The sequence below is a fragment of the Arthrobacter sp. 2RAF22 genome (assembly GCF_052115325.1).
In the GTDB taxonomy this organism is placed as follows: domain Bacteria; phylum Actinomycetota; class Actinomycetes; order Actinomycetales; family Micrococcaceae; genus Arthrobacter.
Genome location: NZ_JBFRGL010000001.1, coordinates 229,874 through 287,544 on the forward strand (window position 1 = coordinate 229,874; position 57,671 = coordinate 287,544).

Annotated in this window: 47 protein-coding genes (2 of these 47 running past the window's edge); 20 read left to right on the forward strand and 27 right to left on the reverse strand. The window is 63.1% G+C overall.

The genetic code is table 11. From position 1 onward, the window contains the following. From AB4068_RS01015 to AB4068_RS01035, 5 genes are all read left to right on the forward strand, one after another. Positions 1-82, forward strand: the end of a protein-coding gene (locus tag AB4068_RS01015) for a DUF2304 domain-containing protein (RefSeq protein WP_059387560.1). The gene continues 302 nt to the left of window position 1, outside the view; the window shows 82 of its 384 coding nt (coding positions 303-384); its start codon lies beyond the left edge, outside the window; the stop codon is at positions 80-82. 8 nt (positions 83-90) lie between these two features. Beyond that, positions 91-978, forward strand: coding sequence for a glycosyltransferase (locus tag AB4068_RS01020; RefSeq protein WP_059387559.1), 888 nt, complete (start codon positions 91-93; stop codon positions 976-978). A 10-nt stretch (positions 979-988) separates the two neighbouring features. Continuing rightward, the gene (locus tag AB4068_RS01025) at positions 989-1,903 is read left to right on the forward strand and encodes a glycosyltransferase (RefSeq protein WP_306961026.1); all 915 of its coding nucleotides are present in this window, start codon (positions 989-991) and stop codon (positions 1,901-1,903) included. A 71-nt stretch (positions 1,904-1,974) separates the two neighbouring features. Next, a complete protein-coding gene (gene rfbA, locus AB4068_RS01030) occupies positions 1,975-2,838 on the forward strand; it encodes a glucose-1-phosphate thymidylyltransferase RfbA (protein ID WP_059387568.1) in 864 nt (287 codons plus the stop codon). Positions 2,839-2,847: 9 nt separating this feature from the next. Further along, positions 2,848-4,803: a DUF6541 family protein gene (locus tag AB4068_RS01035; protein WP_441432479.1), complete on the forward strand. Its 1,956-nt coding sequence runs from the start codon at positions 2,848-2,850 to the stop codon at positions 4,801-4,803. A gap of 108 nt (positions 4,804-4,911) precedes the next feature. On the opposite strand, the gene AB4068_RS01040 is transcribed toward AB4068_RS01035, so the two are convergent. Genes AB4068_RS01040 through glf form a run of 4 tightly spaced genes read right to left on the reverse strand, consistent with a single transcriptional unit; the run spans position 4,912 to position 9,711 of the window. Continuing rightward, positions 4,912-5,673 (reverse strand): ABC transporter ATP-binding protein, encoded by a 762-nt coding sequence (locus AB4068_RS01040; protein WP_059387557.1) that lies wholly within the window; start codon positions 5,671-5,673, stop codon positions 4,912-4,914. Between the two features lies 1 nt (position 5,674). Beyond that, complete coding sequence (locus tag AB4068_RS01045) at positions 5,675-6,544, reverse strand: ABC transporter permease (protein ID WP_059387556.1); 870 nt, start codon at positions 6,542-6,544, stop codon at positions 5,675-5,677. Then, positions 6,545-8,509 (reverse strand): glycosyltransferase, encoded by a 1,965-nt coding sequence (locus tag AB4068_RS01050; RefSeq protein ID WP_059387567.1) that lies wholly within the window; start codon positions 8,507-8,509, stop codon positions 6,545-6,547. It abuts the gene before it with no gap. A 14-nt stretch (positions 8,510-8,523) separates the two neighbouring features. Further along, on the reverse strand, positions 8,524-9,711 hold the full coding sequence (gene glf / locus AB4068_RS01055) for a UDP-galactopyranose mutase (protein WP_059387555.1): 1,188 nt from the start codon (positions 9,709-9,711) through the stop codon (positions 8,524-8,526). A 212-nt stretch (positions 9,712-9,923) separates the two neighbouring features. On the opposite strand from glf, the gene AB4068_RS01060 reads away from it, so the two are divergent. After that, a complete protein-coding gene (locus tag AB4068_RS01060) occupies positions 9,924-14,042 on the forward strand; it encodes an FtsK/SpoIIIE domain-containing protein (RefSeq protein WP_441432480.1) in 4,119 nt (1,372 codons plus the stop codon). A 24-nt stretch (positions 14,043-14,066) separates the two neighbouring features. Here the strand turns inward: AB4068_RS01060 and AB4068_RS01065 are convergent, their stop codons facing one another. Next, positions 14,067-14,474, reverse strand: coding sequence for a hypothetical protein (locus tag AB4068_RS01065; RefSeq protein WP_253257159.1), 408 nt, complete (start codon positions 14,472-14,474; stop codon positions 14,067-14,069). 318 nt (positions 14,475-14,792) lie between these two features. Here AB4068_RS01065 and AB4068_RS01070 point away from each other — a divergent pair, with 318 nt between their 5' ends. Then, a complete protein-coding gene (locus AB4068_RS01070; RefSeq protein ID WP_003804966.1) occupies positions 14,793-15,041 on the forward strand; it encodes a WhiB family transcriptional regulator in 249 nt (82 codons plus the stop codon). A gap of 130 nt (positions 15,042-15,171) precedes the next feature. On the opposite strand, the gene AB4068_RS01075 is transcribed toward AB4068_RS01070, so the two are convergent. The 4 genes from AB4068_RS01075 to AB4068_RS01090 are packed head-to-tail and all read right to left on the reverse strand — an operon-like array spanning position 15,172 to position 23,537. After that, the gene (locus AB4068_RS01075; protein WP_236811889.1) at positions 15,172-16,641 is read right to left on the reverse strand and encodes a sensor histidine kinase; all 1,470 of its coding nucleotides are present in this window, start codon (positions 16,639-16,641) and stop codon (positions 15,172-15,174) included. A gap of 30 nt (positions 16,642-16,671) precedes the next feature. Further along, on the reverse strand, positions 16,672-21,525 hold the full coding sequence (locus AB4068_RS01080; protein WP_441432481.1) for an NAD-glutamate dehydrogenase: 4,854 nt from the start codon (positions 21,523-21,525) through the stop codon (positions 16,672-16,674). A 57-nt stretch (positions 21,526-21,582) separates the two neighbouring features. Next, positions 21,583-22,896 carry an AAA family ATPase gene (locus AB4068_RS01085; protein WP_441432482.1) on the reverse strand — a complete coding sequence of 438 codons (1,314 nt, stop codon included), beginning with the start codon at positions 22,894-22,896 and terminating at the stop codon, positions 21,583-21,585. Next, positions 22,893-23,537: an SAF domain-containing protein gene (locus AB4068_RS01090; RefSeq protein ID WP_441432483.1), complete on the reverse strand. Its 645-nt coding sequence runs from the start codon at positions 23,535-23,537 to the stop codon at positions 22,893-22,895. The genes AB4068_RS01085 and AB4068_RS01090 overlap by 4 nt, the downstream gene beginning before the upstream one ends. Positions 23,538-23,689: 152 nt before the next feature. On the opposite strand from AB4068_RS01090, the gene AB4068_RS01095 reads away from it, so the two are divergent. Beyond that, on the forward strand, positions 23,690-23,905 hold the full coding sequence (locus AB4068_RS01095; RefSeq protein WP_059387549.1) for a helix-turn-helix domain-containing protein: 216 nt from the start codon (positions 23,690-23,692) through the stop codon (positions 23,903-23,905). A gap of 46 nt (positions 23,906-23,951) precedes the next feature. On the opposite strand, the gene AB4068_RS01100 is transcribed toward AB4068_RS01095, so the two are convergent. Continuing rightward, entirely contained in the window at positions 23,952-24,524 is a 573-nt protein-coding gene (locus AB4068_RS01100) for a hypothetical protein (protein WP_059387548.1), read from the reverse strand. Positions 24,525-24,678: 154 nt separating this feature from the next. Between AB4068_RS01100 and AB4068_RS01105 the strand changes: the two genes are divergently transcribed. Together AB4068_RS01105 and AB4068_RS01110 are read left to right on the forward strand one after the other, a co-directional pair. Further along, a complete protein-coding gene (locus tag AB4068_RS01105; protein WP_441432484.1) occupies positions 24,679-25,467 on the forward strand; it encodes a LysM peptidoglycan-binding domain-containing protein in 789 nt (262 codons plus the stop codon). 46 nt (positions 25,468-25,513) lie between these two features. After that, positions 25,514-26,029 carry an Rv3235 family protein gene (locus tag AB4068_RS01110; RefSeq protein WP_307053561.1) on the forward strand — a complete coding sequence of 172 codons (516 nt, stop codon included), beginning with the start codon at positions 25,514-25,516 and terminating at the stop codon, positions 26,027-26,029. Positions 26,030-26,170: 141 nt separating this feature from the next. Here the strand turns inward: AB4068_RS01110 and secA are convergent, their stop codons facing one another. From secA to mtrA, 7 genes are all read right to left on the reverse strand, one after another. Beyond that, entirely contained in the window at positions 26,171-28,915 is a 2,745-nt protein-coding gene (gene secA, locus AB4068_RS01115; protein ID WP_441432485.1) for a preprotein translocase subunit SecA, read from the reverse strand. Between the two features lie 134 nt (positions 28,916-29,049). After that, the gene (locus AB4068_RS01120; RefSeq protein ID WP_306961046.1) at positions 29,050-30,291 is read right to left on the reverse strand and encodes a winged helix-turn-helix domain-containing protein; all 1,242 of its coding nucleotides are present in this window, start codon (positions 30,289-30,291) and stop codon (positions 29,050-29,052) included. Positions 30,292-30,323: 32 nt separating this feature from the next. Beyond that, the gene (hpf, locus tag AB4068_RS01125) at positions 30,324-31,049 is read right to left on the reverse strand and encodes a ribosome hibernation-promoting factor, HPF/YfiA family (protein ID WP_234748144.1); all 726 of its coding nucleotides are present in this window, start codon (positions 31,047-31,049) and stop codon (positions 30,324-30,326) included. 158 nt (positions 31,050-31,207) lie between these two features. Beyond that, the gene (locus AB4068_RS01130; protein WP_306961049.1) at positions 31,208-32,086 is read right to left on the reverse strand and encodes a ComF family protein; all 879 of its coding nucleotides are present in this window, start codon (positions 32,084-32,086) and stop codon (positions 31,208-31,210) included. Positions 32,087-32,229: 143 nt separating this feature from the next. Next, a complete protein-coding gene (locus AB4068_RS01135; RefSeq protein ID WP_370872694.1) occupies positions 32,230-33,966 on the reverse strand; it encodes an LpqB family beta-propeller domain-containing protein in 1,737 nt (578 codons plus the stop codon). Continuing rightward, entirely contained in the window at positions 33,963-35,975 is a 2,013-nt protein-coding gene (gene mtrB, locus AB4068_RS01140; RefSeq protein ID WP_441432486.1) for an MtrAB system histidine kinase MtrB, read from the reverse strand. The genes AB4068_RS01135 and mtrB overlap by 4 nt, the downstream gene beginning before the upstream one ends. Continuing rightward, positions 35,947-36,621, reverse strand: a complete 675-nt coding sequence (gene mtrA / locus AB4068_RS01145; RefSeq protein ID WP_059387541.1) for an MtrAB system response regulator MtrA — start codon at positions 36,619-36,621, stop codon at positions 35,947-35,949. The genes mtrB and mtrA overlap by 29 nt, the downstream gene beginning before the upstream one ends. Before the next feature lie 176 nt (positions 36,622-36,797). Here mtrA and AB4068_RS01150 point away from each other — a divergent pair, with 176 nt between their 5' ends. The 6 genes from AB4068_RS01150 to AB4068_RS01175 are packed head-to-tail and all read left to right on the forward strand — an operon-like array spanning position 36,798 to position 43,088. Further along, the gene (locus AB4068_RS01150) at positions 36,798-38,063 is read left to right on the forward strand and encodes a hypothetical protein (RefSeq protein WP_441432487.1); all 1,266 of its coding nucleotides are present in this window, start codon (positions 36,798-36,800) and stop codon (positions 38,061-38,063) included. Further along, positions 38,060-38,746: a DUF4129 domain-containing protein gene (locus tag AB4068_RS01155; RefSeq protein ID WP_441432488.1), complete on the forward strand. Its 687-nt coding sequence runs from the start codon at positions 38,060-38,062 to the stop codon at positions 38,744-38,746. The genes AB4068_RS01150 and AB4068_RS01155 overlap by 4 nt, the downstream gene beginning before the upstream one ends. Positions 38,747-38,805: 59 nt before the next feature. Beyond that, positions 38,806-39,912: a DUF4350 domain-containing protein gene (locus AB4068_RS01160; RefSeq protein ID WP_084784321.1), complete on the forward strand. Its 1,107-nt coding sequence runs from the start codon at positions 38,806-38,808 to the stop codon at positions 39,910-39,912. An 11-nt stretch (positions 39,913-39,923) separates the two neighbouring features. After that, on the forward strand, positions 39,924-40,967 hold the full coding sequence (locus AB4068_RS01165; protein ID WP_059387538.1) for an AAA family ATPase: 1,044 nt from the start codon (positions 39,924-39,926) through the stop codon (positions 40,965-40,967). Between the two features lie 40 nt (positions 40,968-41,007). After that, complete coding sequence (locus AB4068_RS01170) at positions 41,008-42,300, forward strand: DUF58 domain-containing protein (protein ID WP_441432489.1); 1,293 nt, start codon at positions 41,008-41,010, stop codon at positions 42,298-42,300. A 53-nt stretch (positions 42,301-42,353) separates the two neighbouring features. Next, complete coding sequence (locus AB4068_RS01175) at positions 42,354-43,088, forward strand: DUF4166 domain-containing protein (protein WP_441432490.1); 735 nt, start codon at positions 42,354-42,356, stop codon at positions 43,086-43,088. Between the two features lie 18 nt (positions 43,089-43,106). Here AB4068_RS01175 and AB4068_RS01180 read toward each other — a convergent pair whose 3' ends face one another. Both AB4068_RS01180 and AB4068_RS01185 read right to left on the reverse strand, forming a co-directional pair. Beyond that, positions 43,107-44,162, reverse strand: coding sequence for a hypothetical protein (locus tag AB4068_RS01180; RefSeq protein WP_284991549.1), 1,056 nt, complete (start codon positions 44,160-44,162; stop codon positions 43,107-43,109). A 4-nt stretch (positions 44,163-44,166) separates the two neighbouring features. After that, the gene (locus AB4068_RS01185; protein ID WP_059387536.1) at positions 44,167-44,553 is read right to left on the reverse strand and encodes a chorismate mutase; all 387 of its coding nucleotides are present in this window, start codon (positions 44,551-44,553) and stop codon (positions 44,167-44,169) included. Positions 44,554-44,631: 78 nt separating this feature from the next. On the opposite strand from AB4068_RS01185, the gene AB4068_RS01190 reads away from it, so the two are divergent. Continuing rightward, positions 44,632-45,291: an NADPH-dependent F420 reductase gene (locus AB4068_RS01190; RefSeq protein ID WP_332601934.1), complete on the forward strand. Its 660-nt coding sequence runs from the start codon at positions 44,632-44,634 to the stop codon at positions 45,289-45,291. Positions 45,292-45,371: 80 nt separating this feature from the next. Here the strand turns inward: AB4068_RS01190 and AB4068_RS01195 are convergent, their stop codons facing one another. From AB4068_RS01195 to mnmA, 5 genes are all read right to left on the reverse strand, one after another. Beyond that, complete coding sequence (locus AB4068_RS01195) at positions 45,372-47,081, reverse strand: ABC transporter ATP-binding protein (RefSeq protein WP_332601935.1); 1,710 nt, start codon at positions 47,079-47,081, stop codon at positions 45,372-45,374. After that, entirely contained in the window at positions 47,078-48,112 is a 1,035-nt protein-coding gene (locus tag AB4068_RS01200) for an ABC transporter permease (protein ID WP_059387533.1), read from the reverse strand. The genes AB4068_RS01195 and AB4068_RS01200 overlap by 4 nt, the downstream gene beginning before the upstream one ends. Position 48,113: 1 nt before the next feature. Then, positions 48,114-49,202: an ABC transporter permease gene (locus AB4068_RS01205; protein WP_306961067.1), complete on the reverse strand. Its 1,089-nt coding sequence runs from the start codon at positions 49,200-49,202 to the stop codon at positions 48,114-48,116. A 115-nt stretch (positions 49,203-49,317) separates the two neighbouring features. Next, positions 49,318-50,946, reverse strand: coding sequence for an ABC transporter substrate-binding protein (locus AB4068_RS01210; RefSeq protein ID WP_059387532.1), 1,629 nt, complete (start codon positions 50,944-50,946; stop codon positions 49,318-49,320). Between the two features lie 261 nt (positions 50,947-51,207). Continuing rightward, positions 51,208-52,329, reverse strand: coding sequence for a tRNA 2-thiouridine(34) synthase MnmA (gene mnmA / locus AB4068_RS01215; protein ID WP_370872699.1), 1,122 nt, complete (start codon positions 52,327-52,329; stop codon positions 51,208-51,210). A 238-nt stretch (positions 52,330-52,567) separates the two neighbouring features. Between mnmA and AB4068_RS01220 the strand changes: the two genes are divergently transcribed. Next, the gene (locus AB4068_RS01220; protein ID WP_441432491.1) at positions 52,568-53,806 is read left to right on the forward strand and encodes an NAD(P)/FAD-dependent oxidoreductase; all 1,239 of its coding nucleotides are present in this window, start codon (positions 52,568-52,570) and stop codon (positions 53,804-53,806) included. Here the strand turns inward: AB4068_RS01220 and AB4068_RS01225 are convergent. Then, complete coding sequence (locus AB4068_RS01225) at positions 53,785-55,050, reverse strand: cysteine desulfurase family protein (protein ID WP_441432492.1); 1,266 nt, start codon at positions 55,048-55,050, stop codon at positions 53,785-53,787. The two genes, AB4068_RS01220 and AB4068_RS01225, sit on opposite strands and share 22 nt — an antisense overlap. Before the next feature lie 95 nt (positions 55,051-55,145). After that, complete coding sequence (locus AB4068_RS01230) at positions 55,146-55,811, reverse strand: helix-turn-helix transcriptional regulator (RefSeq protein ID WP_332601939.1); 666 nt, start codon at positions 55,809-55,811, stop codon at positions 55,146-55,148. Between the two features lie 90 nt (positions 55,812-55,901). Between AB4068_RS01230 and AB4068_RS01235 the strand changes: the two genes are divergently transcribed. Beyond that, on the forward strand, positions 55,902-56,333 hold the full coding sequence (locus AB4068_RS01235) for a hypothetical protein (protein WP_059387530.1): 432 nt from the start codon (positions 55,902-55,904) through the stop codon (positions 56,331-56,333). On the opposite strand, the gene AB4068_RS01240 is transcribed toward AB4068_RS01235, so the two are convergent. Next, a complete protein-coding gene (locus tag AB4068_RS01240; protein WP_306961077.1) occupies positions 56,330-57,208 on the reverse strand; it encodes a diacylglycerol/lipid kinase family protein in 879 nt (292 codons plus the stop codon). The two genes, AB4068_RS01235 and AB4068_RS01240, sit on opposite strands and share 4 nt — an antisense overlap. 234 nt (positions 57,209-57,442) lie before the next feature. Between AB4068_RS01240 and AB4068_RS01245 the strand changes: the two genes are divergently transcribed. Further along, positions 57,443-57,671, forward strand: partial view of a J domain-containing protein gene (locus tag AB4068_RS01245; RefSeq protein WP_441432493.1) — the start only. It continues 725 nt past the right edge of the window; the window shows 229 of its 954 coding nt (coding positions 1-229); its start codon is at positions 57,443-57,445; its stop codon lies off the right edge, out of view.

Genomic DNA, 57,671 nt, shown 5'->3' on the forward strand with positions numbered 1-57,671 from the left:
GATCATGCGCACCCTCCTTGAGCGCCTCCAGGCCGCCGAGACCCAGGAGGACGACACCTCCGCTCCTTCCGGACCAAAGTAAGGAACCGAATGGCCCTTGATATCTTCATCCCCTACTGGGGGGATCCTGACTACATGCGGCAGGCAGTCGACAGCGTACTGGCACAGAATTCGGACGATTGGCTCCTGACCGTTGTGGACGACGCCTATCCGGGCGATGAGGTCCGCCGATACTTGGAAGAAATCAACGATCCACGCATCACCTATGTCCGCAAGGAAACCAACGAAGGAATTACGGCAAACTTCCGCACGTGTGTCTCCCGGGCAACGCAGGACACGCTTGTGGTCATGGGTTGCGACGACATCCTGCTCCCTAACTTCGTTGATGTCGCACTTCGCGCCCACCGGGATTTCCCGGAAGCCTGGATCATCCAGCCAGGCGTGGAAGTGATCAACGAGGCCGGGGAGAACGCCCGGCCGATTGCCGATCTTGTGAAGCAGCACCTCGTCAAGCCACACGGGTCCCGGCCCAGGGTGGTCAGCGGCGAGAAACTGGCAGTCAGCCTTCTCCATGGTGACTGGCTCTACTGGCCCTCCCTGATTTTCCGCCGGGACAAAATCGGGAACTTCGATTTCAGGGATGGTCTCCACGTCATCCAGGACCTTGGCTTGATCATCGACATGGTCTTGGCTGGAGCTGAGTTACTCATCGAGCCGGAGGTATGTTTCGCATACCGCAGGCACACCGCCAGCGCTTCCTCAAGCAAATTGCTGGACGGCTCCCGTTTTGCCGGCGAACGCGGCTACTTCGAACTTGCTGCAGAGCTCTGCAGGAAGAAGGGGTGGAGAAAGGCATCACGGGCGGCTGCATTGCGCCTGACGTCCCGGGCCCATGCTTTCTTGCTCCTGCCCAATGCCGCCTTGCACGGCAGCCCCGCGGCTGTCGGGTCCCTCCTGAGGCATACCCTTGGAAACTAGGAAGTTCGACTTGCCACCCGAAATTGATCCGTCGAAGCGGCTAAACAACGTAGCCGCGGTGGTCACCGCCTATCGTCCGACGTCGCACCTGGTCCGTAACGTCTCGTCCTTGCTGGGCCAACTCACCACCGTTGTAGTAGTCGACGACGGCGGCGGGCCCGGTTTTGATCGGATCTTCGAGGACGCGGCGGACGCCGGCGCTATGGTGCTGCGGCTCGAAGAAAACTCCGGAATCGCATCCGCGTTGAACGCGGGGATCGACTTGGCGCGCAAAGCGCCGATCGACTACATCATCACCGTCGACCAGGATTCGCTCCTGACCGCCGAATATGTCCACCGGCTAGTGGAGGCCGCCCAGTCGGCCGAGGCCGCAGGCATAACCCCGGGCCTTGTTTCCCCGGCCCGCATCCATGGCAATCCCGTGAAGAAAGCCGGTTCGAAATCCGGGATCCAGCTGGGACGGGAACCGATTCAATCCGGACTGCTGATTCCGGTTTCCACCCTGGACGCTATCGGTAACTTCTGGGATGGCCTTTTCATCGACCTCGTGGACACGGAATACTACTTCCGCGCCCTCGATGCCGGGCTTCCGACTGTACTTGCGGACGCAGAATTCGACCATTCGCTAGGAACCTTGGTAGATGCGAATATTCTGGGCAGGGACATCAAACTTCAAGATCGTCCGTTGAAAGTCCGCATTGCTGCTTCCTGGCGTTATTACTACATCTTCCGAAACAGGATTCTGGTTGGCCGGCGATACGTTAAGGCACATCCAGGATGGGTTGCCTCTGGCTTGTTTCTCGACATGAGGCACCTCGTTTTCGTGTCAGTGTTGGCACCCGGCCGCGCTGCCCGGCTCCAGTCAGCATTGAGGGGAACCATCGACGGCCTCCGCGGCCGGAGCGGAAGAGCGCACCTCGGCTAGGAGTTGAGTCGGCGGCCATTGGCCAGTCGCTGGTTTTGCCGCGGACTCGAAGGTAAGGGATGATGGGGACCATGCGTGGAATCATTCTTGCCGGTGGCACCGGCTCTCGTCTCCATCCGATTACTCACGGCATCAGCAAGCAGCTGGTCCCGGTTTACGACAAGCCGATGATCTACTACCCCCTCTCCACGCTCATTCTGGCGGGCATTCGAGACATTCTCGTCATCACCACTCCCCACGACGCAGAGCAGTTTCAACGGCTCCTTGGCGACGGTTCCCAATTCGGCGTGAACATTTCCTACGTCCAGCAGCCGTCGCCCGACGGTCTCGCCCAAGCATTTATCCTGGGTGAGGAACATATCGGAAATGAAACCGTTGCCCTCGTCCTGGGAGACAATATCTTCTACGGACAGGGCATGGGAACGCAGCTTCGGAAGCATGCGAACATCGACGGCGGTGCGGTCTTTGGTTATTGGGTGAAGGATCCCAAGGCCTACGGCGTGGTCGAATTCAATGAAGATGGCAAAGCCATTTCCTTGGAGGAAAAGCCGGAACACCCCAAATCGCACTACGCCGTTCCGGGCCTGTATTTCTATGACAACGATGTTGTGGAGATCGCCAAGAACCTCAAGCCTTCACCCCGTGGCGAGCTCGAAATCACGGACATCAACAGGACATATCTTCAGAACGAAAAGCTTCATGTCGAGATCCTTCCGCGGGGCACGGCCTGGCTCGACACCGGTACCTTCAACGACCTCAACGACGCGTCGAATTTCATTCGCACGGTAGAGAACCGCCAAGGCCTCAAGATCGGAGCTCCCGAGGAAATCGCCTGGCGCCAGGGTTTTCTTTCCGACGACGAGTTGCGGGCACGTGCCGAGCCGTTGGTCAAGAGCGGTTACGGAGCGTACCTCCACGGCCTGCTGGAAGACTAGTCCCCGCCCGTGTGGTGGTCTGTCCTTCCGCAGTTAGTCGGTGCTGCCTTATTGCTGGTTGCTCCCGGACTGCTTGTGGCACTCGGATTGCGCTATCGAGGATTTGATGCGCTAGGGCTGTCCCCTGCCCTCTCGGTAGGCGTGATTGTCCTGGCTTCGACGCTGAGCCCCTTTTTGCATGTCCGGTTCACCGTGCTTCCGGTCGCTATCGTGGCGGTCGCGCTCGGCGTCATCGCGTGGTTCGTTTCCCGGTTCCGTCCTCGCGCCGGGGAAATGCCGAGGCCGGGGCTTTGGCGGCGGTCAGCACCATTTGTGGCCTGTGCGCTCGCACTCGCGGTGGTCGGCGCCAGGGTTATGCAGGCTATCGGCGGCCCCGAGCATTTTTCGCAGACCTACGATGCGGTGTTTCACCTCAACTCCGTCAAGTACGCCCTTGATACCGGGAATGCCTCGTCCCTGACGATAGGCGACATGACCGGCGGTGGTTTCTATCCCGCAGGCTGGAACGCGGTGGCGACCTTGGTCGCCTCGACCTTCGCGCTGGACGTTCCGGTCGCCGTGAACCTCACGAGCATAGTCCTCGCGGCAGTGTTTTGGCCTCTAGGCTGCGTCTTGGCGGCCAGGTGGACCATCGGCCGTTCCTCCGCGGTTGCACTGGCGGCCGGCATAGCGTCCGCCTCGCTTGGCGCATTCCCGCTCCTGATGATGGACTTCGGTGTCCTGTACCCCAATCTGCTGTCGATCAGCATCCTGCCGGGTTCCATAGCCCTGGCTGCGGCAATTTCCAGGGTTTCCCCGGCCTGGGTGCCCCGGGACCTGTCGGCGGTCCTCGCGCTCTTGTTGAGCCTTGCGGGGCTCCTTGTGGCGCATCCGACCACCTTCATGGCCTGGCTCACATGGACGGCCCCGATGGTCGGTGTCCTTGCGTGGAAGGCCTTCAAGCTCCGGAGACGGGGTTTGCTGCGTCTTGGGAGGGCCAGGTTCATGGTCCCCTTGATCGGCTATTGCGTTGTATTCCTCATCCTCTGGATCGTCCTCAGGCCACCGTCGGACGCTTCATTCTGGGGCCCGTACCATACGGTCCCGCAAGCTCTCGGCGAAGCCATTGTTTTCTCTCCGTTGGATTTGCCTGCCGCCTGGCTGGTGGCACCGGTGGCGCTCCTGGGCCTTTGGGCGGCGCTGGGGCGGATTCGGTACAAATGGCTCGCAGGAGTTTTCCTGATTTTCACGGTGCTGTTTGTGGTTGTGTCCGGCTTCCCCATTTCCAGGGTCCGTAGTATTTTGACGGGCGTCTGGTACAACGACAGCTACCGTATTGCAGCACTGTTGCCCCTTGTCGCTGTCTTGCTTGCTGCCGTGGGCGTCGAGTGGATCTGCCACAACCCATACCTTTCGCAACTGTTCAAGCGGGTTTTCCGTCGAAGCGGCCCAGGGATCCGCCGGTCCGGTCTCCGGAATGCACTTCAATACGCCTTGGCTGCCGTTCTCGTCGCCGTTGCCGTCGTCGTCGGACAAGTGGGCGGAGTGAACAAGGAAGTGGAGCAAGCGGCGTCAAAGTACGCCTTGTCGGCGGACTCCCCTTTGGTTTCGAGCGACGAGCTGGCAATCTTCCAAAGACTGCACAATGACGTCCCGCAAGACGCGATCTTGATCGGGAATCCCTACACCGGAGCGGCTCTTTCGTATGCCCTCGGTGATCGCAAGTCTGCTCAGCTCCATATCCTTAGCTATGTTTCGCCTGATCTCCAAGAGATCTACGACCACTTGGATGCAGTCTCAAAGGACCCCGCGGTGTGCAGGGCTGTTCGGAGCGAGCATTCCTATTACGTCCTTGACTTCGGATTGCTGGAAGTCCATGGAGGCAACCACACTCCGGCTGGTTTGGCCCGCTTGGACCAAAACCCCGGAGTTCAGCTCGTAGACAGCCAGGGAAATGCGAAGCTCTACAAGATAACCGCCTGCTGAGCCAGCTGAGAAGGCGCACTGTCCAGTTGGTGTCCTCAGGTGTCGGAAGCGGTATCCAGGCCGGCCTTGGCGGGTTGGCCGGCCCTTCGCTAGTCCCGCGCCCCTGGGCTAGTCCGCCGAGCGGCGCCGGAGTTCCCGGACGACGTCATGCACTTCGCCGTCCATGATGATCTCGCCGTGCTCCAGGAGCACACCACGCTTGCACACCGAGGCGACCAGATCCAAGTCGTGGCTCACTACGAACAGCGTCTTGCCGGCCGCTGCCAATTCGTTGATCTTGGTGATGCATTTGCGTTGGAACGGTTCGTCGCCCACGGCAAGGATCTCGTCGATGAGGAAGACCTCCGGGTCCGTGTGAACCGCGATCGAGAAAGCCAACTTCAGGTACATGCCCGATGAATAGAACTTGACCTCGGTGTCGATGAACTCTCCGATTTCGGAGAACTCCACAATCGAGTCGAACATTTCATCGATCTGGTTTTGGCTCATCCCAAGGATGGCCCCGTTGAGGTACACGTTGTCGCGCCCGCTGAGGTCGTGGTGGAAACCGGCTCCGACTTCGATCAGTCCAGCGACTCTTCCCCTTGTATGCACGGTACCCTCGTCCGGCTGGAGCACGCCCGAAATGAGCTTCAAGAGAGTTGACTTGCCTGAGCCATTAAGCCCGAGCAACGCCACGGTTTCGCCTTGTTCGACATCCAGCGAAACGTCCTTCAGCGCATCGAACTTCTTCGAAAGGTCCCCTTTACGCCCCGTCAGCAACCAGACAATTGCTTCTTTCATGCTGCGGGTGTGCCGGAGCACGAACTTCTTCCGCAAATTCCGGCAGGTGATCGCCACCCTGTCGGAAACTTCCGCGGGTACAGTCATTTCAGAGCTCCTGGGCAAAGTGGACAGACAACTTCATGAAGACGAGCTGGCCGATCACGAGGACGAGTGCAGCGACGCCAAAGGCAGAGGGGAACCAGACGGTGAGCAGGTCCGGCGGCATGGAAATCGACCCGGATTGCGCAGCGCTCAGCGTCGGGGACCAAAATGCCCAGTGGAAGATTTCGACGGCGACTGTGACCGGATTCAGCTGGTACAAAAAGAACCAGGGACCCATGACGCGCTGCACCATCGGCCACACGTAAAGGACCGGTGAGGCCCACGTGACGATCATGAGGATCATATCCACGATGTTCTCGGAGTCGCGGAAGTAGACGTTGGCGGCACCGAAAAGGAGGCCAAGGCCGGTGGAAAGAATCGCTGTCAGCACAAACGCCCCGACGACTGCCAGCAATTGCCAGACCGAGGGACTCCAACCGGTCAAGAGGCAGGCTCCGAGCAAGACCACTACCTGGGGAAGCAAATGGGCTGCGGAAACCCACACGGTCGAGACGGGGAACAGCTCCCGGGGCAGGTAGATCTTACGGATAAGGTCTCGGTTGTCCACAATCGAACGGGTCGCGTTGCCCAGCGACTCCGTGAAGAAATTGACCAGCACAATTCCTGCAAACAGATAGATCGCGTAGTTGGGGGTTCCGCGCTGCATGTCGAGGAAGACGCCGAGAGCGACGAAGTAGATCAAGAACTGCATCAGCGGCTTCACGTAGGACCACAGGAGTCCCAAGACGGAGCCGCGATAGCGGATCTTGATCTCCTTGCGCACCAGTAATTGCAGCAGGAACTTGTGTTTGTAGACGTCGACGATGCCGCGGCCGCGGCCCGGTTGGACCAAGTCGGTCACGGGCTGTGCCATCTAGTGGCCTTCCTCGTCGGCCAAGCCAAACGTCTTCTTCCAAGCTTCCATGGAGGTGATCTCCGGCAGGGCCTTGCGGTACTGCTCCGAGAGCTCCTCCCACTGGCGGTAGAGATTGGCGTGGAGCTTTCCTGCTTCCGCCAGCATGGACTTGAGCTTGTCAGGATCGCGTTTGTACCAGGAAGCCGCGGTGCCATCGGCGTTCGAAACCACAACGCTGTCATAGTGCGCCAAGCGGAACCATCTGTTGTCCCGGTGTGCCAGGAAGCCCTGCGGCCGCTCTGCCGATTCCGCGGCCGGCTTCTTCACCAACTGGCGCGCAACCGTGGTGACACCCCATTTAACGAGGTCCTTCTTGTTGGGAAGTCCAATGGGATTGAGACCGGAGGGACCGCGGCCCAATGCCGGGGCTGGAAAATCATCGACGTTCTCGCGCATCTCCGCGTCGGGATAGTCGGACTTCAACGCATTGATCTCGCCGAGCTTCGTGGCGAGATTGCCGTGCAGATGCGCGGGCCCGAGGAAGAGATCCTTGAGGGCATCGAGGCGTGAATGTTCGGTGAAGTACTGCATCGAAACCAAGTGCTTCACATCGGCTTGGAACGACTCCCGGATAACGCGGCCACCCTTCTTATAGGGGCTGTAGATGAGCGTGGTGATCAGGCGGTTCCGGCCATGGAAATAGGCTTGCCATCCGACCAGGTCGTCCTTGTCGATCCAGGAGACATGCCAGACGGCCGCGCCGGGCAAGGAAACCGTGGCAAAACCGGCTTCACGGGCGCGAAGTCCGTATTCGGCGTCGTCCCACTTGATAAAGACGGGAAGCGACAGCCCGATCTCGCGGATGATTTCCGTCGGGATCATGCACAGCCACCAGCCGTTGTAGTCGACGTCGACGCGCCGGTGCAGCCACGGCGTCTGCCGAAGGTTCGCAACGCTGAAGTCGTGCCTCATCTCCATGTCCGCATGGGGCATGGCCGGCACGAATCGATAGGGGTCCACCACTTCACCAAAGGTGTGGAGAACGCTGCGGCTGTAGAGGTCGAACATGTGACCGCCGACGATAGTCGGCTTCCGGCAATGGTCCGAGAACGTCAGCAGGCGCGCGATACTCTCCGGTTCGATCACGACGTCGTCGTCCAACAGGAGCGCGTAGTCGCTGCCGTTCTCCACGGCCTCGTACATGCCGCGGGAGAAGCCACCCGAGCCGCCGAGATTGGCTTGGTTGATGATCCGCAGCTTGTCACCGAGGGCGGACTTCACTTCGGCAAAGCCTGGCTGCTCGGCAACCTTTTGGGTTCCTTGGTCCACGATGAGGATTTCCTGGACGTGTTCCAGCACCTCGGGATGCTCCGAGAGGATCCTGGCGTTGTTCAGGCAGAAGTCCGGCTTGTTCATGGTGGTGATCTCGAGGGTCACCTTGCCGGGGTTGCCCTCGCGCTCCGCGCCTTGCCATTCCGCTGAATCGAGCGTCAGTTCCTCACGGCTGGAGGCCAGATCGAACCAGTACCACCCGCCGTCGCCGAAGGGCTTGAGGGAGAGTTCGAATTCGGTGACAGCGGCGCCCTCGACCCTCGCACCATCAACACGCTGGAGAGTGCCCCGCGCGTTCGACTTGTAGACCGTGACTGTACCGTGGCCCGTTGTACGGACAACAAGGCGGACCATTTGAAGGTCCGTCCAGCGGCGCCAGTAGCTCGCGGGAAACGCGTTGAAGTACGTTCCGAAGGAAAGCTGCTCTCCCGCGCGGAGCCTTACGGAACTCCTGGAGAGGACGTCTTCAAAATGGACCTCTTCGCCGCCCGAACTGACGAAGTGAAGTTTCTCCTCGGTCGACTTGGGGTTCCTGGCGAATTCGTCGTTCTCGCGGAGGCGGATACCGTTCGCTGGTCCGGCGTCGACGTACAACGCTGTGGTGTCCAGCTGGTCATCAGCGGGCAGGATAACCCGCTGCAATACTTGCATCTTGATTTCGCTGCTCACGCGTCTACTCCTCCACTTTCAATTGCCGCGCCGCTTTCGAAGTGCGGACGAATCCTGTTTTCAAACATCGACAGCGCCGAACCGATGGCCATGTGCATATCGAGGTACTTGTAGGTGCCAAGACGCCCGCCGAAGAGTACATTCTCTTCCGCCGCCGCCAAATCCCGGTACTTGAGCAGCTTCTCCCTGTCGAGTGCCGTGTTGACCGGGTAGTACGGTTCGTCGCCCTTTTCCGCGAATCGAGAGAACTCACGCATGATCACGGTCTTCTCCGTCTGGTATTCGCGCTCGGGGTGGAAATGCCGCGGCTCGATGATCCTGGTGAACGGGACGTCGTCGTCGTTGTAGTTCACAACGGAGGTCCCCTGGAAGTCGCCCATGTCCAGGACTTCCTCTTCGAAATCGATGGTGCGCCAGGACAGGTCTCCGGCGACGAAGTCGAAGTAGCGGTCCACCGGGCCCGTGTAGACGACGGGAATCTTGCCGACAACCTTGTCCTTCGAATACTCATGGGAGTTGTCGAAGAAGTCCGTGTTCAGCCGCACTTCGATGTTCGGATGCTCGGCCATCTTCTCGACCCACGCGGTGTATCCGTTGGTCGGAAGGCCCTCGTACTTGTCGTTGAAGTAGCGGTTGTCGTAGTTATAGCGGACGGGAAGCCGGGAAATGATCCCTGCCGGCAGGTCCTTGGGGTCCGTCTGCCACTGCTTGCCGGTGTAGTGCTTGATGAAGGCCTCGTAGAGTGGACGGCCGATCAGCTGGATGCCCTTGTCGTTGAGGTTCTGCGGATCGGTTCCCGCAAGTTCGCCAGCCTGCTCCTGAATGAGTGCCCGCGCCTCGCCGGGCTTCAGGTTGGCCCTGAAGAACTGGTTGATCGTTGCCAGGTTGATGGGCAGGGAGTAGACCTCGCCCTTGTGGACGCCGTACACCTTGTGCACGTAATTGGTGAAGGTAGTGAACCGGTTGACGTATTCCCAAACCCGTTCATTCGAGGTGTGGAACAGATGCGCACCATACCGGTGCACCTCGATGCCCGTTTGCTCTTCCATTTCGCTGTATGCGTTGCCTCCGACGTGGTGCCGGCGGTCGATGACAACAACCTTCAAGCCCAGCTCGGTGGCTGCCTGTTCTGCGATTGTCAGGCCAAAAAAGCCCGACCCGACAATGACGAGGTCAGCGGTCACAAAATCTCCTGGTTCGAATATGGGCAGCCCAATGGTGTGCATTGGCTGCAGGTCAAGCCTACCCGAGATGGCGCGCCCGGTTTTCGAGCCGGCCCCTCCCCGGGCGAACGAGTGCCACGTTTTCCACATAGGCCAACTGCCCAAGAACACCCGGTGCTCAGCACAAATATCGTGGGAGAACAGCAGACGCGCGAACCGAAGGAGCGGACACAATGACATTCCATTGCACCCTTGTCCGGGCCCCGGGGGCGTTACGGCAAAGTGAGCCCATCGAACTGACCATGGCCGCGGGAAACGGCACACCCGGCGCCGTCGTCGAGGCCGCAGTCGCGGCTGAGTTCGGAACCGGAAAACTCGCGGTCGATGGACTGCCCCTCGGCGGCCTCACCGTTGGTTCGGCGCCGCTCATCTCGGGAGCTGTGTTGGTGGACGGGGCCGGTCAGGAGGCGCGGGACACCCGTGACGGCAATCGGAGTCCGGCAGCGTTGTCCTTGCTGGTGCATGCCGGACCAGCCGCGGGCCTGGTCATACCGTTGGAACGGGGCACTTACACGATTGGCCGGAGCAACGCTGATATCTGCCTCCCGGATCCCGATGTTTCCCGGGTTCACGCCGTCCTCACGATCTCCGAAACAGCCGTCACCATAAGCGACACGGGGAGCGCGAACGGAACAGTGGTGGATGGACGCAAAGTCCGCTCCGCCCACCTCTCAACCGCTTCCAGGATTCGATGTGGTGGCTCGGTCATGTCAATAGTCTTCGGCGACGATGAGCATGGAGCGGAGTCGCTGGGGACCGCAGGCCTGGGCGTCGCCGAGCCGATCCTGGTTCCCCGGCGCCATGATGCCGGCAACCGAACGCAACTTCTCCTCACGGCCGGGCTCCCCGTCCTGCTGGGAGTCGGAATGGCACTTGCCACCGGCATGTGGATGTTCCTCGGATTCACCGCAATTTCGGCCATCGCGATTCTTGTCCCGGCAATTTCGGGAAAACGCGAGCGCCGCCTTCTGGCTGCCGCGATCGCGGCGGCCGTCGAACAGGATCGGGCCAGACGACGGCGGTGTTCACCATCCGCCGCTGAGCTCGCCTTTGCCGTCAGCTCAGCAGCCTGCCTCCCCACGGAACACGGACGAAGGCAGTTGACACCGCCAAGAACCAGCACAACGCAAGGAACCGGCACGGTTAAGGGAGCCCGTACGAAGCAAGCCTCGGGCGCAACGCAAGGAACGGCGGGCTGCCGCGATGTCTGGCTCCGGCTCGGCACCAGTCCGCAGAATGCCCGCGTTGCGCTCGATCCCGCGGACCCGGGCTTTCAGCCACCGCATTTAGGCCCGGTTCCGGTAGTTCTGGATCCCTCCCTGCAAACCGTTTCCCTCTCGGGACCCGAAGCCAAGGTGCAAGGAATGTTCAGATTCCTACTCATGCAACTGGCCGCCTTTCCGGGCGCAAGCAACGTCCCCGTCCTCATACACGGAGCGATGACCCACTTGCCGTCAAGTGCCCGGTTCCTCCCCCGCGTCACCTTGACCACGGACTCCTCTTCAGCCGCAACTGTTCTTTCCGCGCCCACGGACAGACCGGGAGCACTGTTTCTGGTGGGGCCGGAACGTGATCCCACCATCGGCGCACTCCGGGCGGCGGCGATCGAGTCCGGATGGAGAGTCTTCCAACGTTCCGCAGGCGGGGACGAAAGCAGTTGCGCGGTCGAACTGTGGAGCAATGGCGCAATCCTCCGCTCGTGTCTATCGGAAACGGAATTTGACCCTGACCTTGTACCGCACCTTGTCTTCGACCGCTACTGTCGGTCATTGGCGAGATTGCCCGGCTCGGCGGCAGAAGGGGCGCCGCTTGTCCCCTCTTGTTGCCAACTTGCCGAATTGCTTCCGCCAGAGCCTTCAAGCATCGCGGACCGCTGGAGCACTTCTTCAGTACGCGGAGGGCTGTCTGCGGTCATCGGGCAAGGAACCGACGGACCCCGGTCGTTGGACCTGGTTTCAGACGGCCCGCATCTCCTCGTTGCTGGAACTACGGGATCGGGAAAGTCAGAGCTTCTGCGCACGATAGTGTCCGCAATCTCGCTGACCCACAGCCCGGACAGGGTCAACTTCCTGTTTGTTGATTTCAAAGGAGGTTCGGGCCTCGGGCCGTTGCTCGACCTTCCGCAATGCGTCGGAATGCTGACGGACCTCAGCGAACACGAGCTCGAACGTACCCTCTCCTCCCTCCGGGCCGAGGTTCGGATGCGGGAAGCGACCCTTTCGAAGGCCGGGGTCCCTGATTTGCCTGCATATTGGGCCAAAGCCGGCGGAACCGGGGGCGGGGGCGAGTCGGGACGAAGGAGCCGGTTTCCAATACTGCCCCGTCTTGTACTTGTAATCGACGAATTCAGGATGCTCATTGAAGACGCCCCCGATGCCTTGGCCGAATTGATGCGGATCGCCACGGTAGGACGGTCTCTGGGCATTCACTTGATCATGGCTACACAACGTCCACAGGGTGCCCTGAGTGCGGACATCCGGGCCAACGTGACTACCAGCATTGCCCTTCGCGTCCAATCAGAAATGGAATCCCGGGACATCATCAACTCACCGGCGGCGGCATCGATTCCGGTGTCTCGACCTGGCCGGGCATATATGGTTCGCGGAGGGGAGGATGCCGAGCCCTTTCAGTCGGCAACTCTTGCGGGCAGCGAAAAGGCCCCGGCGCTCACAAAGGCCGTTGCATTGCCGACAACGGGGTCGCTCCGCTTCGGCGGTTGGTCTGAAACAGCCGACGCAGCGATTCAGGGGGCGATCGCGACGCCAGCAGAAGCCGCCCGTTCCATTATTAAGGCGATCAACCAGGTTTGGGACGTCCGCGGGCGTTCAGCACCCCGGAGACCCGTTGCACATCCGCTTCCAGAATCCGTTCCCTTTCACGAATCCCCCGGCATAGCGGCAATCACGGGAAAGCGCGCGGCAAGCGGATCGCCGGCAGGGCCGACAGCCTACCTTGGCTTGGCAGACTTGCCGGCGCAACAACGAGTTGCCGGCTTGTACTGGACTCCGCTCGTCCACGGGAATCTTGGACTCGTTGGTCCTCCTGGGAGTGGAGTCGACGATACCTGTAAGGCGGCAGCGGCGCAGCTTGTTGGAAGTGCCGAGGAACTCCATCTCTATATCCTCGACGGCGACGGTTCGTACACCGACGTGGCAGCCCAGGGACGAGTGGCGGCCGTCGTCTCCTCCACCGACAGCAGGAGGGGAGTCCGCATCCTGGAGAGGCTCGCGGCTGAGATGTCGTCGCGGCAATCCCCGGGAACCGCCGGGCAGGTCCCGCTTCTGCTGGTTATCTCGAACTGGGGTTCGTGGGTCTCCGAGTTGCGCGCCGGAGCGCTGGCCTGGGCAGAAGACGTTGTTCATGCGATCGTCCGCGATGGACCAAAGGCAGGAGTGGCTGTTCTTGTCACCGGCGATCGCGAACTGACAGCGTCACGCATGTTCGCGTCAATCCCCAACCGCGCCTTCTTTCCCACCGGGACAACGGAAGAAGGGCGCTTGGCGTGGCCGCGTTTCGTGGCTATGAAGCCTCTGACAGGCCGGGCGGTCGTGAGTGGCAACCTGCTTGACGTCGACACGGCAGTCGCGCAGCTCGTGGCGCCCCCTCCAGGCGTGGCCTGGCCATACGGCGTGCCCCCGGAGCCCGCACGGCGCCCATTCCGGGTGGATCCCCTGCCGCAGTTCATCCGGGCTTCGGATCTCGCTGCCCTTAGCCGAACCGAAACCGCTGCCCTTTCCCGCGCTCGCGCGCAGGGGTCGGTACTCCTCGGGGTTGGAGGGGACGAACACGAACCTGCTTGGATCACACTGCCGCGCCCAGGCATCCTCCTCGCCCTTGGCACTCCCGGTTCCGGCAAGTCCTCGTTGCTCACCGCGTTGGCCATGCTCAATCCAGGCCATCATTGGTGGGCGCCACCCGAAGGGACCGATCCTGATGCCTGTTGGGCTGCATTCCACCGGGATGCGCGCCGCAGGCTCGTGGGAGCAGAAGTCATCCCCCTCGTGGACGACGTCGATCGCCTCAGCAGCGAAACCGCCGTCCTCCTGGCTGAACTTCCCGGCATGGGCTTCTCAGTCGTGGCGACTGCGGGAAGCCCAGCCCTCATGCAACGGACGCCGCTTGCTTCCCTGGCCGGAAACCACGGAACCGGACTTCTCCTTGGCAATGCGCCGCCTGCCGCTGCGGATTTCTTCGGCGTGCGCATCGCCGCCGAACAAGCGCCGCCACCGGGTCGTGCTGTCCTCATTGAGAATGGACGAACACGCTCCCTCCAGATCGCCGCTCCGGGTTAGGAAGCCGTACCAAAGCGAAAACAGCTAGAGGGCGGCGCGGGATCCGCCCGCCCGGGAAGCAAAGGCAACCACCCGCTTGTCGAACAAAAAGACGATCGCGGCCAAAGCCGGCACCACCATGGCCAGGCCGGCGAGAACCAGGCCTCCGGTCATGGTGGGAAACCCGATGGTCAGGGCGAACAGCTGGGCAACCAACGCCGGTGCCCGGGTCCAACGGTAGCCACGGAACAGGAAGTGTCCCACGGCAAACAACAATGCAGAAAAGGCCAGCAGAAGGCCCAAAGTAAATACGGCTCCCCAGAATGAGGCCACCGGAGCCCCTGTCACGAGCTCGTATATATACAGCGCCCCGGCGATCAATAGTGCGAGGGCTTCCAGCACAACCACAATCGAAATAACAACGATTCCTGCAGGACGCGGTCCTCCGCCGATTGCCCGGCCTAAGTTATCGCGGCTGGTCCCCTGGCCGTCGTCGCCGGGCGCTGCTGGGTGATGGTGGGGGTTCAGAGGGGGTCTTGACACACTGGCACACTACCGGACATAGTCGAATACCTGTGAGTAGGCCGGTATCCAATGTGATGCATCGCTCACGGTTTCAAACGCTTGAACCCCTTGTTTACATGGCGTTAACATGACACGCTTGACTCAGACGACCAAGGGGGCCCAATGGGTCCCCTTTCCTATGAAGCCTCTCGTGAATATTTTCACAAAAGGCTTAACTAGTACTCACGAATGGAGTGACTGATCAGCATGGATTGGCGTAACCGCGCAGCCTGCCTTGACAAGGACCCGGAGCTTTTCTTCCCCGTAGGCAACACCGGCCCTGCGCTTCTCCAGATCGAGGAAGCGAAGAGTGTCTGCCGCCGCTGTCCCGTCGTGGACACATGCCTTCAGTGGGCCCTTGAGTCGGGTCAGGACGCTGGCGTCTGGGGCGGAATGAGCGAGGACGAGCGACGTGCACTCAAGCGCCGCGCCGCCCGCGCCCGCCGCGCTTCCTAAGCGACTCGGCCCGCAAAACACAACGCCTGAGGCAAAGAGAACACACGAAGATGGCCCGGACTGATAAGTCCGGGCCATCTTCGCATTTCTGACCGCGGTCAGAGACAGAGCGCGTCGCCAGCGGACGGCGTCAGCTCCGGACGAGGTTCAGGACGATCTCGACGGCGGTGCCGCCGCCGTCGCGCGGCCGCCACTGGATGCTGCCACCCAATTCGCTCGTGACGAGCGTCCGCACAATCTGAAGGCCTAGACCTTCCGTGTATGACCCCTCGGGCAGCCCGACGCCATCATCGGCGATCGTCACCGTGAGGAGTTCATCGCCGCGCTCCCCCGTGGACCGATCGGCCATGAGCCAAACCGTTCCGGCCCGTCCTTCAAGGCCGTGCTCCACCGCATTCGTCACGAGCTCATTGATGACAAGAGCAAGGGGCGTGGCAAAGTCGCTCGGCAACTCGCCGAACAGGCCCGCGCGCTCGGTCCGGACGTGCTGCGAAGGGGACGCTACTTCTGCGGAGAGCCGGAACTGGCGTCCAATGAGTTCATCGAAATCAACGCTCTGCGTGAGGCCTTGCGAAAGTGTCTCGTGAACCAAGGCAATCGTCGCCACTCGCCGCATTGCCTGCTCCAGGCCTTGCTTCGCCTCATCGCTGACCATCCGTCGCGACTGCATGCGCAGCAAAGCCGCCACCGTCTGCAGGTTGTTTTTGACGCGGTGGTGGATTTCACGAATTGTCGCGTCCTTGGTCACCAGCTCGAGCTCACGGCGTCGCAGTTCGGACACGTCGCGGCACAGCACCAAGGCTCCGAAGCGATGCTTCTCGTCACGCAACGGAATCGCGCGCAACGACAAGCTGACACCGCGGGACTCGATCTCGCTCCTCCAGGGCATCCGACCCGTGACGACCAGCGGCAATGTCTCGTCCACCATCCGCCGGTCCTTGAGGAGTCCTGCGGTTACTTCCGCAAGGGACCGTCCTTCCAAGGTTTCCACCTCGCCGAGGCGACGGAAGGCGGAGACACCGTTTGGACTCGCATACTGGACGATCCCGTCGGCGTCGAGCCTTATCAGGCCGTCACCCACGCGGGGAGCGCCACGGCGGGAACCCGTCGGTGAAGCGAAATCCGGCCAGAGTCCCAGCGTTCCCATCCGGAGCAGATCGTAGGCGCATTGCCGATAGGTGAGCTCCAGGCGGGAAGGCATCCGCGAACTGGAAAGGTCCATATGCGACGTGACGACGGCAAGGGTCCGTCCGTTCCTGACCATGGGAACCGCCTCGACGCGCAGGGCCATCTCGCTGCTCCAGCTCGTTTCGCTGGAGCGTTCGATGGAACGGCTGGACCACGCTTTGTCGACTATCGGTCGCAGATCCGAGCGGATGCCTTCCCCGACGAAGTCCGCATGAAACACCGTGTGGCTCGTCGACGGCCTCACGTGAGCAAGCGCGATGTAACCGAATTCAGGATGCGGAAACCATAGGGCCAAGTCCGCGAACGCCAGGTCGGCGACCATCTGCCAGTCGCCGACCAGGAGGTGCAGCCATTCGGCATCTCCAGGCCCGAAATCAGCGTGCTCCCTGATGGGGTCTGTAAAGATTGCCACTGCACCTCCATATAACGCCCGGGCTTGTCCCTAGCGTCGAACGATTGACCTCAAGAGCCTCAATGCTACCGACAGAGAAGCCATGTCGTCGGCCTCCAGCGCGTTGACCTCGTCGAACATGCTCTTCGCGCGGCCCAATTGCTCGGCATTGATGCCTTCCCAGGCCCGCAAACGGGCCTCGGCGTCGAGGTCGGCGTCGGTCGATTCGAGCACCGATGTCGTCATGTCCGCTACGGTCGAGTAGAGGTCGTCGCGCAGGGCTGCACGGGCAAGAGCCTGCCAGCGGTCATCGCGCGGGAGCGCGGTAATTCGCTCCAGCAATGAATCGACGTGGAAGCGGTCGAATACCGTGTAGTAGAGGTGGCTGACCTCTTCCACACGGGCGTCGCGGCTGTGCGTGATCTTGGCGATGTCCAGGAGCACGAAGCTCTCGAACAGCTCGGCCCAGCGATGGGCGAGCGTGTCGGGAAGTCCCCACGAGCGCGCCTTTTCGAGCCAGCCGGTAACGCGCTCTTTGTCGCTGCCGCGCAAGTAGTCGAGCACCCGGGCCCGCATCGGATCCATCATCGGCTTGAATTCCGCGACGATCTCCGAGATCGGCTTCGAGGCGTTGCCCTGGCTCAGCAACCAGCGAACGGCACGGTCCAGAAGCCTCCGGATGTCGAGGTGGACGGTGCTCCAGTGTTCCGTGGGGAACGAGGCAGGCAGGGCATTGAGCTCCCGCACCATCGACTCGAGTTCGTAGATCTCACGGAGGGCTACGAACGCCTTGGCGACGGCGACCTCGGTAGCCGAGGTCTCCTCCATGGTGCGGAAGGCGAAGGTGATCCCGCCCAGGTTGATCATATCGTTGGCCACCACGGTGGCGATGATTTCGCGGCGCAAGGGATGGGTGTCCAGTTCCGCGTCGAACCGCTCTCGGAGCTGCTTCGGGAAGTAGGAGCGGATCGTCTTACGGAACCAGGGGTCATCCGCCAGATCACTGTCCCGCAATGCCGAGCCCAATTCGATCTTGGCGTAGGCGGCGAGCACGGACAGTTCCGGGGACGTCAGGCCCTGGCCCTGTTCCAACCGTTCGCGAAGCGTCTCGGTGGTCGGCAGCGCTTCGAGGTCCCGTTTGAGGTCGGCGGACTTCTCGAGCCAGTCCATCAGGCGCTCGTAGCTCGGGCTCCATTCGGCGACGCGAGTGCGGTCGTTGAGCAAGAGGATGTTCTGATCGATATTGTCTTCGAGCACAAGGCGCCCGACCTCGTCGGTCATGTCGGCGAGGAACGAAGTGCGCTCGGAAGCATCCAGTTTTCCTGCGGCAACCATCCGGTCGACGAAGATCTTGATGTTGACTTCATGGTCGGAGCAATCGACGCCGGCAGAGTTGTCGATTGCGTCGGTGTTGAGGATGACACCCTGCAGAGCGGCCTCGATACGTCCGCGCTGCGTCATTCCGAGGTTGCCGCCTTCGCCCACGACCTTGACGCGGAGTTCGCGCCCATTCACGCGGATGACGTCGTTTGCCTTGTCTCCCACCTCGGCGTGGGACTCGGTGCTGGCCTTGATGTACGTTCCGATCCCGCCGTTGTAGAGGAGATCGGCCGGAGCGAGGAGGATTGCACGCAGAAGTTCAGGCGGACTCAGCTGAACCGTTCCGTCCGGCAGGCCAAGGGCACGGCGGACTTCCGGCGAGATCGGGATGACCTTGGCCTGGCGGGGGTAGACCCCGCCGCCTGCGCTGATGAGCGAGCGGTCGTAGTCGTCCCAGGAGGAGCGGGGAAGCTCGAAGAGACGCTGCCGCTCGCCGAAGGACGAAGCCGCATCCGGCGTCGGGTCCAGGAAGATGTGGCGGTGGTCGAAGGCGGCCAGCAGGCGGATGTGCTTGGAAAGCAGCATTCCGTTGCCGAACACGTCGCCGGACATGTCGCCGACGCCAACCACGGTGAATTCCTCGCTCTGGGTGTCAAGGTCCAGCTCGCTGAAGTGGCGCTTGACCGACTCCCATGCGCCGCGGGCCGTAATAGCCATGGCCTTGTGGTCGTACCCCACGGAACCACCGGAAGCGAATGCGTCCCCCAGCCAGAATCCATACTCGGCGGCCAGGCCGTTCGCGGTGTCCGAGAAGGTAGCGGTGCCCTTGTCAGCTGCCACCACCAGGTACGAATCGTCGTCATCCTGACGGACAACGTCCGACGGCGGCACAATCTTCTCGCCGTCGGCTGTGGTCACGAGGTTGTCGGTGAGGTCGAGCAGGCCGCGGATGAAGGTCTTGTAGCTTTCGATGCCCTCGGCCATCCATGCGGCACGGTCAAGTGCCGGATCCGGAAGTTGCTTCGCGAAGAATCCGCCCTTGGCACCGGTCGGCACAATCACGGCGTTCTTGACGGTCTGTGCCTTGACCAGCCCGAGGATCTCGGTCCGGAAGTCTTCACGGCGGTCCGACCACCGCAAACCGCCACGGGCCACCTTGCCGAAGCGCAAGTGCACGCCTTCAACGCGAGGCGAGTACACCCAGATCTCGTACTTTGGCCGCGGGAACGGCAGTCCGTCGATCGTGGTCGGATCCAGCTTGAAGCTGACGTACGACTTGCCTTGGAAGTAGTTCGTGCGCAGCGTCGACTCGATGAGGTTGACGAAAGTCCGCAGGACCCTGTCGGCGTCGAGCGTTGCCACCTGGTCAATTGCTTCGGCCAGTGCGGCGCGGGCGCCCTCCTGGCGGGCCGGACGCGCGGCGTCAGGCGACGACGGATCGAAGCGCGCCCCAAAGAGGTCAATAAGGCCGCGGGCAACCTCCGGGTTGGCGAGGAGGGTATCCGCTATGAACTCGAAGGAGTTGGTGTTCCCCATCTGGCGCATGTACTTCGCATAGGCGCGGAGCATGACAACCTGCCGCCAGTGGATACCTTCCCGGAGGACGAGCCGGTCGAAACTGTCGGACTCCACCGCACCGGTCACGGCGGCGCTGAAGGAGTCCGCCAAGAGCTGGCCGGTGGCCACGGGATCGACACCGGCGGGGTACTTCAGGCCAAGGTCGTAGAGGAAGAAGTCCCGGTGGTCGGCAGTCTCAATCTCGAAAGGCCGCTCATCGAGAACCTCAAGGCCAAGATTGTGGAAGTAGGGCAGGATCTGGCTCAGGCTCTTCGGTTCCAAAAGGTAGAGCTTGACGCGGGCATCCTCTTCGAGCAGTTCACCAGCGCCGTTGGGCAGGTAGACATGCACGCCGGGGACCGCCTGGACAGCGACGGCGTCGCGGTCGGTTGTGGCGGCATACTTCTCGAAACGCTCAATGTCCTTGAGGGCGTCTTCGACTTCGTAGTCGACCCGGTAGCCGGCGGGGAACGCATCTGCCCACAGGGCGGACAACCGCTCGGCATCCAAACCGCTGGTGTTCTCGCGGAGCACCTCCGCAATTCCTTCGGCCCAGGACCGCGAAGCCCGGACAAGCCGCTTTTCGAGTTCACCGGCGTCGACGTCGCGAAGCTCAGCCTCCCGCGGGAGCCGGATACGGAAGAACACCCTTGAGAGTGCGGACTCCGTGATCCGGGCCTCGTAGTCGATGCTCTCGGCTTCGAAAGTCTCGCGGAGTTCCTGTTCAATTCGCTGCCGGACGTTGGTGGTGTAGCGGTCACGGGGCAGGTAGACCAATGCCGACATGAATCGCCCATAGATGTCCGGGCGCAGGAAGAGCTTCGTACGACGCCGCTCCTGCAGACGCTGGATGCCCAAAGCCGTTGCTGCCAGGTCCTCGGTCTCTATCTGGAAGAGTTCGTCACGGGGGTAGGTCTCGAGGATACCGACAAGGTCTTTGCCAGAGTGTGAGTCCTGGGGGAAACCGGCCGAGCGAAGCACGGCGTCGACCTTTTCCCGAACGATCGGGATGTTCCTTACGGAACCGGTGTACGCGCTCGTTGCGAAGAGGCCGATGAAGCGGCGCTCACCGTTGACGTTGCCGGCAACATCGAAGCTTTTGACACCGATGTAGTCCAGGTACGCAGGGCGGTGAACGGTGGACCGCGAGTTGGCTTTGGTGATGACCAAGGCACGCTTCTCGCGCGCCTTCCGGCGTCCGGCATCGGTGAGGTGCTGGATTTGGTGCGGGTGGTCACCCGCCCTCAAGAGTCCCAAACCGCTTGCTTCACGCAACTCGAGTACGTCTTCACCGTTCTCGGTGATGAGGTCGTATTCCCGGTAACCAAGGAACGTGAAGTTGCCGTTGTCCAACCAACGCAGCAGGTCCTGCGCTTGCCTGAGTTCCGCGATGTCTTCCGGGTGGGCCACTTTGTCCAGGGACGATGCCAGCTCGAGCGCCTTCGTGCGCATTTTGGGCCAGTCCTCGACGGCGGCCCGGACGTCGTTCAGGACGCGGTGGATTCCGTCCACGAGTTCCTTCTGGAAGTCGTCGGCCACCCTGTCAACCTCGACGGCGATCCACGACTCCATGTGGGAGACATTGTCACCTTGGGCGATCAGATGGGCGATGTTCGGCATCGCCGCGGTGTCACCGCTCGAGATGCCGATGTTCGACGGCACCCGGGCAATGTCCGACAGGTCGCCGGTGAGGTGGTCACGCGAAACCACGAAGAGCGGGTGCATGACGAGCCGGATAGCGCAGTTCTGGCGAACGAGTTCGGCGTTCACCGAGTCCACGAGGAACGGCATGTCATCCGTGACGATGTACAGAATGCTGCGGTCACCCTCATTGGCGATCCTGACGTTGGCAGTGCCCGGCTTGCGGCTCTGCCCCGCTTCCCGGTGTGCCGCCGCCCTAGAGGTCAACTGCTCGGCAGCGTACCCGCGCGCGTCCTCCTCTGCGAGATGCTCGTAGTAGTCCCCGAAGAATCCCTCCCGGACTACTGCAGGTTTAGAACGATCCTCCACGCTGGATCCTGACGACATCGACAAACGCCTCCATCACATCTCAATTGCTGCGTCCTTGCAGCCCACATGGCGAGCCTAACGCTTTAGACGACGCCTTGCTCTGGAATAAATGACAGAGGATTTGCGATTTTGCTGGACAGGTGCACATACCATATTTGCGATGGCGAGCCGCAATGGAGATTCGGGCGCAGCCTCGAAGAGGACAGAGCCGGACAACAGGGCCACGTCGCAGGCTTCAGGATCGGATGGCAGGAACGCTTCGATGCCTTGATTGGGTCCGTACCGCTCCCATGCTTCACGGAGTTCACGTTCGGGTGAGCGGCCAGCGGATGCGGCCCGGACCTTGTTCAAAACCACTCGGGGAGCCGCGTGCGGGACAGCCTGTTCGAGCTCCGCGAGGCCACGCACGAGTCGCGGAACGCCAACGGCATCGGCCGCGCCGACGGCGTAAACGGTGTCCGCCAGTTCGATACTGCGGAGGGTCGCGGCATTGCGTCGAGGGGCCATGGTGTCGAAGCTGAGTTCTTCGTCCGCTTCAAGGCAGAAACCTGCGTCGACTACGACGACGTCCGCGATCTCCTTGGAGAGCTCAAGCACCGAAGAGAGCGCGGCGGCCCGGAGCTCCGTCCACCGGTCCGCGCGCGTAATGCCGGTAAGAACCCGGAAGCTGGTGGTTTTGGCGAAGACCGGCGCGGCGATCCGCTTGAGCGATTCGGTATCCAGCAATCCTTGGTCCGCCAGTCGACAAGACTGCGCCAGTCCGGCGGATTCGTCCAGCAAGCCCAGCGAAGCCGCGACGCTGGCCCCGTAGCTGTCTGCATCGAGGAGGATCACTGACTTGCCTTCCGCCGCCAACTCTGCAGCAATGTTGACCGCCACAAGAGTCCTGCCAGGCGCCCCGGTAGGCCCCCAGACCGCGATGATCCGGCCGGCCCCGGCCGGCACGTGTTCCGGTTCTTCCGGCGCATCGGTGGGACGGAGTTCTGCCGCAGTATCCGCAAACCCGGAATCCCGAGGCTCCGCGCGTCGTCTTCCTTGTCCGGGCAACTGGCCTACGGCATCGGAGATCCTCGACGCCAGCGTTGCCGAATCGACATCGAGCGACGCCGTCACGACGCCGATGCTGCGCAGGCGGCTCTCCTCTCCCGGATCGTCGCTCAGGGCGACGATGGAGACTCCGACAGCCGCCAGCCGGTCGACCAGCGACGCCGTCAATTCCCCAGCGCCTTCGGCGATGACTGCGGCGCGGGCGAGACCGCTTTGGCATGCGGCCAGGAGTTCGGCGAGTTCACCACACCGACGCACCACCGTCACCGGCCCGTGGAGCCGTTCGAGTCCGCCGACCAAATCTTCCCGGGATTGCCCGACTGTGACAACCGGGATACTCACTTGCCGGCACCGCCCGGATTCCACACCACGGCAATCTTCGCTTTGTTTGCCTGCGCACCAAGAAGGTTCGGCATCTGCTCATCGGTCACCAGGACCAGAACCACCTTCTCCTTGGACGCTCCAAGGGTGGAGGCACCCTCCGTGACCTGGGCGATCTCCGCCCCGGGCAACAGCAACTGCGGCGTGCCGAAACCGTTGCGCACATCGGGGTGGGCCACCCAGACGTCGACGCGGGATCCTGCCACAGCCTGGGAAGGCAGCGATTCCTGGATCGCGATCGCCACCGGCTTGCGGTCCAAGGAGTCGGCGGCGCCCAGGCTTTCCTGCGGGACGAGTTGGTTCTTGGCAATTCGCTGGATGGCAACTCTTCCCTCCGGCAGACCGCCAGCCAGAGTGACATAGCTGGACTCAACGTCGTCGAGCCGGACCTTGACAACCGCAAGATCGTCCTTGCTGACTTTCTGGCCCACGGCAATCGACTGGCGCGCCGCATAGACCTGAATGGTGCGGTCCGCGGTTCCAACGAGGGCGATGACGCCGGCCAGCGATGCCAAGACCAGGAGAATCCCCACCAAAAGCCGCGGATCCCTCCATGACGGTTTCCTGAGCCGCGCTGCAGCGGCCGCGGTAGTTACACCCATCCTGCTCCCCCGTTTGTCTTGTTAGTCGGCGTCGACCTTCAGTGGCCTTTATTCTGACCGCATCTGGGTCCCTTCCGAAAGCCACATGCCTCAAATTACGTCAACCTGTGGATAACCGCGGCAAGTGGATCGAACAGTGGCAAAATGGATGCATGCCCCGATTCCTCACCCTCGCTGATGTCGCCGAACAGCTTCAGATCAACTCGCCGCAGGCATACGCTCTGGTGCGAAGCGGTGAGCTCAAGGCCATCCAAGTGGGCGGCAGGGGCCAGTGGCGCGTCGAAGAAAAGATGCTGGAGCAGTACATCGAGGAACGCTACGCCGAGGCCAGCAGGATCATCCAAGAAGCCAAATCCAAGTCGTCCTGATCTCCGTCCAGCGCCCCAGGACAACGACGGCGGGGAGCCGGCCGGGCTAGAAGTCCTGGCCCCGCAATGAACGCAGCGCGGCAAGTGACTGGAACGGAATTGTTGCCACAGATACGACGTTCCCGGACCGGCGGACCTCGCCCGGCAACATAACCGCGAGATCAAAGTGGTCCTTGCCCACGCGATCAATGACGCCCCGCATCGTCCGCTCCTCCTGCGCCAACTCAAGCAGATGAACCGCCAGTTCCGCCCTGTCACGGGCCAGCATTCGCAGTGCGCTGGCCAGGCCAAGCCGCTGTGATGCCTTCGATTGGCCAGCCCGGACCTGCCGACCCAGGCCCTGATACGCCAAAGCCGCCGCGACGGGCACCAACCACTGGTGGCGACCTTCGTCCAAAACCACCGATTCGCTCCCGACATGACTAAGCGTCCCTGACACCTGCGTTCCGGATCGGAGCTTCACATCAATCTTCCGGCCGATCGCGCCACGCAGCCTGTCGGAGACGTCGATTCCGGCGATCTCCACACGTGCCCGCTCTGATATTTCCGATTCAAGTCCCAGCAATCGCTCAGAGGCCAACTGTGCCTCCATGTCTTCAAACAGAGCATCCCAACGCATTGCGTCAGCGTAAGCGGGCATCCCTCGACGGTCAATCTGTCTTCATCGACAAGCTAGTCCTAGACAAATGCCACTCGTTGTGACCAAAATAATTCAAACATCATTAAATAGCATCAAATCGCACATACTTGCATCAACTGGGTAAGGGGAACCCATGGAACAGACGAACAGGCCCGTTCGGAACGATGTTGCAATGGCGGTGACCATCCTGGTGCTCGCCCTTTTGCTCGCTGTCACTGGACTGATCTTGGTTGACCGATGGAACTCCGCGGCAGGACGACTCCAGACACCCATGTTCGAAGACCTCCTGGGATTTGTCGCAACTGCCTCCGGTCTGGGGATCGGTGCCTGGTGGATCGCCACGTTCATCCTGGCAATGGCCGCCGCGCTCCTCCAGCAAATGGGAAAGAACCGCTGCTCGAGCGCCACTGCCAAACTCAGCCCTGCGTTCATGCGCAGACTGGCCGTTGCAATTCTGGGCCTGAATCTCGCGGGAATCCCCGTGGCGAATGCGGCACCGGCACAGTTTGAACCAGCGTGGAGCCCAGCAAACGGCTCAAACTCGTCGAGCGGCATCTCTGCCCAATGGAAACCCTCCCCTAGTCCTTCTCCCCATCGCCCGGCCATTCCCTCGTTTGAGTCCGGCTCGTTGGAGATCAACCCGCATTGGCAACCCCGCGCACCTGCCACTGCGCCCGGGCTCCTGGGTAACGGGCCGCAGCGTGGCGCCGAACAGCCTGCTTCGCCAAATCAAGGCGAAGTGGTGGTGAAACAGGGCGATTCACTGTGGTCGATTGCCGCCCGGCAGCTGGGCCCCATGGCCAGCGACGTCGACATTGCCCACCACTGGCCGAGGTGGTACTCCACCAACCGGCATGTCATTGGAGACGACCCTGGGCTCCTCCTACCGGGTCAGGTCCTCCAACCACCGCCGAACCAGTGACCCAGCCCAACCACCACCAACCAGCGATCCGTAACCGAGGAAGTCCATGAGCGCATCACCAGCCGTCCGCAGCGTGCCGAATGAAGTCCTTCAGGCGGCTTCGCCACCCATTGCCTCCCGTTCGATCATGGCTTCCCCTCGTGCGAAAGCCCGAACGGACGGGCCGTCGGGCGGGGGGCCATCTCCTGCCCGCAAAGCGGCCCAGATCCGCAGTCTCGACGGCGAAATCCGCGCACTGGCCCGCAGCATCGCCCAAGCCGCGCTCGAGGTCCTTGCAGGCACCCGGCCGGCGCAACAGCTCTCACGGACCCTGGATCCCGGATGCCTCAGCGCCCTTCAACACCGTGCCGCATTGACGCGAGCCCATGCTGCCAACGCCCCGGGTGGGCAGTCGCGCCTTCACCGAAGTCCAATGGTCCGTTCCGTGCGTGTCTGCGCGGTGAACGACGGAGTGTACGAGGCCAGCTTGGTTGTCTCGGAAGAACTCCGCTCCCGCGCCGTAGCCATGAGGCTTGAAGGGATCAACGGCGCATGGCGGGTTACCGCCCTCGAAATCGGCTGACGGCCCGGTTCAAAGCACGCGAAAACGGAGAGGGACCAGAACGCGCGTTCTGGTCCCTCTCCGTTTTCGCTGCAGGCATCGGCTTATTGGAAACGTCCGGAGGCTGCGGGCGTCAGCTACATGCGTCAGGCAGTCGCAGTGTCAGCGGCGCTTCTTCCTGTTGGATCCGCGTTGCTTGTCATCAGCGGCAGCCTTGGCGGGGTTGCCTGAGCGGCCCGAGGCCCTCCCCTCGACGCGGGTCTGGCTCGCGCCGTCTTCACCAGGCGCCGTGTACTGCAGCTGAACAGGCTTTTCCGGGGCTTCGAGGCCGGCCGCGCGGATCTGCGGATCGTGATGTTCCACGTGACCGCCTTCAGGGCTGCCATCCACTACCACCACGTCTTCGGCGGGCGTTACTTCCACTTCCAGGTTGTAGAGGAAGCCCACGCTCTCTTCGCGGATGGCTTCCATCATGCTCTGGAACATCGTGAATCCTTCACGCTGGTACTCGACCAGGGGATCCCTTTGGGCCATCGCGCGCAGGCCAATGCCTTCTTTGAGGTAGTCCATCTCATAGAGGTGTTCCTGCCACTTGCGGCCAAGGACCGAGAGGACAACCCTGCGCTCAAGCTCGCGCATGTTCTCGGCGCCAATGGCTTCTTCCCGCTCCTTGTAAACGAGCTGGGCGTCCGAAAGGATCTCGTTTTTAAGGAATTCAACGGACACCCGCGCCTTCCCGCCGGCTTCGTCGATGACGTCCTGGGCCGTAACAGTTACCGGGTACAGGGTCTTGAGGTTGGTCCACAGCTGGTGGAAGTCCCAGTCATCGCCGGTTCCCTCTGCCGTCGCGGCATCGATCAAGGCATTGATGGTGTCTTCCAGGAAGAACTGGACCTTTTCGTGCAGGTCGTCGCCTTCAAGGATCCTCCGGCGGTCGCCATAGATGGCTTCACGCTGGCGGTTCAGGACGTCGTCGTACTTGAGGACGTTCTTGCGCTGCTCGGCGTTCCGCCCTTCAACCTGGCCCTGGGCCGAAGCGATCGCGCGGGACACGAGCTTGGATTCGAGTGCAACATCGTCCGGTACCGAGCTGTTCATGAGGCGCTCGGCAGCGCCGGAGTTGAAGAGCCTCATGAGGTCATCGGTCAGCGAGAGGTAGAAGCGGGACTCCCCCGGGTCGCCCTGGCGGCCCGAGCGGCCACGCAGCTGGTTGTCGATTCGACGGGATTCGTGGCGTTCCGTGCCCAGCACATACAACCCGCCAAGTTCAAGCACTTCCTCATGCTCGTCCTTGACTGCCTGCTTGGCCGCTTCGAGCGCTTCGGGCCATGCGGCCTCGTACTCCTCGGAGTTTTCCTCAGGGTCCAGGCCCCGCTTTGCCAGTTCGGCGATGGCCGTGAACTCGGCGTTTCCGCCCAGCATGATGTCAGTACCGCGGCCAGCCATGTTGGTGGCGACCGTGACGGCGCCCTTGCGTCCCGCTTGCGCGACAATCGCGGCCTCGCGTGCGTGGTTCTTTGCGTTCAGGACCTCGTGCCGGATGCCCTCTTTGGCCAGCAGCTTGGCAAGGTATTCGCTCTTCTCAACGCTGGTAGTGCCGACGAGCACGGGTTGGCCCTTCTCGTGCCGTTCCGCGATGTCCTTCACGACGGCTTCGAACTTCACGATTTCGTTCTTGTACACGAGGTCCGACTGGTCGATGCGCTGCATGTCCCGGTTGGTGGGAATGGGTACCACGCCAAGCTTGTAGGTGCTCATGAACTCGGCGGCTTCGGTTTCAGCCGTGCCGGTCATGCCCGAGAGCTTGGAGTACATGCGGAAGTAGTTCTGCAAGGTCACAGTGGCGAGAGTCTGGTTCTCAGCCTTGATCTCGACGTTTTCCTTGGCCTCGATCGCCTGGTGCATGCCTTCGTTGTAACGCCGTCCGGCGAGGATACGGCCGGTGTGTTCGTCAACAATGAGGACTTCGCCGTCGAGGATGACGTAGTCCTTGTCCCGCTTAAAGAGCTCTTTGGCTTTGATGGCGTTGTTCAGGAAGCCGATAAGCGGGGTGTTGGCGGATTCGTACAGGTTCTGGATGCCGAGGTAGTCTTCGACCTTCTCGATGCCGGCTTCGAGAACACCGACCGTCCGCTTCTTTTCGTCGACCTCGTAGTCGACTTCAGCCTGGAGGCGCTGCACGACCTTGGCGAATTCGCTGTACCAGCGGTTGGTGTCACCCTGGGCAGGACCGGAAATAATGAGCGGAGTACGGGCTTCGTCGATGAGGATGGAGTCCACTTCGTCGACAATCGCGTAGTTGTGGCCGCGCTGCACAAGCTCGGATTTGTCCCACGCCATGTTGTCGCGCAAGTAGTCGAAGCCGAATTCGTTGTTGGTGCCGTAGGTGATGTCTGCCGCGTACATCTGACGGCGCACTTCGGGATCCTGGTTCGACAGGATGCAACCGCTGCTGAGGCCAAGGAAGCGATAGACACGGCCCATGAGTTCGGACTGGTATTCGGCGAGGTAGTCGTTGACTGTAACGACGTGCACGCCCTTGCCTGTCAGGGCATTGAGGAAGGCCGGAGCGGTGGCCACAAGGGTCTTTCCTTCACCGGTCTTCATTTCGGCGATATTGCCCAGGTGGAGGGCGGCCCCACCCATGAGCTGGACATCGAAGTGGCGCATCCCCAAGGTGCGGGAGGAAGCTTCACGCACCGCTGCGAAAGCCTCCGGCAAGAGATCGTCCAGCTTCTCGCCGTCCTCGTGGCGGGCGCGCAGCCTGTCCGTCTCCTCGCGCAATTCGGCATCGGAGAAGGTCTTGAAGGAGTCTTCGAGGGCGTTGATGGAATCGGCGTAGGTCCGCAGTTGCCTCAGGGTTTTTTTGTCACCCGTGCGGAGAAGTTTTTCGATAAGTGATGCCACGTAAAGTTGCTCCCAGTCTCAAGCTGCCGAATTCTGGCGGTTTCAGTCTACGGGAGAGACCAACGCCACGCGGCCCCGTTTCCCTGAGAGCGGAGCGCAAGGCGCCCGCAGGCCACCGCCGGAGACCCATGACCTCAGCCGCGGGCCACTGCCGAGGCAAGCGGCGACGAGAGATCGCCCATCGGTGACACGACGACGTCGTCGAGCCCCAACCACTGCGCCATAAGCCGCAGCTCGGCGGCAAGCTCGACGGCGGTGTCCGCCGGAGCGTCCGGCTCGCCGTGGGCGGCACGCACCAGAAGCTGCTTGGCTGCGCGGTCGGCCTTGAGGTCTACGCGCGCGACCACTGCGTCCCGAAGGAGGAAGGGCAGCACGTAATACCCGAACTTGCGTTTCTCCGCAGGCGTGTAGATCTCGATCCGGTAATGGAAGCCGAACAACTCCTCGAGCCTTCTACGCTCAAAGACCAGTGAATCAAACGGGCTGAGCAAGGCACGGCCCGTGGCGGCCCTGGGAAGACGGGCCTCCGCGTGCCGGTACAAGGCCCGGTCCCAACCACGCACCGTGACGGGCTCCAGGCGGCCGGCGGCAACGAGCCTGTCGATCGATGCTGCAGCTGCCTTCACCGGAGTCCGGAAGTAATCGGCGAAGCAGCGGATTGATCCGATTCCATGGGCCTGGGCTGCCGCGTCGATCAGTCGGTCCATTGCCGCCGTCGACAGCTCGGAGCCGCCGTCCGGGAGGGCTCCTGCTCGGGGGATGACCGCAGGCAATCCCGGTGGCAGGACCCGCGATGTCAGCGTGTACCGGCGTTCGAACTGCTCCGTCCTCGACGCGGCCGTCACGAGCCCCTCTTCAAACAAGTGCTCCAAAACCCTCTTGACCAGGTTCCAGTTCCACCCCCAGTTATCGTGCTGCCGGTCTTCCTGGTGCCCTAGGTGGGCCGTCAATTGTGCGGCAGTCATGGGGCGCCCGGTCGCGAGCGTATCGAGGATCCGGTTGGCCATGTCCTCCCGGAGTCCATGTTCCAAGTGGGCTGCGCCCACCCATGCGCGGTTTTGCCAGAGCAGCAGATCCTGGAAGTGTTCCGGGCGGATGAAGCTCGCCTCGTGCGCCCAGTATTCCATCATGCGCCGCGGACTTCGCCCGGCCATCGCATGAAGGATGCTCCGGTCGTAGTTGCCAAGCCTTGAGAAGAAAGGAAGGTAGTGGCTGCGCGAGAGGACATTGACGGAGTCGATCTGCACCACGTGGAGGCGGGCAAAGGTGCGGCCCACCGCCCGCGAAGTCACGGGGCCGGTGGGCCGTTCCTTGTCCAGTCCTTGGGCTGCCAATGCAATCCGCCGTGCCTGCAACAGGCTCAGCGAAGCGGCCATGCCAGTCCTTTCATGGGAATTACGAATGCAAGCTAGGCTGTGGCGGCTTGGTCATTCGAACGGTAAGCGTGGATCTTTTCCTCCACGGGTTCGTCTCCTGGTTCGCATGTGGAGTCCAGAGTGATTACTCCATATGTCCAGCCACGGCGGCGGTAGACGACCGACGGCGTGTTGGTTTCCTTGTCCACGAACAGGTAGAAATTGTGGCCCACCAATTCCATGTTGTCCACCGCGTCATCAAGGGTGAGCGAAGCGGCGGGGAAAACCTTGCGACGAATCAGGACCGGGGAATCACCGGCCGGAATGTCGTTGTCGACGTCGTAGGGCGAGGTCTCCACCGGTGGCGTCGTTGGCTCCTGGTGGTTGCTTGCCTCTACGTAAATGGGTTCGCTCGCGCTGGCCGGCTCGAGCGTCGCAGTAGCCTCACGAACGGCTTTGGGGGTGTGGCGGCCGTGGTGGACCTTCTTGCGGTCCTTGGCCCTGCGGAGCCTCTCCAGCAGCTTGCTATAGGCGAGATCAAAGGCGGCAAACTTGTCAGCGGCGCTCGCTTCGGCCCGGATCACAGGGCCCCGGCCCAGAACTGTCACTTCGACCGTGAGCTGGCCCGGTGTCTGGCGCGGGTTGGTTTCCTTTGAGACCTTCGCGTCGACCCTCTGGACCTTGTCCCCAAGCGATTCAATCTTTGATATCTTCTCGCCGGCATACTCGCGGAAGCGATCCGAAACGGTCAGATTACGGCCGCTGATCATGAACTCCATGGTGCCCTCCAAACAACTCAGGTGACACGATAAGGGCGCTTCTAGGGGCTGATCTGACGGACAGTCGAGCCCCTTTCCGAGCCGCTATCGACAGGTACATCTGTTCTTGGTACCCATAACCGACGTTAGTTCATCGCCACTGGTAATTCATCCTTTCGTCACTTATTTTTTGTTTGAGTCGGCGCGGGCTGGGTGTCCAGCCCGTCCGCAGGTTGGTCGCTGCCGGCCGGCGGCCGGGTGGCGGCAAGGACCACCGCTCCACACACCACGCCTCCCGCCGACGACACGGCCCGGGCGGCTTCGGCGAGGGTCGCACCCGTAGTGAGGACGTCGTCGACGATGACGCATGCCCTGCCCTCCAATGACCTTTTGCGGGACAGGCGAACGGTCATGGAACCACGGACACGGCGCGCACGCTCTCCGCGGCCCAAGCCCTTTTGCCCGCTTCCCGGTCCGGGCGCCTTCTTCAAGGCATCCGTCATGTGCAGACCCGGCAAAGCGCCACGTTGTCCCAAGCGGCCAAGCAAGAGATGGACCGGACTGAATCCGCGGCGCCGGAAAGCCGCGTTACTGCTGGGAACAGGTATAAGGCAGACGCCTGCCGCGTCTCCAACGGCAGACCGGATGGCCTTGCCCAGTGCAGGCGCGAGCACGGAGGCGAGCCGTCCCTGGCCCAGATGCTTGAAAGAAAGCAGGGCTTGGGCCAGTTCGTCCCGGTAGTGTCCGCCCGCGACGACGGGCAGGATCACGGCCCCTTCCGCCGTGAGCAAAGCCGGTGCCTGTCCTTCGGCGCGAAACGGACGGGCGCATAGCAGCCGCAGGCGCCGTGCACAGGTGCCGCAGAGGGCCGAATCTTCGAAACCGCAGCACACACATTCGACAGGGGCCAGAACAGCCAGCAGCTCGACGAAGGCCTCACCGACGCCCTGCGCGAGCCTCGCCAATCGTGCAGGATGGACTCCCCGATGGCGTGCGTCGTCACTCGGGACCACAGTGCGGTCAGGGTCACGCACCCGGCAACGGCCCACAGTACCCATGCCCCAAGCATCCGGCTCCTCGACGGCTGACAACACTCCCCAACCGCGCTATGTGGAGAACAAGTGGCGACGTTGTCGGAACGTGGGCCCACGCCGCCCGGGTTCCCTGGCCGAGCGAAGCGAGGTTAGGGAGGCGGCGGGGACTAGCCCGGGAAGGAGGGGTCTACCGGACCCTTGAGTTGCAATTCCCACCCATTGCCGACCCGTTGGAAGACGCCTGCGCCCGACTGTCCAAAAATCTGCTCGGGTCCGTTGCCCGCGCTGATAGTCGTCAGGTTCGGCCATGCCGGCAACAACTGCGGCTGGCTCGATGTCAAGGACAACAGCTCGGGAACCACGTTCTCCGTTGACGAAGCTTTCATCACCGCGACCGTCGTGGAATTGACCCAGACCCCTTGATCAACAGGGGCGGAAGAGAACAAGGTTATGGGTGCAGTCAGGTCTTTGGGGGTGCCGTCAGGATTGCGGACAATTCCGGTCACCTGCACCGATGATTTCCCGTTCATCTCGGAGATCACCAGTGCGCGCGTCCCTTCGCGGGATATCCGGAAGTCCCTCACGACGCGCCCTGCCAACCAGGCCGGCGCCATCGTCACCGTGGGGACGGGCTGTCCAAGAGGAACGTTGGACGGTTTGAACGCCACCACCTCGGTGGCCCCGTTGGCTCCTGGACCTGCCGTCCAGACCCAGTCCTGCGGGCTGAAGGACGGATGGCTCAGGGTTGTCCTGGTTGTCAGTTGACGGGCGGGTAGGCCGGGAATCATCGAATACAGGCTGGTTCCGGCACTGTTGAGGAAGGCCACGGCCTGGGACGTCGGGGACTCGGCGGGAGCGCTAGGGTTCAGTCCGGCCACCGGCTGCATGTCCGGGAGGGCCGAGACCCTGTTGTTCTCGTAGCGGACGAGTTCGTTGTTACTGACGGCGATTTGGCGCGCGGGAGCATTCTTCTCAAGCACGGGCGGCAGGACCGAGCCGTTGTCCTCCACGCGGACCAGATCCTGGTCGGCACGCAACTGAACATTGACCACGTCCGGCTGGCTACGGAAAGTCAGGGTCAGCTGGTTTTGCATCCGCTGCCGGTCCTCGGCAGACGCATCCACGAGTTCCTTGGCGGAAAGGTCCACTTGGGCGGCTCCCGACACCACCGGGACCGACTCCCTGGCCAGCTTCATGCCGGAGGGAAAGGCACTGACAACCGCACCCTGGAGGTAGGGCGCAGGACCGTCGAGCAAGGCGCTGGTCATTGCCTTGACGGTGTTCTTCTTGATGAACCACCGGACGTCCGGAACCGCATAGGTGAAGGTCGGGTCGTAGAAATAGATGGGCTGGGCCGCGTAGATGACTTTGAACGTCTCTTCGGGTATCGCGGTGCCGTCGGGGACCGCCGAGATCCGCCATTCGCCGTCGACCTGTTCCAGGGTCACCGGAATTGTCTCGGTGGTTCCTTCGGGGAACTGCGTCGCAACGCCGTCGGCGTCGACCGCGTAGGCGAGGTCCAGCTGGTACTTGAATTCGTTTTCCACACCGGTCTTGACGACGGTCGCCTTCCGGAAAACGAGCGTGCGCTTGTCGGACTTCCAGCTGACGGACAGCGCCTGCGTGAGGTACTGCCTGGCCACGGCGTAGTCGCCTTCGTAACCGCTGCCTGCACCATAGAAGTCTTCGATGATGGACTCCGGAGTGGCACCGGGGTGGGGCGGCGGCGGGAAGAAAACAGGAGCGTTCGGGTTGCCCGCGCTTTCGTCCTTGCTCTTTCCCACCGGACCAGACCGTGGGATCTGGGCGCAGGAACTAAGGACCACCATGAGGACAGCAAGAACGGCGATCACGGCCCTTAACACGTACGGGCGTCGGGAGAGGTACGGGCGTCGGGAACTCAAGGTGCCGTTCCCCCTTCGGCTTGGTCGTCGTCGTCGTGTCCTGCCGGAGGCAGTACGGCGGGCAGTTCGGCGGGCAGTACGGGAGGCAGTAGTGGCGGCGCCGGCGTGTCTTCCAGCCCCGGGTCCGCGGCGGAACCGCGCTCGAGTGGCGGATCGCCGGCATCCAATACGAGCATCTGGCGCTCAGGAGCGGCGCCCGGCAAATGGATGTCTGCCGGTTCAAGCTGCAACGGTGATTTCACGATGGTGCCACCCCTCTTGAGAGGCAGCGTCAGCCGGAAGTTGGAACCGGATCCCTTGCGCCCCCAAGCTTGCAACCAACCGTTGTGGAGCTTGGTGTCCTCTGCGGCGATGGAGAGTCCCAGTCCGCTGCCACCCGTGGTCCGCGCACGCGCGGGATCGGCGCGCCAGAAACGATCAAAGACCCGCGCGGCTTCTGCCGGGGTCATCCCTATGCCGAAGTCACGCACAGAGATGGCGACTGCCTCTTGGTTGGCGGCAACGGAAACGTGGACCGGTTTCCCCTCGCCGTGTTCGACGGCGTTGAGCAGCAGGTTCCGCAGGATGCGATCGATCCTGCGGGCGTCCATCTCCACGATGATCCGCTTGTGGCGCGAGGTAAGGCGAACTTCGGAGCCATATTCGGCGGCAACGGGAGAGGCACCGTCGATGACATGGGAAACGACTTGGAAGATGTCCGTCGGCTCGGAGTCCAACACGGCGGCCCCTGCGTCGAAGCGGGAAATCTCCAGCAGATCCGAAAGCAGCGACTGGAAGCGCTCCACCTGGTTGTAAAGCAGCTCGGCGGAACGCTTGTTGATGGGGTCGAATTCATCGCGGGCATCGAACAACACTTCGGCTGCCATCCGAACGGTCGTGAGCGGTGTCCGCAGTTCATGGGACACATCGGAAACGAACCGCTGCTGCATCTGGGACAACGTGGCCAGCTGCGTAATCTGCTCCTGCAGGCTCGCGGCCATGTGGTTGAAGGAGGCGCCCAGCCTGGCCACCTCGTCTTCGCCCTTGACCACCATCCGCTCCTGCAACTGGCCTGCGGCCAGCTTCTCGGAGACGACCGCGGCATGGCTCACCGGACTCACGACGTTCCTGGTCACGTACCAGGCAATACCGCCGATCATGAGGATGAGTGCGGCTCCGCCCGCCCACAGCACGTTCTGGATTTCGTCCAGGGTTTGTTGGGCGGTATCCAGGTCGTAGAGGAGATAGAGCTCGTAGACCGTGCCATTGAAGGTGACTTTGTTCCCGACCGCGATCCCGGGGTGGTCCTGGTTGCCGACGGGGAACTCGGTGGAAGCCCAGTACTGGTCCTTGCCCGATTCCTGCACAGACTTGCGAAGGGCCGGAGGAATGACGCGGACCGTCAACTGATCCGAGGCCCGCGATTCCACCCAGCGGTTGCGCGGTTTGGTTTGTTCGGGCATCGCTTCGAAGACGTATCGCCGCTGGATGACCGAGCCGTTGCCCTCCACCGCTTTGAGCGTGTCATAGACAAGTGTGATGACGCTTGATTGGTCGTTGGCCTGTGACCCGTCAAAGGTGTCCTGGACTTGCTTGACGTAGTAGCGGCTTTCGGACTCGGCTTGCTTCAAACGCTCCTGGAAAAGGTTGTTCGCTATTTGGTTCGAGAGATATGCGCCGACCACCGCAAACGACACCATCGACAGCACGATTGTCACCGCGACGGTCCTGAATTCGAGGGAGCGGCGCCAACGGCGCAGCAAGGCGCGCCACAAGTACCGGATCCCTGGCCGGATGTGGCGAAGTCCGGTCACCACGAGGCGGGAGACACGCAGTGCCAGGATCAGGGCGCGGCGCGTCCAAATGCGTGTGCGCTCCAGGATCCACGGGAGATTCAATGCCCGGGCGTCCGTGTGTTCCGGGACAGGATGTCCTGAAACGGGGTGTTTGACCTTGGCCTCCGGGGCCTCCTGGTCGGTGCCGGGCTCGCCGGTGGAAGACTCAGGCGCCTGCTTTATATCCGACACCACGAACCGTCAATACAACTTCGGGAGCTTCCGGGTCACGCTCGATCTTGGACCGCAGGCGCTGGACATGGACGTTGACCAGCCGGGTGTCGGCAGCGTGGCGGTAGCCCCACACCTGCTCAAGGAGCAGTTCGCGGGTGAAGACCTGCCAGGGCTTGCGCGCCAGCGCGACCAACAGATCGAATTCCAGGGGTGTCAGCGAAATCCGCTCGCCGCCGCGCGTCACCAAGTGGCCCGCGACGTCGATGGTGACGTCGGCAATCCGCAGGGTCTCGGGCGCTTTCTGGTCGCCCGGACGCAACCGGGCGCGGACCCGGGCCACGAGCTCGGCTGGCTTGAAAGGCTTGGGCACGTAGTCGTCAGCACCGGATTCAAGGCCGCGGACGACGTCGGAGGTGTCCGATTTGGCGGTGAGCATGACGATGGGAACGTCCGACTCCCCGCGGATCTGGCGGCACACTTCGATGCCGTCCGATCCGGGCAGCATCAGGTCAAGCAGTACCAGATCCGGTTTGGAGGAACGAAACACCTCCAGCGCTTGTCCGCCGTCCGCGCAAAAAACCGGGTCGAAGCCGTCGTTCCGCAGCACGATGCCGATCATTTCGGCCAGCGCTTCGTCGTCGTCTACTACCAGGATGCGTGCCTTCATAGTTATATATTCCCTTATGACCAAGCCTTTGTCCCGTTGAGCCCGATCACGGCATGGCGCGCTGCAGCCCGCAAGCAAATGGGCTATGAGGCGCGACGGCGGAACTATAGGCTGGTGCGAACGGCCCCTTTCGGGGTCCGTGCATTGCCGCGGACGCATCTTTTGGGGAGGAAAACGTGTCACAACCCGATCCGGGTTACCGGCCTGAACAGGGACCGCGGCCACCGTGGGGCGCCCAGCCACAATGGGGCGCGCCGCAACCGGGCGCCCAGCCACAATGGGGCACCCCACCGCAATGGGGCGTGCCGCAGTATCCGGGGCAATCGTGGGGCCCGCCGGTCGATCCGCGCTGGCCGGCAGGCGGTCCGCCGCCGTACGGCCAGCCCCGCTATGTGGCTCCCCCGAAACCCGGAATCGTGCCCCTCCGGCCGCTCTTCTTCGGTGAAATCATGGACGGTGCATTCCAGACCGTCCGCCGGAACGCCAAAACCATGTTCGGCTCCGCCCTCATTGTCCAGGCCGTTGCCGGCGCATTGAACGAGGTGGCCGCGCTGGGCATGCTCGGGATGGTCGAACCTCCCGTAGGAGGATTCACGAGCCAGGACGAGGCGATGCGGTATCTTGGCCCGGCCGTTGGCGCCACTGCAGGGATCATGGGAATTTCCTTGCTCACTATGGTGCTCACAGCCGTCCTTCAAGGGGTCATGGCCATTCCCGTCGCCAGATCCGCGTTGAACCGGCCCACGGGGTTCAAGCAAATGTGGTCCTTGGCCCGCTCGCGTATCTGGCCCTTGGTAGGACTTGCCGCCCTCCTCCTTGCTGGATCATTGTTGTTCTTCCTGGTCCTGTTCTTGCTGGCCGTCCTCGTCCTGGCCGGATTGGGTCCGGCCGGGGTGCTCTTGCTTTTCCCGTTGGTCTTCGGCGCGGCCGTCGTATTTTTCTGGATCTATACGAAACTGTTGGTGGCCCCGGCCGCCATCACCGTAGAAGAACTCGGCGTCTTCGCCGGTCTTCGGCGCTCGTGGACGCTGACGCGCCGGAATTGGTGGCGGATCTTCGGAATCACGCTGCTGGTGGCCTTCATGGTATTTATCATCGGGTCGGTCATCCAGATTCCCCTGGGCTTGGCTTCCGGTGGAATAAACTCCGTGTTCGCCCCCCATGCCGGCGCCGCACAAGTGACCACGACGGCGATTGTCCTCGCCGTGGCCTCGCTGGTCGTAGGGGTCCTCGTAAGCGCAGTTGGCTTCGCTTTCCAAACCTCCGTAGCAGCCCTGATCTACATGGACCTGAGGATGCGACGCGACGGGCTGGACGTGGAGCTCCTGCGGCTTCTGGAGACCGGGGAAGATCCCGACGGCGTTCCCGGCCGGCGCAGGGCACGTCAAGTCGGTGCGCATCCATGGCCGCCGAACACCGCCCAGGGTTCTCCACAAGGATGATCCCGGTCTCCGCGTCCCTTGCTCTTCTTCTCCCTGCCATCGAGCCTCCCGTTGATCCGGACCGCGGCGAGGCCCAGCGGTGGGCGACCGAAGAACTGTCCAAGCAGCAGTACGCATCGGCCAAGCCAAGTTGGATCGGCGAGGTATGGAATCAGTTCGTCGACTGGCTCCGTTCCTTGAACGGCGATTCCATGGGTGGGGCAAATATCGGCGTGCCGCTGATCGGCGTCCTGGCCGTGGTCCTCATTGTGGTTGCCGTGATGGTCGTCAGGCCGAGGCTCAACGCGCGGAAGAAGGCGTCGGCGAAGGTTTTCGACGGCGAGCCGACGGTTGATGCCGATACGTTCCGCGCCCGCGCATCTGCAGCGGCAAGCCGTGAAGACTGGCAAACGGCCGTCGTCGAACAGTTCCGCGCCGTGGTTCGCTCTGCGGAGGACCGGGCAGTCATTGACGTCCAGGCTGGCCGGACCGCGGACGAGGCGGCTGCCCAATTGGGTCGCGCGTTCGGGGACGCCAGTTCGCGGCTTGAGGAAGCCGCCAGGATTTTCGATGGCGTGAAATACGGAAAGGCGACCGCCACCGCTTCCGACCATGCAGCCGTCCTCTCACTGGACACCGGACTATCGGCCATGAAACCTGATTTCGCCGGGCAGTCCGCCAACGGTTTGGCGGTGCCGCGATGACATCGGACACTCAAACAGTCCGGTGGTCCGCGCAACTGCGGGGTTGGTTGCGTCGCCATATGGCCTGGATCATCATCGGGGCCATCGTGGCGGTACTCGGATCTGTCACTGTGTTCCAGTCCCCGACGAACACGGACACGGCACCCCTCTCCGCCCGCAATGCCGCTCCTGATGGCGCCATGGCTGCGGCCGAAATCCTCCGGCGGCACGGAGTCACGGTCACGGAATCCGATTCATTCGCGACGACAACCTCGCTGCTGGCCGGGAAACCACGCGCCACCGTCTTGTTGTATGACCGCAACGGCTATCTCGATTCCGCCCAGTTGCACAGCCTGCTGCAATCGGCCGACCGCGTGGTGGTCATCGCTCCCGGCTTCCGAACCCTGACGGGGCTGAGCCGCGAGATCCGTCATGCCGGAGTGGTTCCCAACGGGACGTCAACGTTGGAAGCAGGGTGCGGGCAAAAAGATCCACTTGTTGCGGGGCGTGTCTCCGGCAAGGGCGCGTTCCTTTACACGGGAGCCGATGTGACGTGCTACCGGCCTGGCAGCAACGACGGAGGCATGTACGCGGCCAGTGCGGACGGTCGGCTGGTGGTTCTCGGCAGCACGGCCGTTCTCAGCAACGATCTCCTGCAGGTAGAGGGCAATGCCGCACTGACTCTTCGGACCCTCGGGCCAACGCCGGATCTCGTCTGGTATCTGCCAGGCCTTGGAGACGTACCGAATAATGGCACACCGCCCACGCTGGAGGAATTGGCGCCGCCGTGGGTTGGCTTCCTGGGATTGTGGCTGGCGGTGGTCGCGTTGCTCGCTGTGCTGTGGCGGGGCAGGCGGCTTGGTCCGCTCGTGTTTGAGCCGCTGCCGGTGGTGGTCAAGGCTGTAGAGACCGCCGAAGGCCGTGCCCGTCTCTATCAGGATTCCCGCGCTGTCGGCCAGGCCGCCGACAATCTCCGGGCCGGCACTTTGACCAGGCTTGCCAAGCACTTCCGGCTCGGCCCCGAAGCCCGCGCGGAGGCCGTCCTCGATGCCGTGTCCCGAAAGGTCAACCAGCCTGCACAGGAGTTGCGCATGCTCCTGCTGGACCACCGGCCACGCACCGAATCAGAACTCGTCCACTGGGCACAAAGCATCGAAACACTCGAGCAGGAGGCAACAGCCCCATGAGTAATCACGCAATGAGCAATCAAGCAAACAGCTACACCGACGGCAGCTATGGCTACCCGGGCGGCCCGGCGTCGCAGGGGCAGCCAACGCAGGCGGCTACCCGGTCCGACCCTGCCCGCAAAGCCCTGCTGGACGTCCGTCACGAAGTAGGCAAGGCCGTGGTCGGACAGGATGCAACGGTGTCGGGCATGCTCATCGCGCTGCTGTGCGGTGGCCACGTACTGCTTGAGGGTGTTCCGGGCGTCGCCAAAACCCTCCTGGTACGGGCCTTGTCCGCCGCGTTGAGCCTGGATACGAAGCGCGTCCAGTTCACTCCGGACCTCATGCCGGGCGACGTCACCGGCTCACTCGTCTACGACTCGCACACCTCGGAATTCACCTTCCGCGAAGGACCAGTGTTCACCAACATCATGCTGGCCGACGAAATCAACCGAACGCCGCCAAAGACCCAGGCGTCGCTGCTGGAAGCCATGGAGGAGCGCCAGGTATCCGTGGACGGACTCTCCCGGCCTTTGCCGTCGCCGTTCATTGTTGCCGCCACCCAAAACCCTGTCGAGTACGAGGGCACCTATCCCCTGCCCGAGGCGCAACTGGACCGCTTCCTGCTCAAGCTCTCCATGCCGCTGCCCGGACGTGCCGAAGAGATCGAAGTGGTCCGCAGGCACTCGGAAGGATTTGATCCGCGCAATTTGCTGGCTGCGGGAGTCAGGCCAGTAGCGGGCGTCGCCGAACTCCAGAATGCCCGCGACGCGGTGGCCGAAGTGACCGTGGCCCCCGAGATCCTCGGCTACATCGTGGACGTCGTGCGGGCGACGCGGGCAGCGCCGTCGTTCCAGCTGGGAGTCTCCCCGCGCGGCGCGACGGCGCTTCTGAACACCTCGCGTGCCTGGGCATGGTTGTCCGGGCGCAACTTCGTCACCCCCGACGACGTCAAAGCGCTCTCGTTGCCGTGTTTGAGGCACCGTGTCGGACTGCGACCCGAAGCCCAAATGGACGGTGTGCATGTAGATGATGTCCTTGGCAGCATCCTGGCGTCCGTCCCCGTGCCGCGCTGATTGGCCTCGCCTCATGACTCTCTACTTCGGGCAGTACTGAATGGCGATCACAGGCCGCTTTGTGCTGCTCGTTTTCGCCGCGTTGGCCCCCTTGCTGCTGTTTCCCGCGTGGAGTACGGTCCTTCTCGCCACCGCCTTGCTGCTGGCGTTGGTGTTGTCCGACCTCCTGCTGGCCGCGTCCCCGGCCAAAATCGCCCTTCAACGCAAGGATCCCGGGAATGTCACCCTGCACGCGGACACGGAGTCCGTTCTGACGCTGGAAAACGGCAATCGGCGTAGATTCCGCGGAGTGGTGCGTGACGCGTGGCAACCCTCCGCGGGGACGGTCGCCCCGGTCCAGCGTGTTGAAATCCCTGCTGGTGAGCGGCGTCGGATGTCGATGGCTCTGAAGCCAACACGGCGCGGGGACCTGTCGGCACCGCACGTAACGCTCCGTTCCTTCGGCCCGCTCGGCCTGGCTGCCAGGCAACGCACCGTGACCCTTCCCGGCCGTCTTCGCGTTCTGCCGCCGTTCCATTCCAAGCGGCATTTGCCGTCCAAGCTGCGAAAACTCCGGGAGCTCGACGGCAAAGCGGCCGTGCAGATCCGCGGGGCCGGCACGGAATTCGATTCCCTCCGCGATTACGTCCGGGGCGACGACGTGCGCTCCATCGACTGGCGGGCAACCGCCCGGCGCACCGCCGTCGTCGTCCGGACCTGGCGACCCGAACGGGACCGCCGCGTCGTCATCATGCTCGATACCTCGCGCACGGCAGCAGCCCGGATCGACGACGAGCCCCGCCTGGACACCGGGATGGAAGCGGCTCTCCTGCTTGCGGTGCTGGCAGAGCGGGGCGGAGACCGCGTGGACTTCTTCGCTTTCGACAGGCGCGTCCGCGGGCGCGTCGATTCAGCGGCCAAAGGCAATCTGCTCGGCTCCTTGGTCCAGGCCATGGCTCCGCTGGAGGCGGAACTGATCGAGATGGACTGGGCCCAGATCCCGGCGCAAGTACGGGCCATTTCGGCGCACCGTTCCCTTGTGGTCCTGTTGACCTCGCTCGACAGCGGCGCACCCGAAGAAGGACTCATTCCTTTGGTGGCGCAACTCGTACGGCAGCACGTCGTGCTGCTTGGATCGGTGCGGGACCCCTTGCTGGGCCGAATGAAGGAAGAACGCACGACGGCGAGCCAGGTCTTCCGTGCCTCCGCCGCCGAACGTGCCCTGCTGGACCGTGAGGCCGTCAGCGCCCAATTGCGCCAGCTTGGCGCGGAGGTAGTCGATGCCGAGCCGTTGGAACTGCCGCCGCTCCTGGCGGATGCGTACATTCGGCTGAAGGCCGCGGGACGCTTATAGCCTTGCCAGGCGCCCAGTCCAGATATCAACAACCCGGAATCCGAGGAAAGCACATGAGCACACCCATCTACGAGTTGGCGCTGGGCGCTAAGTTCCGGCAATTGCAGCCCGAACTCCAGGACTATTTCTCCCTGGCCCCGGGCTCCGGATCTTACGGAATCGGCGAGGGCGTATTCGATGTGGTCGGTTGCAGGCAGAAGTGGCTCCGCCCACTCCTTGCCACGGTCGCCGGCGAAGAGGCCTTCTTCCCCGAGTACGGCGAGCGCATCCCGTTCCGCATCGAAAATCATGCGCACCTTGATCCCTTCGGACGGTCCAGCCTCACGGCCCGGCGTGAAATATTCTTTCCCGGGCACACCCGCTTGTTCCATGACACCACTGTCGCGGAGGCCGCCCACGACGGTGGCACCCGCTTGGTCGACTATTTGGGCCGATGCCGCAGGCTGGCCACGGCGTTGGACCTGGATGTCACCGCGGAAGGGCGTCTTCGCGGTGTCTCGGGTACATCACGCCTGTTCCTGGGGCCGCTGAGGCTCAGCTTGCCGGCTTCCCTCGACGCAAAAGCCTACGCAGAGCAGTGGTGGGATGCGGCAGAAGGAAAGCATCGGATCCAGGTGAAGGTGCTGCAGCCGCAGGTCGGACTGGTGCTGGTCTATGCCGGCTCCTTCGACTACCGTTTGGCGCCCGCGCTGCCCGCGAACGATGGTGCAGTTGCCAAGCGTTCCGCCACTGCCGCCGTCGGGCTCCCCCGTTACGCCGAGCCGGACCGTTGGGAACGGCGCGTCTAGAAGGGCCCGGACGGCAGGCTAACCGAGCGCGATCTGGTTGAGCCCATCCGCAATCTGGGTCAAGCGGTTAAGAACCTCTTTAGCCCCCGACGGCGAGAATCCGGCCAGGCCGTCCGACGGCGTGACCCGCACGGCACCCAGGCTCGACGCCGGCAGACCGAGTTGGCGCCACGGTTGCCAGACGGTGTCCACGAGCTCGGCGGTGCGTGGCAGGGTTGCCCGTGGATTCCCTACGGGCAAAGCGCCGGCCCATAGGCGTTTGCCCGCTTCCACCGCAGTGGCAATTTGTTCCCATTGGCGCGTAGTGAGTGCTTTGAGCGGTAGGGCGACGCCGTCAGCTCCGGAGGAGAGGATCTGCTGGATCGGGGCTTCGATTTCCGGAACGGAAACCACGGTCTCGGCCACTCCTGCGGCCCGCAGCGCGTCGATCACCAACCGCCAGGCTCCCGTGACTTCCTCGCCCGGGATGGAACGCAGGGTGCGGTAGCCACTCGCCGTCGGGATGGTGCCGGCCAGCACGGAGGAGATGTCCGGTTCGTCGAGCTGGACCACGATCGCGGCGCCGGGCACGGCAGCGCGGACTTTGGATACGTGCTCGGCGACTCCGGCGGCCAAGGACTCCGCAATGTCCCTGCGGGCGCCGTAGTCAAGAAGGGCGCGCTCCCCGTTATGCAAGTAAAGGCCCGCGGCTAGGCTCAAGGGGCCGCGCAGCTGAATCTTGAGTTCGTCGGCGGAGGATTCTTCCGAGCCGGCAACGTCGGCCAGGATATTGATGTCGGTGGCAAGGGCGGACTTCGCACGCCGCAGGTCTTTCCCCGGGCGGTCAACCAGGCGCCAGCCGTGCGGCTGCACATCGATGGCCAGCTCGACCAGGAGCGATGCCGTCCGGCCGAGGGCATCCGAGCCCACGCCACGATCCGGAAGCTCGGCCAGGAACGGCAGGTGCGGGCTGCCCAGTTCGCCGCGGATGATCCGGGCTGCCTCAGCAGGATCCGTTCCGGGCCAAGGACCCAATGCCGTGGCGCTGACCTGGTTCTGCGCGGTTTCGGCTTTCTGCGCGGTCTCGGCGGCCACGTGTTCAGGCCTGCGCGATGGAAGCCTGGTGGCCTTCGGCGATTGCCTCGTGGTGCCGGATGACCTCACTGATGATGAAATTCAGGAACTTCTCCGCGAAGGCAGGATCGAGGTGCGCTTCTTCGGCGAGCCGGCGGAGCCGCGCGATCTGGGCGGACTCGCGTCCCGGGTCCCCGGCGGGAAGCTTGTGCGTCGCCTTCAGGACTCCCACTTTCTGGGTGGCTTTGAACCGCTCCGCGAGGAGGAAGACGAGGGTGGCATCGATGTTGTCGATGCTGGAGCGGATGGAGAGCAACTCGTCCATGACGGCCTGGTCCACGCGGCCGGCGAGGGAGCTGGCGGAAGGATCGAAGGAGTCGGCGTCGGGGAGGGCGTGGTTCTGCTCGGTCATTCCTCCAGTCTAGGGTGTGCGGGCCGGCCCTTGAGGGGCAGAATGGGCATGTCCGCGCCGATGATAAGGAGAGCACGCATGAAAATCGCAGTTCTTGGCACCGGAATGGTGGGGCATACCCTGGCCGACAAATTGGTGGCCGTAGGCCACGAGGTCATGATGGGTTCCCGGGAAGCCGGCAATCCCAAGGGGACGGAGTGGGCGGCGCAGGCGGGTCCGGGGGCAAGCTCCGGTTCCTTCGCGCAGGCGGCAGCCATGGCCGAGCTCGTGGTCAACGCAACCCCGGGCATGGTCTCGCTCGCGGCGTTGAGCGAAGCCGGGGCTGCGAACCTGGCGGGCAAGGTCCTGGTGGATGTGTCCAACCCGCTGGATTTTTCCGCCGGCTTCCCGCCGTCGCTCTCCGTCTGCAATACCGACAGCATTGCCGAAACCATCCAGCGCTCCTTCCCCGCGGCGCGTGTGGTCAAGGCCCTCAACACCTTGACTGCTCCCCTGATGGTTGATCCGCTCAGGCTCGCCGATGGTGCCCATGACGTCTTCGTGGCGGGGAACGACGACGACGCGAAAACCACCGTCGTCGCGCTCCTGCGGGAGTTCGGCTGGCTTCCGGAACACATCCACGACCTGGGCGGGCTCGACGTTGCCCGTGGCCTTGAAATGTGGATGCCGCTGTGGCTCCGGATCTTCGTGCGCCAACCGAAGGACAAGCTCTTCAACATCAGCATCGTGTCCGAATAGCCGCGCAGAACGGACATGCCCGCCCTTCGTGGAGAAGGGCGGGCATGTCCGTTCTTGCGGATCGCCGCTTGGATGGAGGGCTAGATGCCCAGCAGCGCGCGGTTCTCTTCCCGGCGTCGGGCCTGTTCGTCAGGATCCGGCACCGGCAGCGAGGCAATGAGCTTGCGGGTGTAGTCGTGCTGGGGATTGCCCATGATCTGGCTGCCGATCCCTTGCTCCACGAGCTTGCCCTTGTACAACACGCCCACCCAGTGGGAGAGAATATCCACCACGGCGAGATCGTGGCTGATGAACAGCGCAGCAAAACCGAACTCTTCCTGGATGTCCTTGAACAGTTCCAGGACCTTTGCCTGCACGGAAACGTCGAGGGCCGAGGTGGGCTCATCGGCGATCAGGAGGCGCGGGTTGAGCGCGAGCGAACGCGCCAGCGAAGCGCGCTGGCGCTGCCCGCCCGAGAGCTCATGCGGAAAGCGTTCAGCGTACGACGCCGGCAATTGGACCGATTCGAGCAACTGCGCCACGCGCAGGCGTGCTTGGGCCGGGCTCGGGTGGGTATGGATCAGCAGCGGTTCCGCGACGCACTCGCCGATGGTCAGGTGAGGGTTGAACGAGGCGGCCGGGTCTTGGAAGACGAAGCCGATGTCCTTGCGCAGCGGCTTGAACGTGTGCTCCTTGAATCCCAGCATTTCGTAGCCAAGGACCTTGAGGCTGCCGCCGGTTGCCCTGTTGAGGCCTGCGATGGCGCGACCGATGGTGGACTTGCCCGAACCGGACTCGCCGACCAGGCCGAAGACCTCGTTCTCGGACACCGTGAAGCTGACGTTGTCCACGGCTTTGAACCCGGGCTTGCCGAGGCGGCCCGGATACTCGATGGTGAGGTTCTTGGCCTCGACCAGGATCTTCCCGGTCTGGTGCAACCGTTCGGTGGCCCCCTCGGACGCTGAGTTGCGGCCAAGGTGCGGCACAGCGGCCAGCAGCTTCTTGGTGTAGTCCTGCTTCGGCTCGGCGAAAAGGACCCTCGCGGTGGCCTCTTCGACGACGTCGCCTTGGTACATGACCACGACCCGGTCGGCCAGGTCGGCCACGACGCCCATATTGTGCGTAATGAGCACAATCGAGGTGCCGTACTTGTCCCGCAAGTCCCGGAGCAACTGAAGGATCTCGGCCTGGACAGTGACATCCAGCGCCGTCGTCGGTTCGTCCGCCACGATCAAACCGGGGTTCAAGGCAAGCGCGGCCGCGATGACGACGCGCTGCTTCTGGCCTCCGGAAAGCTGGTGCGGATAGTAGTTGACGCGGGTTTCGGGATCGGGGATGCCCACCTTCCGCAGGGCTTCGGTGGCCCGTTTCTTGGCCTCCTTGGCCGAGATGCGGTGTCCGTCCGAGGCGTGTGCCCGGATGCCTTCGGCGATTTGCCAGCCAACCGTGAACACCGGGTTCAGGGCCGTTGAGGGCTCCTGGAAGACCATGGCCACGTCGCGGCCACGGATCTTGCGCAGTTTGGACGCGCTCACGCTGATGACGTTGTTGCCGTTGATCAGCACAGCCCCGGAGCTGATGGCCGTTTCAGGGAGGAGGCCGAGAATGGTCTTGGCCGTGACGGTCTTGCCGGAACCTGACTCCCCTACGATCGCCAGCACTTCGCCGGCTTTGACCTCGAGGCTGACGTCCTTGACCGCGTAGACGTCGCCGCTGTCGGTGGCAAAGGTGACTTTGAGCCGTTCGATGTCCAGGACGGGCTGCCCGGATGTCAGCGGCTGGTCCGAAATGTTGCCGATGTTGGTGGTCATGCCTTACCTGCTTCTGGTTCAGGAGCGGTGGTGGCCCCTGTGTTCGTGCCGTCGGTTCCAACTGCGGCCTTGGAGCGGGAGGCCTTGCCTCCAGCACGCTTCCGGCCGCGTAGGCGGGGATCGTTGAGGTCGTTGATGCTTTCGCCGACCAACGTCAGCCCCAGCACGGTCAGGACGATCGCGATACCGGGGAAGACGCCGGTCCACCAAATGCCGGAGGACGCGTCCGCCATGGCCTTGTTGAGGTCGAAGCCCCATTCGGCGGCCGAGGACGGTTCAATGCCGAAGCCCAGGAAGCCAAGGCCCGCAAGGGTCAGGATCGCTTCGGAGGCGTTCAGGGTGAACATCAATGGAAGCGTCCTGGTGGCGTTCTTGAAGATGTGCCGGGTGATGATCCGGAGGCTGGACGCGCCCAGGACCATGGCCGATTCCACGAATGGCTCGGCCTTGAGCCGGATGGTTTCGGCCCGGATCACGCGGAAATACTGCGGAACGAACACCACGGTGATCGAGAAGGAACAGGCGAGGATGCCGCCCCAGAAGCTCGACTGGCCACGGCTGATGACGATCGACATGACGATCGCCAGGAGCAGGGAAGGAAAGGCATAAATGGCATCGGCGATGACTACCAGCACCCGGTCCAGCCAGCCACCGAAGTAACCACTGAGGAGGCCCAGCGCCACGCCGAGGAAGATGGACATCACCACGGCGACGACGATCACGGTCACGGCGGTCTGTGAACCCCACAGGACGCGGGAGAGGACGTCATAGCCGCCGACTGTGGTGCCGAGCAGGTGCTTGCCGCCGGGAGCCTCCTGGGTGGGGAACGAGCCTGTTGCGTCACTCAGCTGGGAATATCCGTACGGCGCGATGAACGGCGCGAGCACGGTCGAAAGAAGGAAGAGCCCGGTCAGCACAAGCCCGGTGATGAGCATGCCCCGCTGGAGGCCGACGCTCTTTTTGACGTGGGAGATGACAGGAAGTGCGGACAGGAAGGACTTCTTCCGTCCTGAAATTGTTGCGGTGCTCATGTCAGTACCTCACTCGCGGGTCGATCAGCGCGGCGACGACGTCCACGACGAAGTTGGTAAATGCGACGATGACGGCCAGCAGCACCACGATGCCCTGGACCGCTACGAAGTCCCTCGCGTTCAGGTATTGGACCAGCTGGTAGCCAAGGCCCTTCCATTCGAAGGTGGTCTCGGTGAGTACGGCTCCGCCGAGCATCAGGGCGATCTGCAAGCCCATGACGGTGATGATGGGGATAAGCGCCGGCTTGTAGGCGTGCTTCGTCACGAGTCGGAACTCGCTGACGCCGCGGGAACGGCCGGCCTCGACGTAATCCTTGCCCAGGGTCCCGATGACGTTTGTCCGGACGAGTCGCAGGAAGACACCCGCGGTCAGGAGGCCCAACGCGATAGCGGGCAAAACGGCGTGGGACACGACGTCGCCGAGTGCCGTGAGATTGCCGCTGCGCAGGGCGTCGAGCCAGTAAATGCCGGTGGGAGCGGCAAGTTGGCCCATGGTCAGCTCAGTGCGGGTGGATACGCGACCGGCCACTGGGAGCCATCCGAGCCAAACGGAGAACGTCAGCTTCAGCAGGAGTCCGGAGAAGAAGACCGGAGTGGCGTAGCAGAGGATGGCAAAGCAGCGAAGGAAAGCGTCAGACGCCTTGTCGCGCCGTTGCGCGGCGATCATGCCTAGCGGGATGCCGACCGCGAGCGCCACGATGAGCGCGTTGATCGAGAGCTCAAGGGTGGCTGCACCGAAGGTCGACAGCATTTCGACGACGGGCCGCCGGTCCGTGATGGTGGTGCCGAAGTTACCGGTGATCAACTGGCCCAGGTATTCGAAGTACTGGATGATGATCGGCCGGTCGTAACCGGCGTCGTGGATTCGCTGCGCCAGAACATCCGGGGGAAGCCGGCCGCCCTGGGCTGCGGTGATGGGGTCTCCGATGACCCGCATGAGGAAGAAGACCAGAGTGACGAGGATGAAGATCGTGGGAATGATCAGGAAGAACCTGACCACGATGTACCTGCCGAGACCCCCGCCCGCTGATTTACTCTTGGGAGCGACCGCGTCCGGTTCGACGTCGGGCACCTCTATAAGTGTTGTCATTGCTACCTAAAGTTCATTGCCCGCGGATCGCGCGGGGTTTTGCTCAAAATGTGAGGCAATCAGCAATAAGGGGAGGCAAAGCACCTGTTGGCACCCGCCTCCCCCTACCGGCTGCTTACTTTGAAATAGTTCCCAGTCGGAACTTGAAGGAAGCGTCAAGCGTCTTGTCGACGCCGTTCACGCCCTTCGCCGAGATGGCAACCTGGGCACCCTGGAGCAGCGGCAAAGTGGAAATGTCCTTTGCCAGAGCGTTCTGGGCGTCCTTGATGGTGGATTCGCGAGCCGACTTGTCCGTGGTGGTCAGCTGCTTGTTGATCAGGTCGGTCACGGCCTGGTCGTTGAAGTGGTTCTTCAGGAAGCCGCCGTTCGGGAAGAACGGGGTGAGGTAGTTGTCGGGGTCGCTGAAGTCGGGGAACCAACCGAACTGGAAGAGCGGGTACTCGTCGGCGCGGCTGGCCTTGCTGTAGGTCACCCATTCGGTGGACTGCAGGTTCACCTTGAAGAGGCCCGACTTCTCGAGCTGGTCCTTGATCATGGCGTACTCGTCGCCCGAGGACTTGCCGTAGTGGTCCGGGTTGTACTGGAGGTTCAGCGTGACGACGTCCTTGACCCCGGCATCGGAAAGAACCTTCTTGGCTTTGTCCAAGCTCGGCTTTCCGTTGTCGCCGTAGGCATCCTTGAACGACTCGTTGGCGCCCAGGAAACCGCTGGGGACGTTGGAGTACAGCGGCAGGTAGGTGCCCTTGTAGACCTGGTCGGCGATTGCCTGGCGGTCAACGAGGTTGGCGATCGCCTGGCGCACGGCAAGTGCCTTGGCCGGGTCGGCACCGGTTGCCTTGGCACCGAACGGCATGGTGTTGAAGTTGAACGTGATGTAGCGGATCTCGCCGCCGGGACCAACGTTGACCTTGACCTTGGAGTCCTTCTTGAGGTCGTCGACGTCGGTGGCGCTGAGGCTTCGGTTCGCAACGTCGATGTTGCCCTGCTGGATGTCCAGCTTCATGTTGGTCGGCTCGGCGTAGTACTTGATCGTTGCGGCGTCGTTGGCCGGCTTGCCCAGGACACCCTGGTAGTCAGGGTAGGCCTTGAGGCTGATGAGCTCGTTCTTCTTGTAGCTGTCGATCGTGTACTGGCCGTAGAACGCCTTGGCCTTGATGATGTCGTCATCCGAAAGGAGCTTGTCGGCCGGGAAGACCTGGTGGTCCACGATCGGCGCGGCCGGGCTGCTGAGGATCTGCGGGAACGTCTGGTCGTTGGCGAGCTTCAGCTTGAAAACGGCCGTGTTGGCGTCCGGGGTGGTGACGCTGTCCAGGTTTTCGAGCAGGCTTGCCGGACCAGCGGGGTCGTTGATCTTGAGCTGGCGGTCGAAGGAAAACTTGACGTCGGTGGAGTCCAGCGTGTGGCCATTGGCCCACTTGAGTCCGGGCTTCAGCTTGACGGTGTACTCGGTGGGCGACGTGAACGACGCCGACGCTGCCAGGTCCGGAACGGGGTCGGCGCTTCCTGGCTTCGAGTTGAGGAGGAAGGAATAGACCTGGTTCATCACCATGAAGGAACCGTTGTCGTACGAGCCTGCGGGATCGAGTGCGGTCACCTTATCGGTGGTGCCATAAGCGATCGGACCGCTGGCAGCTGAGGAAGCTGAACCGCCGCCGCCCGCCGGGCCCGTGCAGGCCGTCAAAGCGAATACGGAGATGCCCGCGAACGCGATAGCGCTTCGCAAGGCTTTTTTGTTCAATGCCATCAGTGAACTTTCTGTTCGATGGATACGGCAAACCGCCGTCGGTAATTTCTTAGGAGCGCATACTCCTGACTCCACGATTCAATCAGAAGCTTTTCTGGTGAAACGTTTGATTTTGTGAGTTGAGACACAAAATTTACTTTTCTTTTGGCGCATACTCGGCTAGGGGAAAGCGGCAGGCCGCACTGGACGCTGATGAAACAGGCCCGTTAGCGCTAACAGTCTTGCGAGCGCGGATTCACCCGCTGCGGCGAGTGGCCGGGCTTAGAGTTCCGCGCGCTGAAGCGACCGGGCGACGTCGATAGTTGCCTGGCCGAGGACACGGGTGCCTTGGTAGAGCACGATGGTCTGACCGGGGGCCACTCCGCGGAGGGGATCGACGAGGGTCACCACGAGGCCCTCGCGCTCGATGCCGGCGTCGTCGACATGCCGCTCGACCGAGGCCTTCGCGGGAACCGGATCGCCGTGGGCGCGCACCTGCGCATAGCAATCGAACTCGGCGCCGGTAGCCACCTCGGCGATGGGCAGGCCCGCCCAGGACACCTTGATCCCGCGGATCTCGTCGATGGCCAACAGGGCTTCGGGCCCGACAACCACCTTGTTTTCCTTGGGCCGGATTTCCAGCACGAAGCGCGGCTTGCCGTCAGCGGCGGGGGTACCCAGCTTGAGGCCGCGGCGCTGGCCTACGGTGAAGGCGTTGGCTCCGGGGTGCTCCCCTACCTTGGTTCCGGCCTCGTCCACGATGTCGCCGGTGGTCATCTCGATCTTCTCGGCGAGCCAGCCGGCCGTATCGCCGTCCGGGATGAAGCAGATGTCGTGGCTGTCCGGCTTGTTCGCCACGGACAAGCCGCGGCGTTCGGCCTCTGCGCGGACCTCGGCCTTGGAGGGAGTCTCCGCCAGCGGGAACATGGAGTGCTTGAGCTGTTCGTGGGTGAGGACCCCCAGCACGTAGCTTTGGTCCTTGGCCCAGTCTGCGGCGCGGTGGAGTTCGGGGTTGCCGTCCGCGTCCTGGATGACCTTGGCGTAGTGGCCGGTGCAGACCGCGTCGAAGCCCAGGGCGATGGCCTTCTCCAGCAGGGCGGCGAACTTGATCCGCTCGTTGCAGCGCATGCAGGGATTGGGAGTGCGGCCGGCCGCGTATTCATCGATGAAGTCCTGGACAACGTCTTCCTTGAAGCGCTCCGAGAAGTCCCAGACATAGTAGGGAATCCCCAGCACGTCGCAGGCACGCCAGGCGTCGCGGGAGTCTTCGATGGTGCAGCACCCGCGGCTGCCCGTGCGCAACGTTCCGGGCATGCGGGACAGCGCCAAGTGGACGCCGACGACGTCGTGCCCGGCCTCGACGGCGCGGGCGGCGGCAACAGCGGAGTCGACTCCGCCGCTCATGGCTGCAAGAACTCGCATGCTGGCTTTCTGTTGATGGTGGGGGGAAGAATTGCGGCTGAAGTGAGTAGGCGCGCCCAACTATTCTAGCGCCCGCGGGAATCCGCCCCAAAAATGCCTTGACCAGCATCCCGGACGATTCTAAAGTCAAAACTAACAGTTTTAGATCGCGGCTGCGCGCGCGTTGACGCACACGCAGACCGCGCATGCGAACCGCCAACGCCCCGCGAATCGAGTCACCATGGACACCGAACACATCCTGATTGCAGGCGGCGGACTGGCCGGCGCCACGGCTGCCAAGACACTGCGCTCCGAAGGATTCCAGGGCCGGATCACCGTGGTCTGCGCCGAGAATGAACAGCCCTACTTGCGCCCTCCACTCTCGAAGGAGTTCCTCCTGGGCAACGCCGGCGAGGATACCGTCCCGGTGCTGGCGGCCGGCTGGTACGGGGAGAACGACGTCGAACTCCTCCTTGGCGAGGCGGTCGCGGCTGCCGATCCTGCCGCCCACACGGTGCATCTGCGATCAGGATCCGAGCTTCCGTTCAGCAAGCTCCTGATCGCCACGGGGGCGCAGCCGCGCCGGATTCCGCTCCCCGGTTCGGATCTTGCCGGTGTCATGACGTTCCGCACCTTCAATGATTCCCGCAGGCTCAAGGAAGAACTGTCCGGAGGAGGCCGGAATGTGGTGATGATCGGCTCGGGTTGGATCGGCATGGAGCTTGCCGCGGCCGCGAGCAGCTACGGAAACGCCGTGACCTTGCTGGGACTGGAAGACGTCCCGCTCGGCGTCGCCATCGGACCCGAACTGGGAGGCTTCTTCCGCAGCCTGCACGAAAAGCACGGCGTGCAGTTCCGGCTCCCCGCGAGCGCCGCGGAAATCACCGCCGTCGGGGGCAAGGCGAGCGCCGTTGTCACGAACTCCGGCGAGGTCCTCCCTGCCGACCTCGTGGTGATGGCCGTCGGGGTCGTTCCGGATACGGCCCTGGCCGAAGCAGCCGGCTTGGAGATCCGCAACGGAATCGTGGTGGATGCTTCGCTCCGGACCAGCAGTCCGGACGTGTTCGCAGCCGGAGACGTTGCCAATGCATTGCATCCCTTCACGGGCGAGCACCACCGCAGCGAGCACTGGTCCAACGCCCTCAACGGCGGCAAGGTCGCCGCCAAAGCGATGCTGGGACAGGACGCGATGCTGGACGTGGTCCCGTATTTCTATACGGACCAGTTCGACGTCTCGATGGAGTACTGGGGATATCCCACGCTCGCGGCAGGTTCCGTGCCCGTCATCCGCGGCGTGTTGGAGGAAAACACCTTCCTCGCGTTCTGGCTACGGGATGGCGCCGTCGTGGCGGGCATGAGCGTCAACCAGCAACGGGTACAAAAGCCCGTCAAGGCACTCATTTCGGGGCGCATCCCGGTGGATGTGGACCGCCTGGCTGATCCTGCCGTTCCGCTGGATCAGTTGTTGCCGGCGAGCTGATTGCCGGCCTGACCGGCGGAGCCGCTACCGTGGCCGCGGGCCGCTGTGCCTGCGGTCTGGATGCTGGACTCGTGGCCGGCCATTCCGGCGAGCTTTGCCCGGGCATACGCGTCAGGCAGGGCCTTGAGCAGGGCGTCGACGTCGGCGTCGTTCGAAGAGTGCCCTAGGCTGAACCGCTGTGCCCCGCGGGCGGTGTCCTCGTCCAACCCCATGGCAAGCAGGACGTGCGAGGGCCTGGGGACTCCTGCCGTGCAGGCGGATCCGGTGGATGATTCGATGCCCGCGAGGTCCAGGAGGAACAGCAGGGAATCGCCTTCACAGCCGGGGAACGTGAAGTGGGCGTTGCCGGGCAGCCGGGCGTCGCCGGGCGCGCCGCGCAGCACTGCTTCGGGAATCGCGGCCCGGACCCCGTCGATGATCCGGTCCCGCAAGGCGCTGATCCGCTCGCGCTCTGCCACGAGGTTTTGGGCCGCCCACTCCGCTGCGGCGGCGAATGCCGCGATCGACGCCGTGTCCAACGTTCCCGAGCGGACGTCGCGCTCCTGCCCTCCCCCGTGCTGGACAGGGGTGACCTTGGTGGACCGCCCCAGGAACAGGGCACCCACGCCCACGGGGCCGCCGATTTTGTGGCTTGAGACCGACATCGCGGCGAGCCCGGATTCGCGGAAGCCCAGCGGAATCGAGCCGAAAGCCTGGACTGCGTCCGAGTGCACGGGGATGCCGTGGGCGGCAGCGATTTCCGCGATCTCCTTGACAGGCTGGATGCTGCCCACCTCGTTATTCGCCCACATGACGGTGACCAGGGCTACCGATCCCGGATCACGCTCGATCTCCGCCCGTACAGCGTCCAGCCGCACGACGCCCTGGGAATCGACAGGAAGCCACACTGCTTCGGCCCCTTCGTGCCGTTCCAGCCATTCGACAGTGTCTTGCACCGCGTGATGCTCGACGGCGGAGCAAAGGATCCGCTTGCGGCGGCCGTCTTCGTCGTGGCGGGACCAATACATCCCCTTGACGGCGAGATTGTCTGCCTCGGTGCCGCCGGACGTGAAGATGAGCTCGGAAGGATGCGCCCCGGCCGCAGCCGCAATAGCTTCCCGCGCCTCTTCGACGGATCGCCGGGCACGCCGTCCGGAAGCGTGCAACGATGACGGGTTGCCGGTCCGTGCCAGCTCGCGGGTCATGGCGGTGAGGGGGACGGCGGCAAGGGGCGTGGTGGCGGCATGGTCCAGGTAAACAGGCACTACCCAAGTCTATCGAGACAGGCGGATCCGGGCTTCGGCGGCGGAAGACGCCTTTACGGGCCGCTTCTCCGATCGGGACTAGTCCGCCGGACTGATCACGATGCCGGACGGATTTTGGCGCAGCAATGGCCTTCGCGGTTGTCGTCGGCGATCCGCTCCTCGGCAATTCCGCAGACGGCCGCCGCTCCGCTGAGGAAGGCGCCGTTCATGGCGCAGACGACGCTCGTGTGGCTTTCGGCCAGCCGGTGGAACGGGCAATTGACCAGGGAGTACCCGCCGTCGTCGTCAGGTTCCGGCCTGTAACCGTAGCTTGCCAGGACATCTTCGAAATGCGGCTCCGCACTGCCGGCCTCGCGGCCGCGGGCGTAGGCGGTTTCGAGGAGCACTTCGCGGGGGGAACCACCCTTCGCCATCAGGTTCTGGATGGCAGAAGCCATCACTTCACCGGCGAGGTCATAGTGGCGCTCCGGAACCGAGGCGCCGATCTCTTCAACGACAGGTGAATACAGCTTCGCCGGGCGCCCGGAACCCGGACCGACCTTGCCGCCGAGCTTGCGGAACTCAACACTCAGGAGTCCGTCGCGGACCAGCCGGTCCAGATGGAAGGAGGCCGTGCTGCGGGGAAGCCCGAGGGCCATCGCGGCGTCGTCCCGGCTGACGGCGTCGCGTGCCCCGCAGACGTGCTCGTACAGGCGGCGGCGGTTGCCGTCGTCGAGGGATGCCAAAGCGGAGAGTCGACGCAGCCAGGGAAGTCCGGTCATGCATCAAGCTTAACTCTAAAATCAACACTCATTGCTTAATTCCTTTGGACTTTCTAAAATCAAAGTATCCAGTTTTAGAAAGAAGGCATCATGAACACTGCATCATCCCCGGCCCAGGCGAAAACCGGATCGCTCATGTCCATGGATCCCCAGCGGCAGGCATTCCTGCTCCTCCGGACCGTGTTCACCGTGGCGCCGATCATTTTCGGCCTGGACAAGTTCACCAACCTGCTCACCCACTGGACGATCTACCTGGCGCCCGTGGCCACCTCCGTCATTCCGGTCCCGGCCCAGACCTTCATGTACATCGTGGGAGTCGTGGAGATTGTGGCCGGCATTGCGGTGGCGGTCCGGCCACGCTTTGGCTCGCTCCTGGTGGCGGTCTGGCTTCTGGGCATCATCGTGAACCTGCTGGTGCTGGGCAACTTCTTCGACGTCGCCCTCCGCGACTTCGGCCTGCTTGTGGGCGCACTCGCGCTCAACCGCCTGGCCGTCGCCTCGCAAGCTGACGGCCAGGCTTAGGCCAATACCCGCAGGGCGCCCGGAACCACGTCGATGTCCAAGGGAAGATGGCCGATCCGCTCACCATCGGCGTAGGCCACCACGTTCTCGGCGGCAAGCCGCACTGAACGCACCCGGCGGATTTCCACCGCCGGGTGCGAGGTATGCCGGCCGGAGAAGACCCTGGGGAAGACAGCGAGGAGGGCCAGCCGGGATAACGGCTTGACGATAAACAGATCCAACAAACCGTCGTCGGGCGCGGCATCCGGGACGATGCGCATGCCGCCGCCGATCGATGGGGCGTTGGCCACCGAAATCAGCATGGCGCCTTCCTTCGTTTCCGCGCCGTCGGCAGTCACGGTGTAGTTGATGGCCCGGAACGATCCGAGCTCCCGGAGCATCGCCAGGGTGTAGCGGAGCGTACCGCGGGGCCACCTCCAGGAGTTGGCCCGTTCATTGACGGCAGCGTCGAATCCCGCCGATACAGCTCCCGCAAACCACACGGTCCGTCCGCCGGTGGTGATGCGGCCGGCGTCGAGCACCCGGCCGCCGTCGGCGAGCGCCGAAATCACGCGGGCACAGGAGCCCTCGACATCCTGCAGAGGCAGCCCAAGCATCCGGGCTACGTCGTTTCCCGTACCCACGGGAACAATCCCGAGCGGCAACCCGGTCCCGCTCAGTGAGTTGACGCCCAGATGGACCATGCCGTCGCCGCCCACCACCACCAAGGCTTCGGCGCCTGTGCGAAGCGCTTCGTCCACCGCTTCCCGCAGGGCGTCCATGCTGTCGCGCCGAAGTACGACGACGTCGAGACCCGCCTCGCGGAGGCAGCGGGCGGCTTCGTCCCCGGCAAGGGCGTGCCGTCCAAACGCTGCGGTTGGATTGACCGCCAGCACGATCCTTCGGAGAGATCCGTTCAGCCCGTGGGGGCCGGTACTTGGCAGGTGAATGGGATGATCGGGGCCGGCCGGGGAGTTCACAGCATGAATCATGCCACCGGCACGGGCGTGATCCGGGGAACTAAAGCCCGGGCCGCCGTCGTTCTCATGGTGGGCTGGCTAGACTTGCCAAGATCGCCGCTCCGCACCGGGACGGCGGGAAACTTCAGAATCCCAGAGAAAGGCCCGTGGTTGGCTCAGGGCAGCAGTTCCCACTATCAGATCCTCCGGGTTCCCGTCACCGCGACGGACAAGGAGATCAAAGTGGCCTACAGGAAGGCCGCGAGGAACGCCCATCCGGACCATGGCGGGGATCCTGAGGTCTTTCGGCAGGTCACGCTCGCGTACGAGACCCTGATCGACCCCAAACGACGCGCAGAGTACGACCGGCGGTACGCCAGCGGCACTTCCGGCAGGGCGA

Bases quoted from the DNA above. Each gene is read 5' to 3' on its own strand.
- AB4068_RS01170 (WP_441432489.1), top strand. From the start codon at position 41,008: ATGGCGATCACAGGCCGCTTTGTGCTGCTCGTTTTCGCCGCGTTGGCC.
- AB4068_RS01105 (WP_441432484.1), top strand. From the start codon at position 24,679: ATGGAACAGACGAACAGGCCCGTTCGGAACGATGTTGCAATGGCGGTG.
- AB4068_RS01155 (WP_441432488.1), top strand. From the start codon at position 38,060: ATGATCCCGGTCTCCGCGTCCCTTGCTCTTCTTCTCCCTGCCATCGAG.
- AB4068_RS01120 (WP_306961046.1), bottom strand. From the start codon at position 30,291: ATGGCCGCTTCGCTGAGCCTGTTGCAGGCACGGCGGATTGCATTGGCA.
- hpf (WP_234748144.1), bottom strand. From the start codon at position 31,049: ATGGAGTTCATGATCAGCGGCCGTAATCTGACCGTTTCGGATCGCTTC.
- mtrA (WP_059387541.1), bottom strand. From the start codon at position 36,621: ATGAAGGCACGCATCCTGGTAGTAGACGACGACGAAGCGCTGGCCGAA.
- AB4068_RS01070 (WP_003804966.1), top strand. From the start codon at position 14,793: ATGGATTGGCGTAACCGCGCAGCCTGCCTTGACAAGGACCCGGAGCTT.
- AB4068_RS01160 (WP_084784321.1), top strand. From the start codon at position 38,806: ATGGCCTGGATCATCATCGGGGCCATCGTGGCGGTACTCGGATCTGTC.
- AB4068_RS01185 (WP_059387536.1), bottom strand. From the start codon at position 44,553: ATGACCGAGCAGAACCACGCCCTCCCCGACGCCGACTCCTTCGATCCT.
- AB4068_RS01130 (WP_306961049.1), bottom strand. From the start codon at position 32,086: ATGGGTACTGTGGGCCGTTGCCGGGTGCGTGACCCTGACCGCACTGTG.
- AB4068_RS01045 (WP_059387556.1), bottom strand. From the start codon at position 6,544: ATGGCACAGCCCGTGACCGACTTGGTCCAACCGGGCCGCGGCCGCGGC.
- AB4068_RS01020 (WP_059387559.1), top strand. From the start codon at position 91: ATGGCCCTTGATATCTTCATCCCCTACTGGGGGGATCCTGACTACATG.
- AB4068_RS01175 (WP_441432490.1), top strand. From the start codon at position 42,354: ATGAGCACACCCATCTACGAGTTGGCGCTGGGCGCTAAGTTCCGGCAA.
- AB4068_RS01090 (WP_441432483.1), bottom strand. From the start codon at position 23,537: ATGGGTGTAACTACCGCGGCCGCTGCAGCGCGGCTCAGGAAACCGTCA.
- AB4068_RS01205 (WP_306961067.1), bottom strand. From the start codon at position 49,202: ATGACAACACTTATAGAGGTGCCCGACGTCGAACCGGACGCGGTCGCT.
- AB4068_RS01195 (WP_332601935.1), bottom strand. From the start codon at position 47,081: ATGACCACCAACATCGGCAACATTTCGGACCAGCCGCTGACATCCGGG.
- AB4068_RS01080 (WP_441432481.1), bottom strand. From the start codon at position 21,525: ATGTCGTCAGGATCCAGCGTGGAGGATCGTTCTAAACCTGCAGTAGTC.
- AB4068_RS01060 (WP_441432480.1), top strand. From the start codon at position 9,924: ATGACATTCCATTGCACCCTTGTCCGGGCCCCGGGGGCGTTACGGCAA.
- mnmA (WP_370872699.1), bottom strand. From the start codon at position 52,329: ATGAGCGGCGGAGTCGACTCCGCTGTTGCCGCCGCCCGCGCCGTCGAG.
- AB4068_RS01165 (WP_059387538.1), top strand. From the start codon at position 39,924: ATGAGCAATCAAGCAAACAGCTACACCGACGGCAGCTATGGCTACCCG.
- rfbA (WP_059387568.1), top strand. From the start codon at position 1,975: ATGCGTGGAATCATTCTTGCCGGTGGCACCGGCTCTCGTCTCCATCCG.
- AB4068_RS01210 (WP_059387532.1), bottom strand. From the start codon at position 50,946: ATGGCATTGAACAAAAAAGCCTTGCGAAGCGCTATCGCGTTCGCGGGC.
- AB4068_RS01230 (WP_332601939.1), bottom strand. From the start codon at position 55,811: ATGACCGGACTTCCCTGGCTGCGTCGACTCTCCGCTTTGGCATCCCTC.
- AB4068_RS01100 (WP_059387548.1), bottom strand. From the start codon at position 24,524: ATGCGTTGGGATGCTCTGTTTGAAGACATGGAGGCACAGTTGGCCTCT.
- AB4068_RS01235 (WP_059387530.1), top strand. From the start codon at position 55,902: ATGAACACTGCATCATCCCCGGCCCAGGCGAAAACCGGATCGCTCATG.
- AB4068_RS01200 (WP_059387533.1), bottom strand. From the start codon at position 48,112: ATGAGCACCGCAACAATTTCAGGACGGAAGAAGTCCTTCCTGTCCGCA.
- AB4068_RS01050 (WP_059387567.1), bottom strand. From the start codon at position 8,509: ATGCAAGTATTGCAGCGGGTTATCCTGCCCGCTGATGACCAGCTGGAC.
- AB4068_RS01040 (WP_059387557.1), bottom strand. From the start codon at position 5,673: ATGACTGTACCCGCGGAAGTTTCCGACAGGGTGGCGATCACCTGCCGG.
- AB4068_RS01095 (WP_059387549.1), top strand. From the start codon at position 23,690: ATGCCCCGATTCCTCACCCTCGCTGATGTCGCCGAACAGCTTCAGATC.
- AB4068_RS01190 (WP_332601934.1), top strand. From the start codon at position 44,632: ATGAAAATCGCAGTTCTTGGCACCGGAATGGTGGGGCATACCCTGGCC.
- AB4068_RS01220 (WP_441432491.1), top strand. From the start codon at position 52,568: ATGGACACCGAACACATCCTGATTGCAGGCGGCGGACTGGCCGGCGCC.
- AB4068_RS01110 (WP_307053561.1), top strand. From the start codon at position 25,514: ATGAGCGCATCACCAGCCGTCCGCAGCGTGCCGAATGAAGTCCTTCAG.